The sequence below is a fragment of the Aminobacter sp. 01T433 genome (genome assembly GCF_056398585.1).
In genome coordinates, this window is the sequence record NZ_JBFTPR010000014.1 from 107,050 (window position 1) to 162,017 (window position 54,968).

A 54,968-nucleotide genomic window follows, 5' to 3' on the forward strand; every position below is an offset into this window, starting at 1 on the left:
GTCTTCGGGCACCAGGCCCGGCACGGTGTCGAGCAGATAGGTCTGCAGCATGCCTTCGGAATGGATGATCTGCATGGCGCGGCCGCCAAGCACATAGGACGGGCGCACGACCAGGGGGAAGCCAAGTTCGCCGGCAACGGTACGGGCCTGCTCGACCGAATAGGCGATGCCGTTCTTGGGCTGGGTCAGGTCGAGCTTCTTGAGCAGCTTCTGGAAGCGGTCGCGGTCCTCGGCGAGGTCGATCATGTCGGGCGAGGTGCCGAGGATCGGGATGCCGGCCTTTTCGAGTGCCTCGGCGAGCTTGAGCGGGGTCTGGCCGCCGAACTGGACGATGACGCCGTGCAGCGTGCCCTTGGCCTGCTCGGCGCGCAGGATTTCGAGCACGTCTTCCGCCGTCAGCGGCTCGAAATAGAGCCGGTCGGACGTGTCGTAGTCGGTCGACACCGTCTCGGGGTTGCAGTTGACCATGATCGATTCATAACCGGCCTCGCGCAACGCATAGGCGGCGTGGACGCAGCAATAGTCGAATTCGATGCCCTGGCCGATGCGGTTGGGACCGCCGCCGAGGATCACGACCTTCTTGCGGTCCGAAACCTGGGCCTCGTCGGCAAGCGCGCCCGCAAACGGCACCTCATAGGTCGAATACATGTAGGCGGTGGGCGAGGCGAACTCGGCAGCACAGGTGTCGATGCGCTTGTAGACCGGATGCACGCCGAGCTTCTGGCGCGTCTTCTGAACGGCTTCCGGCTCCGACTTCGTCAGCGAGGCGAGGCGGGCATCGGAGAAGCCCATCGACTTCAGCATGCGCAGGTTTTCGGCGTCCTGGGGCAGGCCGTGTTCGCGCACGCGCGCTTCCATCGCGATGATGGCGGCGATCTGTTCGAGGAACCACGGGTCGATCTTGCACATGGCGTGCACGTCTTCGAGCGAGGTGCCCATGCGGATCGCCTGTGCGACCATGCGCAAACGGTCGGGCGTCGGTGTGCCAAGTGCGGCATGCACGGCGTTGCGGTCGTCGCCATTGTCGCCGTTCTCGCCAAGGCCGGGGATCTCGATCTCGTCGAGGCCGGTGAGGCCGGTTTCAAGGCCGCGCAGCGCCTTTTGCAGCGATTCCTGGAAGGTGCGGCCGATCGCCATGACTTCGCCGACCGACTTCATGGCCGTGGTCAGCGTCGTTGAGGCGCCGGGGAATTTTTCGAAGGCAAAGCGCGGGATCTTGGTGACGACATAGTCGATCGACGGCTCGAAGGAAGCGGGTGTGGCACCTCCGGTGATGTCGTTTTCGAGTTCGTCGAGCGTGTAGCCGACGGCGAGTTTCGCGGCGATCTTGGCGATCGGGAAGCCGGTGGCCTTGGAGGCGAGCGCTGAGGAGCGCGACACGCGCGGGTTCATCTCGATGACTACCAGGCGGCCGTCGGCCGGGTTGACGGCGAACTGGACGTTGGAGCCGCCTGTCTCGACGCCGATCTCGCGCAGCACCGCGATCGAGGCGTTGCGCATGATCTGGTATTCTTTGTCGGTCAACGTCAGGGCCGGCGCGACGGTGATCGAGTCGCCGGTGTGCACGCCCATCGGATCGATGTTTTCGATCGAGCAGATGATGATGCAGTTGTCGGCCTTATCGCGGACGACCTCCATCTCGTATTCCTTCCAGCCGAGCACCGACTCCTCGATGAGGACTTCGGTGGTGGGGGAGGCATCGAGGCCGGAGCCGATGATCTCGAAGAATTCGGTGCGGTTGTAGGCGATGCCGCCGCCCGTGCCGCCCATGGTGAAGGACGGGCGGATGATAGCGGGCAGGCCGACATGGTCGAGCGCCTGGGCACCGATCGCCATGGCATGGTTGATGTAGCGCTGCTTGCGGTCGCCTTCGCCGAGGTTCCACTGGGTTTCAAGCGCGTCGAGCGCCGCGTCGAGATTGGCGGGGGCTTCCGCCTTGAGTGCTGCGCGCTCTGCCTCGTGCTTCTTGCGGTCGGCGTCCTTGACGTCGGAGGCGTTCGCCAGCATCGACTTCGGCGTCTCAAGCCCGATCTTGGCCATGGCTTCGCGGAACAGCGAGCGGTCCTCGGCCTTGTCGATGGCTGCGGCGTCGGCACCGATCATCTCGACATTGTAGCGTTCGAGAACGCCCATGCGGCGCAGCGAAAGTGCGGTGTTGAGCGCGGTCTGGCCGCCCATGGTGGGCAAAAGCGCGTCGGGGCGCTCCTTGGCGATGATTTTTGCTACGACCTCAGGGGTGATCGGCTCGATATAGGTGGCGTCGGCCAGCTCGGGGTCGGTCATGATGGTGGCCGGGTTGGAGTTGACCAGGATGACCCGGTAACCCTCTTCCCTCAGCGCCTTGCAGGCCTGGGTGCCGGAGTAGTCGAACTCGCAGGCCTGGCCGATGACAATAGGACCGGCACCAATGATCAGGATGGACTTGATGTCGGTGCGTCTTGGCATGGCGTGCGTCCGTAAAAAGGCCTGCGCGAAGAACCGGGACAGGGCAATGCCCGGGCCGGTGCGCAAGTGAGATTCGAGTATCAGGCTAGGCGGGCCTTATAGGGGAAGGATTGGGAGGGGGGAACCCCGAAAAACGCTTTTCCTGTGCCGGAATGCGGGTTTGGGTGTGGCGAAGGCGGACAAACGAAAGGGCAGCCGTGGTAACTCGCGGCTGCCCTTGATTTGGTGCTCGACTTACGAGGCTTGCGAGATGCTGGCGCCGAACTCCTTGAAGCGCTTGATCGCATAGTCCGCGTCGATCAGCATCTCGGCGAAGTAGAGGCCTGGCGTTGCAGGCGCCTTGCCGTCGAGGCCGACCAGCCGCTCCACGGCAAGCGCCACGGCGAGGGCCGTGACCGGCGCCTGGCCCTTGGGGTGGACGAACGCATAGCGGCTGCGGCCAGAAGTGCCGTCCTTCCTCTTGCCCGAGATGGCGATGGTGATTTCGGTGGAAAAATGCTCGCCGCGATGGCGGCTTGCGGTTTCGCCGAGCGCGAAATCAAAGCGCACGGTTTTAGCGCCCGTCGTGACCGGCAGGCTGAAGACGTCGAATGGCGAATAGGTCAAGCCGGGAACTTGCCTGCCGTCGACGCTCGTTACCGTGCGGCCCTGCTCGCCGGTGCCGGTCCAGTGCCATTTGCTGTCGTCGATAGCCAAGGTGTTTGGCACCATGGTGAGGCGGTTGAAATCGGCCTCGGCGGCGGGGCCGCCCATGTCCTGTTCGTCGAGAAGGGCCGCGATCTCGATCGAATCCACCGTCTCGAACTGCTTGGCGAAATGCACGATGGCGAGGCTTGCAGCACCGCCGAGCCAACTGCTGCCCATCAGGAATGGCGCCTTCGCCTTGTGGGCATAAAGTGCGACCTCCGGCCCGATCTCATGAATGCCGGTCGAGAGGCTGAGATAAGGCACCGCGTGGGTCTGGGCATAGTGCAAGGCGTTGAGCGTGTTGTCGTAAACGAACATGGCTATGGCGCTGAAACCTTTGTTCGCAGGCACGCCAAGGTCCTTGCGGTCGAGATCGATGATGATGGCTTCGGCATTGCCGATCTCCTTGGCGACCGCTTCGGCCCTCTCGAGATTGCGCCCGCCAATGGCGATGGGAACTGCGGGATGAAGCTTGCGCAGCGTGCGAGCGGCCAGCGCGCCGACGGAACCGGAACCGCCGACGATCAGGACGGGCTTTTGTGTGGTTGTCATTTGGCAATACTCCTCAATGGCCGCGCGAAGGCGGCGTTGTCGTGTCTGAATGGAAGGGGTGGGGCGGCGGGTGCTATCGCCTGATATCAGGCGAGCTTGACCAGCATCTTGCCGAGGTTTTCGCCGGAGAAGAGGCCGATGAAGGCCTGCGGGGCGTTTTCGAGGCCGGTGACGATGGTATCGCGGGAGGTGATGCGGCCATCGGCGATCCAGCCCGTCATGCCGGCGATGAAGTCCGGCAGGATGTCGAAATGGTCGGTGATGATGAAGCCCTCAAGCCTCACGCTCTTGATCGCCGCATCGTAGAGGTTGCGCGGTCCGGCCGGCGGCGTGCCGTCATTGTATTGCGAAATCATGCCGCACAAAACGATGCGGGCATTCTTGTTGGCGACTGCAATCGCCGCTTCAAGGTGATCACCGCCGACATTGTCGAAATAGACGTCGATGCCTTCGGGGGCTGCTTGCCGTAGTGCCTCGGCGAGGTCGCCAGCCGTCTTGTAGTTGATGACGGCATCGGCACCGAGTTCGTCCTTGACCCAGCGCGCCTTTTCTTCGGAGCCGACCGAAGCGATGACGCGCGCGCCCTTGAGCTTGGCGATCTGTACCGCCATCGAGCCGACGGCACCGGCGGCGGCCGAGACGAACACGGTGTCGGTGGGCTTCAGCTCAGCGATCCTGACCAGGCCGACATAGGCCGTGTGGCCGGGGATGCCCAATGGTCCGAGCCAGGCTTCGGCTGGAGCCTTGGTCGTGTCGATCTTGTTGACGGTCGCGGCGTCGACAAGCACATGGTCGCGCCAGCCGGAGAAGTGGCTGACAAGGTCGCCTGTTTTGAAGTCGAGGTGGGCGGATTGTTCGACGACACCGACTGCAGCACCTTCCAGCGCTTCGTTGAGCTTGAAGGGCGGGATGTAGCTTGGAGCGTCGATCATGCGGCCGCGCATATAGGGGTCGACCGACATGAACAGGGTGCGGACAAGGAGCTGGCCAGTGGCCGGGGCGGCAAGGGTGCGTTCGACGAGTTCGAAATTGTCGCGGCCGGGCAAACCTGCGGGGCGGCTTTTCAAATGGATTTCACGGGCTGCAATGGTCATAAATCGCTCCTATGTGCTATGCTGTTAATATGAGTAAGTTACTTGCTGTAAGTTACCATTGGTAATATGTATTGGCAAGAGCCGCGTTCAAGTGTGCTCGGAAAAAATTGGAGCCATGAATCCCATGAGCGCAGCCGCAACGAAAAAACTGCCGAAGGCCGAACGGCGCGTGCAATTGCTGGAATCCGCACAGGAGATCGTGCGCGAGGAAGGCACTGACGCGCTGACGCTGGGCCGGCTCGCCGAACGTGCCGGTGTCAGCAAGCCGATCGCTTATGAGCATTTCGGCACCAGGGCGGGGCTGCTGATGGCGCTGTTTTCCGCCTATAATGATCTGCAACTGGAAGCGCAGCGCCAGGCGCTGACCACGGCCGGCAAGACGCTGGGCGATGTCGCGGCCATTTTGGGCGAAGCCTATGTGAATTGCGTCGACACAGTCGGCCCGGAGGTCGGGGCGGTCTATGCGGCACTTTCGGGCACCGAAGAAATGGAAGGGTTCAAGCAGTCGCTGCGGGATGGTTATCTGAACGAATACCGCGAGGCGTTTTCGCGTTTCGTTGAATTGCCCGAGCAGCTGAGCGGCGCGATCCTGTCAGGCTTGCTGGGCGCTGCCGAAGCGGTGTCGCAGGATGCCGTCGCCGGGCGGATTTCCCGGGACGATGCGATTGCCGCACTGGCGCAAATATTCACCGCAACCCTCGACCGGTTTCGTCGCTGATTTCGTAGGCTCGTGCCCGGTGGGCAATGCTCAGTCCGGCATGAAGCCGGTGCGCAGGGCATGTGCCCATTCCGGACGACCGCTTTCTTCGGCGCGGCGGGCGGCGGCCTCGTGATCGTACATCACAGCGAGCGCATCGATGCCCAAGACTTCACCCGCCCCATCGAGTTCGACGATGCCGTAGCGTGCCATTGGCGAGCCCTGCTCGGAAACATGAACAGGGGCGTTGTCGTCATGGTAGGCAGGGGCGCCGACGCTGCCCGGATTGAACAGGATGCGGCCGTCGGGCAGCCGTATGATATCGGGACGGTGGCTGTGGCCTGAGAGCAGAAGCCGGTATTTTGCGTCCATCTGCCTGAGGCGGTTATCGATGACCGGCAGTTGCGCGCGGACGAGCTGGTCTTCGGAGATGACCTCGGAGAGATAGCGCTCGTCGTGGTTCGGCCTGGCATGGAAGGCGAAGACTGTGGGCGCGATCTCCAGCGTCAGTGGCAGCGCCTCCAGCCAACCGCGCTGGGCAGGCGTCAGACGATCGTAGGCGAAGCGGTCGGACGGCCCCATTTCGTCGAGGGGATCGGTGGCGACGCGGCGGTCATGGTTGCCGCGCACGGTCGGCCAGTCGAGCGCCTGCAGCCGCGCGGCGGTTTCGCCAGGCCATAGCGGGCCGGAGACGGTATCGCCCAGATTGACGACCAGATCGGCCCCGCCGCGCCGGGCGAGGTCGGCGAGCACAGCTTCAAGAGCGAGGATGTTGCCGTGGATGTCGGCGATGACGGCTATGCGCATCTGAGTTTTCCTTCGGCGAACGCTGCGCCTGAGCCAGTCTAGTCTTCTTGCTTCAGGCTTTCGGGCGCCGGGATATGCTGCGCTGTCGCAACGATGGAGTCGAGCAAGCCAGGAAATCGGCTGTCGAGATCGGCGCGACGCAGCGAAATCAGCCGGCTCGTTCCCGACAATTCAGTGTGGGTGATGCCTGCTTCGCGCAGCTTGGCGAGATGATAGCTGAGATTGGTCTTGGAGCCGAAGCCGAGGAACTGCCCGCAGTTCACCGGCATGCCGTCGTTGCGGGCGAGATAACCGACGATGGCAAGCCGCGTCTGGTCGCCAAGGGCGGCAAGAACGTTGGGCAGGCTGATCTGGTCGACATTCGGGTGCAGTACGGACATGGCTCAAAGCTAGCAATGTGGCGGAGGCGGTTCAAGGCAGGGTGCCCGCTGCTGACACAAGGCTGGCAGGAGCGACAAGATGCAGATTGACATGACGCAGCGAGAAGTTCAATAGTTCAATATATTTTGAACTAAGGACCATGTCATGGACAAGCGCCTTATCTGGCTTGCGGTCGGCTCGTTTGCCATGAGCACCGTCGGCTTCGTGTTCTCCAGCCTCTTGCCGGCAATCGCCGGCGACGCCCATGTCTCCGTGCCCTTTGCTGGTTACCTCATCATGGCGTTTTCGCTCGCTTATGCGATCGGCGCGCCTGTCTTGTCGGCACTCGCAGGTGAAATCGACCGGCGCCGCGTGTTGGTGGCAACCATGCTGGTCTTCGTCTTCGGCAACATCATTGCCGCGACTAGCGGCTCATTTGCAGGGCTTCTGGTCGGCCAGATCGTGATGGGCATGTCGGCGGGGCTTTACGCGGCAACCGCGCAAGCGACCGCGGTATCGCTGGCAGGGCCCGAACATCGTGCGCGGGCGATTGCCGTGGTCGTCGGCGGCACGACATTCGCCGTGGCGCTCGGCGCCCCGGTCGGCTCGCTGATCGCCACGATGTGGGGCTGGCGCGGCACGTTTGTTGCCATAGCGCTTCTGGGCATTTCCTGTGCTGCGATCCTGTGGGTGCGCCTGCCCAGGGGCTCGCGCGGCATCAAGCTGACGCTCGCCGAGCGCTTCACCGCGATTGCCCGGCCCGGCATCCTGCCGTCGCTTCTGGTGACGCTGCTTTATCTCGCTGGTGGCTTCACCGTGATCTCCTACATCGCGCCGCTGGCGCTTGAAGGGGCGGGGCTGCCGTCCATGGCGCTTCCGGGCATGCTGCTCGCTTTCGGCGCCGGCGCTGTCATCGGCAATCTGTCGAGCGGCTATCTTGCTGACCGCATCGGTGCGACACGCATGGTGGTGATCTCGCTTTTGATGTCTTCGGGCTTCTGCATCGCCATTGCATTGACGCTGAAGCTTCTGCCGCATCATCTCGCCGGGCCGGTGCTGATCGGCCTGATGGTGCCTTGGGGCATCATCGGCTGGGCGTTTCCGCCGGCGCAGGCAAGCCGCATCGTTGGCTTCGCTCCAGAGCTTGCGCATCTGACGCTGTCGCTCAATGCGTCAGCGCTCTATTTCGGCATCGCGTTTGGCACGGTCATCGGCGGTCGTGTTCTTGAATTCGCCAAGCCGTCCGATCTCGGCCTCGTCGCTGCGGCCTTTCCGCTGGTGGCGCTTGCCGTTCTTGCGGTGAGCCGTAGGTCGATGGGCGTTGCAGTGGCGCGTTAGGGTCGTCCCGGGCGGGCGCTCAGTTCAGGACGAAGTCGATCAGCAGCTTGATGTTGAGAGCGGCGATCACCAGCGCAATCAGCGTCGCAAAGGCGATGAGCCAGCGCGGGGCAACGAGTGCGCCCATCTTTTCCTTGCTGGCGGTGAACATGACCAGGGGAAAGACAGCGAAGGATAGCTGAAGGCTGAGCACGACCTGGGTCAGGATCAAGAGCTTGGCTGTGCCGCTGTCGCCGTACCAGATGGTGACCGCCGCCGCCGGAACAATGGCGATTGCGCGGGTGACCAGGCGGCGCAGCCAGGGCGGCAGCTTGATGTGGAGAAAACCTTCCATCACGATCTGGCCGGCGAGCGTTGCTGTCACGGTCGAATTGATGCCGCAGCAAAGCAGTGCGATGCCGAAAAGTGTGGGTGCTATGGCGAGGCCGAGAAGCGGCGCCAACAGCGCATGCGCCTCGCCGATCTCGACGACCTCGGTGCGGCCAGTGCCGTAGAAGGCCGCCGCCGCGAGGATCAAGATCGAGGCGTTGATCATCAAGGCGAACATCAGCGCGATGGTCGAATCCCAGGTGGCGTATTTCAGCGCCTGGCGTTTTTCCACCAAGGTGTCGCCATAGGCCCGTGTCTGGACGATGCCGGAATGCAGATAGAGATTGTGCGGCATCACCGTGGCGCCAAGGATGCCGAGCGCGAGATAGAGCATCTCGGGATTGGTGACGATCTCGGTGGTGGGCGCGAAGCCTGTGATGACCGCGCTCCAATCCGGGTCGGCGAGCGCGACCTGGATGGCAAAGCAGACGGCGATGACGCCGAGCAAGGTGATGATGAGGGCTTCGACCCAGCGAAAGCCGAGCTTCTGCAGATAGAGGATCAAGAAGACGTCGAGTGCTGTGATGACGACGCCGATCTCAAGGGGAATGCCGAAGATCAGGTTGAGGCCGATCGCCGTGCCGATGACTTCGGCGATGTCGGTGGCGATGATGGCGGTTTCGGCCATGAACCACAGGAGATAGGCAACCGGGCGGGGGAAGGCGTCGCGGCAGGCCTGCGCCAGATCGCGCCCCGAAGCGATGGCGAGCCGTGCGCAGAGCGACTGCAGAACGATCGCCATGATGTTGGAAACCAGCGCAACGACCAGCAAGGTGTAGCCGAAGCGCGAGCCACCAGCGATGGATGTCGCCCAGTTGCCGGGGTCCATGTAGCCGACGGCAACCAGATAGCCAGGCCCGACGAATGCGGCGGCCCTGCGCCAGCTCGTGCCGCTGGTGCTGACGGGGATCGAGCGATGGACATCTGCAAGCGACCCTTCGCCCCTGGCGGTCCGCCAGCCTTCGGTGTCGACGGCGGGCCGAGTGTAAGAGTCCAACGGACGCCCCTTTAATCGCAGTTGCAAGTCATTTGCAAGAATACGCGAAGGTGCGATTTTGGCAAGCCCCCTGGTTGCGTCGGCAATGGCGCTCGAAACGTGCGCTGCGATTGCCGGCTGCTTGACATCACACGCGCTTTGATAATTAATAGATCGACTAGTCTATTAATTAAAGCGAGTTGAAATGCGGAAGATCGATCCGGAAAAGCACGCCGCCAGACGGCAGGCGATCATCGATGCGGCGAAGGTGTGTTTTGCCAGGAAGGGGTTTCATCAGACCAGCACGGCCGAAATCTGCGCCGCTGTCGGCATGAGCCCGGGCAACCTGTTTCATTATTTTCCAAACAAGCAGGCGATCATTGCTGCCATCGTCGAAGGAGAGGGCCAGGAGACCGCAGGGTTCTTCAAGGCGCTTGGCGCGCGCGACGACCTTTACGGCGCGCTGGTCGAGTTCATGGACATCGTGCTGACGCTTGCCGCTGATGCGGAGTTCTCGTCGCTGGCGCTTGAAATCGCCGCAGAGGCGGGGCGCGAACCGGCGATCGCCGTTCTCGTTGGGCGCAATGACGGCGAGATGCGCGCAGCTTTGCAAGGCCTGCTGACCGAGGCTGGCGCGCGGGGCCAGGTCGATGCCACGCTCGACACGGCCGATGCGGCGACATGGATCGCTGCCCTGATCGACGGCATCTTCAGCCGTGTGGCGGTCGACCCCGAATTCAAGCCTGCCAACCAGCACAAGACGATGCGCGTCTTGCTGGGTCGCTTCCTGCGACCGGGCAGGAATGATGCCGCCGCAGGCGAGGGGGCGCGCGCATGATGGCCGTGAAATCCTCCAAACAAGTGCGGATCACCCATGTCGATGCGCTGCGTGGCTTTGCGCTGTTTGGCATCCTCGTCGTCAACATCTCTGCGTTTGCCTCACCTTACTACGGCCTGGGGGTTGCCGACCCTGCCTTTGGCTCACCGCTCGACTTAGCAGTGCGGTTCGTCATCGCTTTGCTGTTTGAGACAAAATTCTACCTGCTGTTTTCGTTTCTGTTCGGCTACAGCTTCACCCTGCAAATGCAGTCGGCGGAACGCGCCGGCGAGGCTTTCGTGCCGCGTCTGCTGCGGCGCCAGGCCGGGCTATGGGTCATCGGGCTCATGCATGCGGTGCTGCTTTTTTACGGCGACATCCTGACTACCTATGCCGTGCTTGGCGTGGTGCTGCTTTGGCTGCGCAACATCGAGGAGGCCAGGGCACTGCGCCTGGCGAAATGGCTCGTGATCGGCACCGCTCTGACATGGGGCGCGGCTGGAATGCTGTTGTTGCTGGACCCGCTGGCACTCGATCCGGCCGAAGGGAAAGCTGCAATGGCGGCCTATCTTGGCACGGTGAGCACGGTGATCGCCCAGAATCTGAGCGAACTCCGCTATGTCTGGATCGGGATCGGCCTGATGCAGGGGCCGTGCGCCCTGGCGATGTTCCTTGTTGGGCTCGTTGCCGGAAAGCGGCAGATGTTCGTGCAGCTGGACGACTACCTGCCCCTGCTGCGCCGCCTGCTTGTTGCCGGCTTGATCGTCGGCCTGCCTGGAGCCGCGTTATATGGCTGGACGACGGTCTATCTGGTCGGCACCGGTTGGGAACTGGCGGGCCTGGGGATCGGCCTGTTGACGGCGCCGCTTTTGACCGGGGCCTATGTCGCGCTGGCGATGTTCGCATTCCAGCGTTTCCGGCGTGTGCCCAACGTGCTGGCGCCTGCCGGGCGCATGGCGTTGTCCAACTATCTGTTCCAATCGCTTGTGTGCGCCACGCTGTTTTATGCCTATGGCTTCAGGCTGATGGGCAAGGTGTCGCCGCTCAGCGGACTGCTGCTCGCCTTGGGCATCTTCGGCGTTCAGCTGGTGCTCAGCCGCTGGTGGATGGCGCGTTTTGCCTATGGCCCGCTGGAGTGGCTGCTGCGGGCGGTAACGATCGCCGCCTGGCCAAGCTTGCGCAAGCCGGGAACAAGTGCTGTCGGCTCGCGTTAGCCTGAGCGCCTGAATGGACTGGCGCTCAGGAGGAATGAACAATGGCCATCACACAAGCGCCGACACCTAAGGGAAAAGAAGCTGCCAAGGGCCTTAGGCAGGCGGCGGCCAAGGAGGAACGCAAGGTCGAGGCCCAGACCGGCCACGACTTCAAGAAGGGCGAAAAGCGCTTCGAGGAGCGCTCCAAAAGCTCCGATGGCAAGAGTGCGGGCGCCAAGCAAAAAAGCTGAATTGGCCGCGAACTCAGCTGCATGGCACAACCAAAAACCCTGTGACTTGCCGCTGGCGTTGGGCTAATTGTCTCAGTGAGCGGAGCCGACCCCGCGACATGGAACATCAAGGATACGCCTATGCTGTGGAGAGGCCGTCGCCAGAGTGACAATGTCGAGGATGCCCGCAGCGACGGCGGTGGTGGCCTTGGCGGCGGGCTCGGCGGTGGCGGACGCCTGCCTATGGGGCCGCGCATCTCGACGGGCGGTGGCGGGCTTTCGGGCATCATCATCCTGGTGGTGCTGTTTTTCGCACTGCGCGCCTGCGGTATCGATCCGATGCAGATCCTCTCGGATGGCGGTTCAGGCTCCGGCGGCGGTCAGGTGACCCAGGGCGGTGCGCCTGCAAATGACGAGATGACCCAGTTCGTGTCGACTGTCTTGGCCGAGACCGAGGACACCTGGAACGGTATCTTCCAGGCCGAAGGGTTGAAATACCAGGAACCCAAGCTGCTGCTGTTTTCCGGGCAGGTCAATTCGGCCTGCGGTTATGCCTCGGCGGCTTCGGGCCCGTTTTATTGTCCCGGTGACCGCAAGGTCTATCTCGACACGGCCTTCTTCAACCAGCTGGCCAAGCAGTTCGGTGCTGCCGGCGATTTCGCCCAAGCCTATGTCATCGCCCACGAGGTCGGCCACCACGTACAGAACCTGACCGGCATCCTGCCCAAGTTCAACCAGATGCGGCAGCGCATGAGCGAGGCGGATGCCAACGCCATGTCGGTGCGCGTCGAGCTGCAGGCGGACTGTTTCGCCGGCATCTGGGGCCACTACACCGACCAGAAAGGGCTGCTTGAGCAGGGGGACCTGGAGGAGGCGCTGAATGCCGCCCGGCAGATCGGCGACGACACGTTGCAAAAGCGCATGCAAGGTTATGTCGTGCCGGAGAGCTTCAATCACGGCACCTCGGCACAGCGCCAGCGCTGGTTTGCCGCCGGCTTCAAGAGCGGCAAGCTGTCGGACTGCGACACGTTCAACAATCCGATCTGAGGCCAATCCAAATGGTTTCCGCCCGACGCATTGAACTTGTGCCTGGCGGTCCGTCGCTTTCGCGGCTGGTGTTCGGCGCCTGGCGCCTGCTGGACGGTCAAAGCCCGAGCGCCGAGGCTGTGGCGCGGCTCATCGATACGGCCATCGACCTTGGCCTGACCAGTTTCGACCATGCCGACATCTATGGCGATTATGCGGTCGAAGAAGCCTTTGGCGCGGGCCTTGCCCGCTTCAAGGGCAGGCGCGACAGCATCGAGCTCATCAGCAAATGCGGCATCATGCTGAAGTCGCCCAGCCGCCGGGAAAACCGGCTGAAGCACTACGACACCGGTGCTGCCCATATCACCGCATCCGTCGAACGCTCGCTCAGGAACCTTGGAACTGATTATCTCGACCTTGTGCTGATCCATCGGCCCGATCCGCTGATGGATGCCGACGAGATGGCCGCTGCCTTCGAGCGGCTGGTGACGGCTGGCAAGGTGCGCGCGTTCGGCGTGTCCAATTTCACACCGCAGCAATTCGACCTCTTGGCCTCGCGGCTGCCATTTCCCCTTGTCACCAACCAGATCGAGCATTCGGTGCTGGAGACCTCAGCACTGACCGATGGCCGTTTCGACCACGCGCAAAGGCTGCGCTACGCGCCGATGATCTGGTCGCCGCTCGGCGGCGGTTCGCTGTTCACTGGCGACGGTGCGCGCGAGCACAAGGTGCGTGCGGCGCTGACGGTGGTCGCAGCCGAGACCGGCGTCCATGATGTCGCAACGATCGCCATCGCCTGGCTGCTGCGTCATCCGGCGCGGCTTGTGCCGGTGCTCGGCACGATGAAGCCTGAGCGGCTGGCGCAACTGGCCAAGGCGCTTGATATCACGCTCGAGCGCCAGCAATGGTTTGCCATCCTCGAGGCAAGCGAGGGGCACCCGGTCGCCTGATGGTTCGCATGGCTGCGCGGTAGAAAGCTAACGCTACTGTTCCAGAAAACGTACGCCTACCGATGTCGGCGAGTACCAGCACACGCGTGCCGTTCGCTTCGCTGCCTCTCCGGCGATGGCCAGGCTGAACTCGGCTGGCACACCTGTCGTGTCGCCAAAATCCAACCTCGCGCCATTTTGGGACATGTTGCGAACAACGCCCTCGAAGGAGCAATAGCCGCCGAAAAATGAGAGTTTTGCGCCTTTCAGCGTGCGGCGCCGGCCTTCCTTGCGTTGTTCGACCTGTTCGCGCGTATTGATATCTATCACATATGCCATGGATCGCCACCGTTTCTCTAACACTGCAGCAGTCGCAAAGCAGGAAGCATGCCAACTGGAAAGACGAAGGCATGACGTCGAAGCCGCACGTCAGGCATGGAGGTTGTGGTTGGGCAGTTTCGCCTTGCACTCACAGTCTCTACTTGGGGACGTGCGTTGTTCCGATGCACGCGCCACTGCAAGATGTCTGCTGCACTTGGCCTGAGCCGCGAGATAGACTGGCATGAAGAGATGCGAGCATGCAGATTGAGCCGGCTATGTCGGCTTGCTGGTTGTGGTCGTGTTCGCAAACCCGGCTTCGCGGCGAGGCGCATCGAAAAGAGGAGAGCCATCTTGTCTGACGGATTTGTTGCTGACGTGGAGCAGGTGATCTGATGGCGCCCGTATATGTCGATCCAAACAAGGTCCGCGAGTTCGCCGATGCCGCGAGTTTTTACAACTGGCTGGGCGAGCACCACGACAGCCAAGACGAGATCTGGATCAAGATCCACAAGGTGGGGACGGGGCTCAAGTCGATTACGCCGAAGGAGGCTATCGACATGGTGCTGTGCTGGGGCTGGATCGACGGCGTGCGCAAGGGGCTCGACGACAGGAGCTTTTTGCAGCGCTACTCGCCGCGCGGCAAGAAAGGCACCTGGAGCCAGATCAATGTCGACAATGTCGCCCGCCTGATCACTGAGGGCCGGATGACCGAGCACGGGCTCAAGCAGGTCGAGGCGGCCAAGGCCGATGGACGCTGGGAGCGTGCCTACAAGAGCGGCAAGGACATGTTGATCCCCGCCGAATTGCAGGCGGCGATCGACGCCGAACCGAAGGCTGCGGAAATGCTGGCCAAACTTAGCGAGCAGAACCGTTTCGCGCTCGCCTTCCGCACCCACAACATGAAGACCGAAGCCGGGCGCAAGAAGAAGATCGAGACCTTCGTTGCGATGCTCAAGCGCGGCGAAACCATTTATCCGCAAGGCAAGAAATAAGCAGGCGTCTTCCTCGCGGCGCAACGCGTAAAAGCGTTGCGCTTCGGCTTCTTGAATGTCCTCAACCAAGTGGTTGACAACCCTTTTTGTCGATGCTATTCAACCGATAAGTTAATAACTTAGAGGTTGAATGATGGCATGACCGATCCTCTCTCCCTTACCTTTTCCGCTCTGGCTGATCCGACGCGCCGCGCGATACTGGCCCAACTCGTCCAGGGGCAGGCGAGCGTCGGCGAACTGGCCGCGCCCTACGACATGAGCCTGGCCGCCGTGTCGAAGCACATCAAGGTCCTCGAAAACGCGGGCCTGATCTCCCGCGAGAAGGACGCGCAGTATCGCTATTGCAAGCTCCAGGCCGGCCCGCTTCAGGGCATCGACGGCTGGGTGGGCGCCTATCGCGAACTGTGGAGCGACAATCTCGACCAGCTCGACGCTTACCTCGCCGACATGCAGCACGGCGACGACACCAACAAGCAGTGACACCAACAAAAGGAAACAGACATGAACAAGATGCTGGTCGAAACCCCCAAGGGCGAACCCGTCATCCGTATGACCCGTACCTTCGATGCGCCACGCACACTGGTATGGCGGGCCTGGACGCAGCCGGAACACGTGGCGCGCTGGTGGGGATCGCGCGCCATGGGAAATACAAAGGTTGTGAAGCTCGACGTTCGACCTGGCGGGGAGTGGCGCTTCGAGCAGACGGCACCCGACGGTACGGTGTTTGCCTTCATCGGCAAGTACATCGAAGTCGACGAGCCGGAGAAACTGGTCAACACCTTCGCGCTCGAAGGCATGTTCGAGGACAAGACGGTCATCGAGACGCATCGGTTCGAGGAGATCGACGGCAAGACGCAGTATAGCGGCATCACCCGCTTCGACAGCGTCGACGACCGTGACGGCATGGTCGCCTCGGGCATGGAAGCCGGCGCGCAGGAAAGCATGAACCAGCTCGAAGAATTGCTCGGCGAACTCGTTTCTGGCTGATCTTCCGCCGCCCAGCGGGCCGGCAACCCCAACAAGCCGTCCAACAAAAAAGCCCCGCGATGCGGGGCCTTTTTCATGAAGGTTGATGCCGCTCAGCGCTCGGCCAATGCCGGGTCGCCCTGGCGGGCGCGGATCAGGTTGACGAAGCGGCGGAAGAGATAGTGCGAATCCTGCGGGCCAGGCGACGCCTCGGGATGGTGCTGGACCGAAAACACCGGGCGGCCGGTGAGCGCAATTCCGCAATTCGAGCCGTCGAACAAGGAGACGTGGGTCTCTTCGACGCCGTCGGGCAGCGACTCGGCATCGACCGCAAAGCCGTGGTTCATCGACACGATCTCAACCTTGCCGGTGGTGTGGTCCTTGACTGGATGGTTGGCGCCGTGATGGCCCTGATGCATCTTTTCGGTCCTGCCGCCAAGGGCTAGCGCCAGCATCTGGTGGCCGAGGCAGATGCCGAAGACCGGCAGCTCGGTCTTGAGCAGGTCCTTGATGACCGGCACCGAATATTCGCCTGTCGCTGCCGGGTCGCCGGGGCCGTTGGACAGGAAGATGCCATCCGGCTTCATCGCCAGAATGTCTTCGGCCGAAGTCTTGGCCGGAACGACAGTGACCTTGGCGCCGAGGCCGGCGAGTAGGCGCAGGATGTTGCGCTTGACGCCATAGTCGATGGCAACGACATGCATGGTGGCTTCGTTGCGCTCGCCATAACCTTCGTTCCAGACCCAGGGCGTCTCGTTCCAGCTGGAGGACTGGCCAGATGTGACCTCCTTGGCGAGGTCGAGGCCAACGAGACCCGACCATGCGCGGGCGCGGGCCTTCAAATCGTCGAGGTCGAACTTGCCGTCGGGCGCATGCGCGATGACACCGTTGGGCATGCCCTTTTCGCGGATCAGTGCGGTCAACGCGCGGGTGTCGACGCCCGACATGGCAACGATGCCGCGCCGTTTCAGCCACTGGTCGAGATGACCGGCGGCACGATAGCTCGATGGGTTGGTGACGTCGGCCTTGAACACCGCGCCGACCGCGCCGAAGCGGGCCGCCGGGTTCAGGTCCTCGATGTCTTCATCGTTGGTGCCGATATTGCCGATATGCGGAAAGGTGAAGGTGACGATCTGGCCGGCATAGGAAGGGTCGGTGAGGACCTCCTGGTAGCCGGTGAGCGCTGTGTTGAAGCAGACTTCGGCGACCGCAGCGCCGGTGGCGCCAAGGCCTCGGCCCGTGATGACCGTTCCGTCGGCCAGAACCAGAACGGCGGTCGGCACTTCGGTTGCCCAGGGGGCGGTCTCTGAGGCCATGGCGATGCTCCTGCGTAACGGGCGCCGCGACTTGAAAAATGGCTCGCAAGGGGCCATATCGCGCAGCGAAAAGCACGGACGACCGCCGTCAGGCGAGCCCCGTGCACAAAACAAACTAGTCCTTGCAAGGCGCGGACAATAAGCGAAGGCCGGCGGGTGGTCAATGACCGCGCCGGCATTCACGGCTAATTATTTTTCCTAGCAAAAACAGGAAGTTGGCCATTGTCATTCGGTTTGCCACTGTGGCAGGTCGGCGTTATTGTTTGCGACACGTTCAGGAGTAATGGCCATGCGCGAGACACTCGCCGAGGCGCTGAAGACTGCATTGAAAGCCGGCGACAAGCGCCGCACATCGACGCTCAGGCTGATCCAGGCTGCGATCCAGGACCGCGATATCGCCCATCGCGGTTCCGGCAAGGACCCGGTGTCGGATGACGAAATCCTGCAGATCCTGACCAAGATGGTCAAGCAGCGGCAAGAATCGGCCAAGGCCTTCGAGGAGGGCGCGAGGCTGGAGCTCGCCGCGCAGGAACGCGATGAGATCACCATCATCACCGACTTCCTGCCCAAGCAGATGGAAGACGGGGCGGTGCGCGAGGCGGCGCAAAAAGTGATCGCCGAGCTTGGCGCCGAGGGCCTGCGCGACATGGGCCGCATCATGAATGCGCTCAAGGAGCGCTATCCCGGCCAGATGGATTTCGGCAAGGCGAGCGGCATCGTCAAGGAGCTGCTGCAGTAGGTTTTTCCGGCTCAGGCCGCGTGACCAAAAAAAGACGCCCCGGCTGGCTTCAGCGCGGGGCGTTTTTTTGTCAGGCCTGCGGCAGACGCTGGCGGGTGATCGCTGCGTGGAAGCGTGCGCCGTGGATCAACGCGGCGTCGTTGAAGTCGAATGACGGGTTGTGGAGCGGCGCCGAGCCTTCGCCGTTGCCGATATAGGCAAAGCAGCCTGGCACATGGTCGAGGAAGCGGGCGAAATCCTCAGATGCAGTGACGATCTCGCATTGGCCGTTGATGGCGCGGGGGGCGAAAACGGACACTGCTGCTTCAAGCGCGGCCTGGGTAGCGTCGGCGTCGTTGATCAACGGCACGAACTCCCTGGTGTAGGTCACCTCGGCCGTGCAGTTGTAGGTCAGTGCCGTGCCTTCGGCGATGACGCGCATCTGCTTTTCGATTTCAGCACTGACTTCGGGGCGGAAGCTGCGCGCGTCGCCCAGGATGCGGGCGAAGCCGGGCAGGGCGTTGCGGGTGCCGTCGGTCAAAAGCTCGGTGACCGACACGACCGAGATGTCTGCCGGGCTCAACCGGCGCGAAACGATGGTCTGCAGATTGGTGACCAGCGCGCAGGCGGCCACAAGAACCTCGCGCCCACCATGCGGACGCGCGGCATGGCCACCAAGGCCGCGCAACACGATCTCGAAATTGTCCTCCGCCGACATGATCGGTCCGGGGCGGGTTTCGAAATGGCCAACCGGCAGGCCGGGCATGTTGTGCAGGCCAAAAATCTCGTCGAAGGGGAAGCGGCTCATCAGCCCGTCGTCGAGCATGGCAAGGGCACCCTTGCCCCATTCCTCGGCCGGCTGGAAGATGAAACGCACCGTGCCGTCGAAGCCGCCTTCGCTGGCGAGCATCTTGGCTGCGCCCAACAGCATTGCCGTGTGGCCGTCATGGCCGCAGGCATGCATGACGCCCGGATTTTGCGAGGAATAGCCATGGCGGGCCTGCTCGGCGATGCGCAGGGCGTCCATGTCGGCCCTGAGGGCGATGGCGCGGTTGCCGGCACCGCGTCGCAGCGTGCCGACCACGCCGGTTCCGCCGACACCTTCGACCACCTCATCGAGGCCGAACGCCCTGAGCTTGGCCGCGACGAACGCGCTGGTGCACTTTTCCTCGAAGCCGAATTCGGGATGGGCATGCAGATCGCGCCGCCACGCGGTCATCTCGTCGATGAGAGTTTTCTGGTCGAGCGCGGCCATGTGCTGATCCCCCTGAACTGGTGGGGTAACCTCACCCAAGTCATCGCTGGCAGGCAAGGCCTATCGCTGGGGCCAGCGTCGCCTGATTGTGATGCTTGCCTTGAGTCGCGACCCTCGCTGTCGTCATCCCGGGCGAACGAAGTGAGACCCGGGACCTATTGATGAGCGCGGCCGGGTCCTGAGTTTGCTGAATCATTGACGAGGTGTGCCATGGTGAGGACCCGGCCGCGCCAGACGATGTTCCAGTCAATGGATCCCGGATAACCTGCGCTGCGCTTCGGTTTCCGGGATGACGGCCGGGTAAACGATTTCCAGGATGACGATCGCTGCCGCTCAGCTCGCCTTCAGTCGCGAACCGCTGAGCAGGCCCTGCTCTTCGAGCACCGGGTAGGCCATCGAGGCGAGCAGCGAGTTGATCTGCTTGAGGTCGCGGATGGTGTCGAGGTGGATCGAGCTTGTCTCGACGCTCTTGATGGTGCCGTCGCGCAGGCGCAGGAAATGGCTCTGACTGGTTGCTTTCTCGACGTCGCGCAGCCGGTCTTTTTCGAGCACGAGCTGTCGTGCGGTATTGGGATCGCGCGACACCAGAACGTTGAAGGCAAGCCGCGCGTTGGCCATGACGGCGGCGTGGAAGCTCGAAAGCTCGCGCCAGCCTTCGGGTGTGAATTCGAGGCCGCGATCGAGTTTCTTCTGCACATGGGCGAGCATGTTGCGGACGATGATGTCGCCGACCTGCTCGAGCTTGACGCAGGCGCCAAGCAGTTCCTGGCAACGTAGCGCCTCGTCCTCGGTCATCGGCCGGATGGTGGCCTTGGCGAGGTAGAGCTTGATCGCCGCATGCTTGCGGTCGACCCGATCGTCGAGCGAGGCCAGCGCCTTGATCTTGTCGTCATCGGCCTTCTCATACAGCTCGATGATGCGCTGGAGCATGATCTCGACGGTTTCGCAAACGCGGACCACTTCGCGGGTGGCGTTGGCGAGAGCCAGAGACGGCGTGTCGAGGGCGGCCTCGTTGAGGGCGCTCAGTTCGGCGACCGCTATGTCCTTGACCGGGTCGGCTTTGGCGCCGAGCGCCACGATCTTTTCAGAGGCGCTGTAGACGAGTTTGGCGAGTGGAATGCCGGCGATCAGGATCAGGCAATTGAACAAGATGTGGGCGTTGATGATCTGGTCCGGCACGGTCGAACCGAGGAAGGCGACAGACGGCTTGATCCACAAGAAGGCAACCAGCATGACGAGCGAGCCAGCGCCGCGCATCAGCAGGTTGCCGATGGGCACGACGCGGACGGCTGGCTCGGCGTTGCGCGTAAGCAAAGGCGCGATGATCGAGCTGCCGAGGTTGACGCCGAGCACCAGAACGATGCCGAGTTCGGGCGGAACGAAGCCGCGGCCCGCAAGGGCGACGATCAAAAGCACGGCGGCGATCGAGGAATGGAACAGCCAGGTGACGACGGCGGCGAGCAGGTAGGCGGTGACGGGATCGCCGGCGAAATAGTCGACGATGACCGGCAAAAGCTTGCTTTCGCGCAGCGGCTCGGATGCCTGGCCGACCATTTCGAGCGACAGCACCAGAAGGCCGATGCCAACGAGGATGCGGCCGGTCTGCTGCCAGCTACGCCGGTCGGTTGCCAAGAACATGGTGGTGCCGGCAACGAGGCAGAGCGGCACCAGAAGCGTCAGGTCGAAGGTCAGGATCTTGATGACCAGCGCCGAGCCGATTTCGGCGCCACGCACAGCGAGCTGGCCGGCAATGCCGCTGACGATGCCGGCTCCGGCAAAGGAGCCGACGAGCAAGGTGACGGCGGTCGAACTCTGGAAGGCTATGGCGAGTGCGGTGCCGGCAAGCACGGCCAGGATCGGATTGCGCATGGTGTTGCGCAGCTTGTGGCGCAGGACGTCGCCATAGGCGCGCTCGACACCGGTGCGAACCATGCGGGTGGCAAACAACAGCAGGGCGACCGCGCCGGCAAGATGGAGCAGGACGACCGAACCGCTCATTGGCTGCACCAGAGGGGGCTGCACCTGAGAGGGCTGCACCGAAGGGCGTTTGAGGAGGCGACCGCGATGGTCTGGGCGCGTAAACGAATCACTGTCATGGCCATGCCGATTAGATTAGCCGGATAATATTATTCGTCCATATTGCACACGTGTGCAATCGCGACAAGAGGTGTCGTATCCGGCCCGTGTACGGTCAGCCTCCTTTTTTGTCTTTCTTGGTCTCGCGCATGAAATGGCGCAGCACTGCATTGATGCGGGTCTGGTAGCCCTTGCCGGTGCCTTTGAAGAAGTCGATCACGTCCTGGTCCAGGCGGATCGAAATGGCCTGCTTGGGTAGGGGGTACACCACAGCCGCGTCCGTCCAGTCGACGTCGATAAGGTCAGCCCAGTCGGGATCCGAACGCATCGCTGCTTCGATGTCGGCGTCGGTCATGGCGTCGACGCGTGCCCAGTCGCTCTGGCTCTCGCCAGATGCTATTCTTTTGCGGATCTCATCCGCCGAATATTTGACGATATGTTGCTTGCTCATTTTTCCGTGCCGGCCTTACCGAAATGATACGGCACACGCTGCTGCGCATCGTGTAGACCGCTGCAATGACGCGTTTCGAAGTCTGGCAGATGGCCAACGTCCGCACTTCGTCATTCCTGTTCGACGGTTGCTCCAAATGCGGCAGAAGGAGTGCATTTGCTGCGTCCGTGAAGTCGATGTGCCGTTCGTCGAGTGTCCTCAGGCGTTTTCCCTCATCCCATTCGAAGTCGGAGATTTCGACGCTTTCGATGAACTGCATTTCCACGTTCCTGACCTATGGCATATTGGACGCATTAACATCTTGGGTCTCCTTTTGATTTGCCATAATTGGCGAGCGTGTATGGATTGTATATACAATCGTATTTCGCAGAATTCAAGCTGTGAACAGCGGGCATGACGGCGAATAGGATTAGTGTCGGGCGGGGCGAGCGCCTATATCAGGATGAAACAAGCAGGGCCCAATGCGCTTTTCCGACGGATTTTTGAGCGAGATACGCGACCGCGTGCTGATTTCGGCCGTTGTCGGCCTGCGCGTGACGTGGGACCGCAAGAAGACCAACGTACCACGCGGCGATTTTTGGGCGTGCTGCCCATTCCATGGCGAGAAGTCGCCGTCGTTCCACTGCGAGGACCGCAAGGGCCGTTATCATTGCTTTGGCTGCGGGGTTTCGGGCGATCACTTCCGTTTCTTGACCGAACTCGACGGCATGACCTTCCCTGAGGCGGTGGAGCGGGTCGCCGAGATGGCCGGCGTGCCGATGCCGGCGCGCGACGCGCAGGAAGAACGGCGCGAGCGCGAGCGAGCTTCGCTGCATGACGTCATGGAACTGGCGACCAAGTTTTTCGAGGACCGGCTGCAATCGGCTGACGGGGCGAGGGGGCGTGCCTATCTGCGCGACCGTGGGCTTTCGCCGGCAACGCAGCAGCAGTTCCGGCTCGGCTTCGCGCCCGACAGCCGCAACGCGCTCAAGGAGTTTTTGGCGTCCAAGGGCATCGAAAAGGCGCAGATGGAAGCCTGCGGGCTGACCGTCTTTGAGGACGTGCCGGTTTCCTACGACCGCTTCCGCGACCGCATCATGTTCCCGATCCCGGATTCACGCGGCCGCATCATCGCCTTTGGCGGGCGCGCCATGTCGGCCGAGGTCTCGGCCAAGTATCTCAACTCGCCGGAGACCGAACTCTTCCACAAGGGCAATGTGCTCTACAACTTCGCCCGTGCCCGCAAGGCCCTGCAAAAGGGCGGAGCGGTGATCGCGGTCGAAGGCTACATGGATGTGATCGCACTCGCCCAGGCCGGGTTCGACAATGTCGTGGCGCCGCTTGGCACGGCGCTGACCGAAAACCAGCTCGAACTGTTATGGCGCATGTCGGGCGAGCCGGTGTTGTGTTTCGACGGCGACAAGGCGGGCCTGAAGGCAGCCTACCGCGCCGCCGACATGGTGCTGCCGCTGGTGGCACCGGGGCACACCGCGCGCTTTGCGCTGCTGCCGGAGGGCAAGGATCCCGACGATCTGGTCAAGGCCGAAGGACCGGAGGCGTTTCGCACCGTGCTTGCCGCCGCACGGCCATTGTCCGAGCTGATCTGGATGCGCGAGACGTCGGGCGGGTTGTTCGACACGCCCGAGCGTCGCGCCGAGCTTGAAAAGACGCTGCGCGAGCTGACCGGCAGGATCAAGGACGAGAGCGTCCGCTACCACTACCAGCAGGAGATGCGCGAACGCGTGCTGAATTTCTTCGGCAACCAGCGCGGCCGCCAGCAAGGGCAGGGCGGTGGCAAGGGGTCGTTCAACAAGGGTGGCGAGCGCGGGCAATGGAACAAGGGCGGCGGCGCGGGCGCCAAGGCGGGCCGGTTCGCCGTGTCTGAAAGCCTGGCGCGCTCGGCGATGGTCAAACGCGCCGGTGGCATCATGCCATTGCGCGAGGCAGCCATCGTGGTGGCGCTTGTCAATCACCCCTCGCTGATCGACGAGAATTTCGAGCATGTCGAACGCCTCGATCTCAGCCACGGCGAACTCAAGCAACTGCATTCCGTACTGATCGACGCCATGGCGCATGGCGAGGCCAATACGCGCGAAGCGGTGGTGGCGGCGATCGAGCGCGCGTCCTGTGCCGAGATGTGGGAGCGTGCCGTGGCGCTGGCGCGGCGCGCCCGGCAGTGGACGGCATTTGAGGATGCGGCGATCGAGGATGCCCGCGACGCCTTCGCGCAGGCGTTGCACTTGCACCGCAGCGCCCGCACCTTACATAAGGAGCTGAAACAGGCCGAGGCCGCGCTGGCTACCGATCCTACCGACGAAAACTACCGACATCTGGTGGAAGTTCAGGCGCAGTTTCATGACGTGCAGGCCACCGAAGCGCTTATCGAAGGCTTCGGGGTGTCGTCGGGTCGTAGCGGTCGCAACTGACGCGGCGGACCGATTATCCCGTATTTGATTCGCTTTTTTGGTGCGAATCATGCGAGAGGCGCTTGACCTTCCGACGGAATGACGGAATCAGGTCGATTCGAAAAAGTTAACCGGCGGCCGGGCCGCCAGTCGTGTCGATGGCCTGAAAATGCGGATTGGGGCGCTTGTCACTGGACAGGAAGATATTCCGCCACAGATATCACGGTTAATCTGGACTTAACACAGGTGCAGCTACTGGCAGTTCAGGCGCAGGTTCGATGAGCGCATCTGATTTGCACTGTCTAAGAGTTTAAGCGGCTGACGGGCCGCCTGGAGAAAGCGAAGAATGGCGACAAAAGAAAAGGAAGAGGTCGAGACTGAACGCGAAGGCGCCCCAGACGGACCTTTGCTCGACCTTTCCGATGACGCTGTCAAGAAGATGATCAAAGTCGCGAAGAAACGCGGCTATGTCACTATGGACGAGCTGAATTCGGTGCTGCCCTCGGAGGAAGTGACCTCCGAACAGATCGAAGACACTATGTCGATGCTTTCCGATATGGGCATCAATGTGGTCGAGGACGACGAGACGGGCGAAGAAGCCGAGGGCGAAAAGAGCGAGTCGGACGCCGAAGAAGACGCCAACGAGCTGGCCGAGCAGACCGGCACGGCTGTTGCTGCGACCACGACCAAAAAAGAGCCGACCGACCGCACCGACGATCCCGTGCGCATGTATCTGCGCGAAATGGGTTCGGTGGAGCTTTTGTCGCGCGAGGGCGAAATCGCCATCGCCAAGCGCATCGAGGCCGGCCGCGAGACGATGATCGCGGGTCTGTGCGAAAGCCCGCTGACCTTCCAGGCCATCATCATCTGGCGCGACGAACTCAACGAAGCAAAGATCCTGCTGCGTGAGATCATCGATCTCGAAGCGACCTATGCCGGCCCCGAGGCCAAGCAGGCGCCAGTGGTCGAGCGCATCGATGAAGACGCCAAGGCCAAGACAGACGACAAGCCGCGTCGCGGCGGCCGCGACGAAGAAGACGACATCACCAATGTCGGCGCCGACACCCGCGGCGAAGAAGACGACGAGGAAGATGACGAGGCAAGCCTGTCGCTGGCTGCCATGGAAGCGGAACTGCGTCCGCAGGTCATGGAAACCCTCGACGTCATCGCCGACACCTACAAGAAGCTGCGCAAGCTGCAGGACCAGCAGGTCGAGAACCGTCTCGCTGCTGCCGGCACGCTGTCGCCGAGCCAGGACCGTCGCCTCAAGGAGCTGAAGGACCAGCTCGTCAAGGCGGTGAAGTCGCTGTCGCTCAACAACGCCCGCATCGAGGCACTTGTCGAGCAGCTCTACGACATCAACAAGCGCCTGGTGCAGAACGAAGGCAAACTGCTGCGTCTCGCCGAAAGCTACGGTGTGCGCCGCGAGGAGTTCCTGCGCGAGTACCAGGGTTCGGAACTCGACCCGAACTGGACCCGTTCGATCGCCAACCTGTCCAGCCGTGGCTGGAAAGAGTTCACCAAGAACGAAAAGGACGCCATCCGCGACCTGCGCGCTGAAATCCAGAACCTCGCCACCGAAACGGCGATCTCGATCCTGGAATTCCGCAAGATCGTCAATCAGGTGCAGAAGGGCGAGCGCGAAGCAGCGATGGCCAAGAAGGAGATGGTGGAAGCCAACCTCCGTCTCGTCATCTCGATCGCCAAGAAATACACCAACCGCGGCCTGCAGTTCCTGGATCTGATCCAGGAGGGCAATATCGGCCTGATGAAGGCGGTCGACAAGTTCGAGTACCGTCGCGGCTACAAGTTCTCGACCTATGCGACATGGTGGATCAGGCAGGCGATTACGCGTTCGATCGCCGACCAGGCCCGCACCATCCGCATTCCGGTGCACATGATCGAGACGATCAACAAGATCGTCCGGACGTCGCGCCAGATGCTGCACGAGATCGGCCGCGAGCCGACGCCGGAAGAACTGGCCGAAAAGCTCGCAATGCCGCTCGAAAAAGTGCGCAAGGTGCTGAAGATCGCCAAGGAGCCGATTTCGCTCGAAACGCCAGTCGGCGACGAAGAGGATTCGCACCTCGGCGACTTCATCGAAGACAAGATGGCGATCCTGCCGATCGACGCGGCGATCCAGGCCAATCTGCGCGAAACGACCACGCGCGTGCTGGCTTCGCTCACCCCGCGCGAGGAACGCGTGCTGCGCATGCGTTTCGGCATCGGCATGAACACCGACCATACGCTCGAAGAGGTCGGCCAGCAGTTTTCGGTCACCCGCGAACGTATTCGCCAGATCGAGGCCAAGGCGCTGCGCAAGCTCAAGCATCCGAGCCGGTCGCGCAAACTCAGAAGCTTCCTCGACAGCTGAGGATGGATTAAAAGAAGCCCGGGCAAAACCCGGGCTTTTTTGTTTTGGAGGGTGTGATGCGACAGCTTGTGAAAACAGCGACGGGCCTTGCCGCACTTTCATTTGTGATGATCGGTGCTGCTGCTGCTCCGGTGCAGAAGCCCATCGGCATGGCCAACCCGGCATCGATTCATTGCGGCAACATCGGCGGACGTTCCGAAATCACCAAGGACAGCACCGGCAACGCGGTCGGCTATTGCCACCTGCCTGACGGACGCATCTGCGAGGAATGGGCGCTGTTCCGCGACAAGCAATGCGTTGCGCCGAAGCAATAGGACTATCGGGCCTTCCCCTGGGCTCCAGCCGCCAGGGTTTCCGCGGGTGGGCGCCGGCACGGCTCATCGTCCCCCGATGCGGCCAATAGGGCGCATCTTTAGGATCAAATACGGAGCACTGGCCAGGGGTGGCTTCGATCGCTACCTGCGCGACGGCGCATTGTCGCGCATGCAGCAGAGTATACACATCTTGGTGATAATCACTAATGTCTGAATAAGGTGAAGAATCGATCGGATAAAATCGTCAATCAAGAATATGCAGTTTTCGGAAAGCTTTTCTGTGAATTGACCGATTGTAACTCGCATACATGCCAAGCCGTTTGGCGGATATATTGAAATTTTATCTATGTAAATGACGTTTTTATTAGAAAATAACGTATTGATGTGGCAGTTTATTTGCTCATTCGCCTGATATTTACTTGAATATAAATCGGCCAAAATCTACTTATCATGCCGTCTGTATTGGTATATATATCGGCAAGGCTATCCTTAGTCTCTTGGGGGCAAAATCCAGGCGAGTGTGAGGATCAGATATGAACAGTCAGCAGTCTGACAATAATCATCTTCGTGCCCATCCTTTGCTCAGTCGACTGCTCGAAGCCGGCGCGAATGTCCGAGCATTCCGCGGTTATGTCGGGCCGGAAAAAGACAAAGGGCGTGTCAGGCTTTATCGGTCTCTGGGCGACCTGAGTTTCAGCATCGAGATCAACAAGAGCGACATTGTCGCGTCGGCCGCAGCTCCGGAGACGTTGCTGCCGCATGGCGGTACGGTGGTTTGGGTCAAACCTGATGCAGAAGTGATATGTCACGGCGATCAGGTCAATACTGTCGCGGCGCGTCGCCCGCGCCAATCCAGCGCCCGGTTTGCATCTCCCGCGATCAGCGGTGAGAAGCAAACGGTGTCCGGCCGGCTTGTCGAGGTACAGCGAGGTCGGCTGAACATCCAGTTGCGGCCGCGGGTGATGAGCACCTGCGCGTCCTGTTCCTGCTCGAGCTGCGAAACGCATCCCAGTTGCACGTCGACATGCAATAGTGTGGCGGCCATGCCGTCGGTGGTGGTTGGCCCGTGACGAGCTCGGAACCGACGCTCGTCGTGCCGGCTGACCCGGCGAGCTACGAACCTGTCCTAAGCTTCTCGGCTCCTTACTTGATCGAGAAGCTGGTCAAGGATCGTATCGTCGACACGCTCGACGAAGGCGAGGCATTGTTTGCCGAGGCAAGGAAATTCCTGATCCTTTCCTTTACGGATTCGGAGGTGTCGTGGAACATGTACTCGACGCGCGTCGACGAAGCGTGGCATCAGTTTGTGTTGTTCACCAGCCAGTACATCGACTTTTGCCACAGATATTTCGGAAAATACCTGCATCATAACCCAAGCAATGCACCCGAGATGCCCGGACGCACGGAGTTGAAGCCTTCAACCTTCGAGGGATTTCGCGTCCGCTACGAATCCGTCTTCGGCGAGCCATTGCCCGACATCTGGCTGGACGGCCAGTCAGTGTCGTTGTCGCGCCGCGTGATCAACGACACTGCGGGCAAGTCGCACGTGTCGGTCGAAGAGGGCATGGCGTGCCTGGCGGGCCCTGGCGGCAGGATTGACGTTGTGGTCAGCGACATCGCGCGTGACGCGTTGGAGTTCATTTCCCGCACCGGTTCTTTCTATGTCCGCGAACTGCCAGGCGCCCTCACAGATGAAGAAAAGGTCGGCTTGGTCGCGACACTGGTCGAGCACCGCGTTTTGCGCGTTGCGCCCTGAAAAAAAAGCGGGTCGTCGTCACCAGCATTCGCAGAGCTCCTCGAGCGGAAACGTCATACCCACCCGCGCCCACTGGTCGCCGACGCGCCGCATCGCTGAAGCTGCGCGCACGTTCCACTCCGGATGGCGCCCGCTCCGATCATTGGTATGGAACCCTTCTATATCTGCGCATGAGGCTCCGAAGCGATCGCGATTTCGCTTCGCTTCAGCCATGAGCCGATCCGCCCCGTAGGCTACGACCCGGTAATGTCGGGTGATGTTGGACCCGCCCATTGCCAGGCGCAGGTGATAGTCTTCCCAGTAGCGCAAGTAAGCGTCGAAATAGTCCATCTCGGCAACTTCGTGTTCGCCTAACCCGCCACTGAGCAGGTCTCTGGCCCATAGGCGTTCGATGTTTCCGCGTTGCACGAAACGGCTGTCTGCCGGGAGGCCTCCAGCCGTTTCATACGTCGAGATGCATGCCGGGACTGGATGGCGGATCGTGATGATGCCTTGCGCCCCGGCGCCGAGAACTGATTGAAACAGGCCAGGCGCATAGGCGGCCTTCGTTGCCTTTTTCGGGACCCAAATATGGTCATCGTGCTGGCTTGCTGTGGCGAAGAACAGTTCAACCATGGTGAGGTACTCAGCCATGGTGTGCAAGCTTTCGACCCAGGTGGTGCCGGCTCGGTCGAAACGCCACGGCCCCGCCTCCGGGAACCCGTCATGGGCGAGCACCGCAGGCACCCGGCTCGGCTCGTGTCCAATTGCGCGAAACAGCTCCTTGGTCAGGTATTTGCCCCCACTGCGCGGCGCGCCGACGACGAGCACAAAGCGGAAGCGTTGCTGCACGGCGCGGATCGCGTCGACGTCCCCGATGAGCAACGCCACAAACAGTTCATATGCCCGGCCGAGGTGACGCATGCCGGCCTCACTGTCGGCAATGCGCTGGTGCAGCTGGTGCGCCAGGCCAGACGACATCCGGCGGCCGAGCCGCTCGGCCCGTTCTTTCCCGTAGTCGGCCCAGCTCGAACCGTCGAATTCGACGCCAGCGAGCCATGAGTCGATGAATTCCAGGAATTGCTCCGATGGCGGCATCTGCGTGTCGGTCAACGTGATGCGCACGCTCATGCCGCCTCCATAGGCTGTTGCTGACCAAAGCCGCGCCACATGCTAACTTAGAGGTGTCGGTACGTCTTTAAGGAAAATCAGCATTCCTGACTGTGATTACGGACCTGAGTTCTGGAAATCCAAATGGGTGGATGGTGGAGGGGCGTTCACCGCAGGGGAACGTGGGCGCCTGGTCGCCACACATTGGCCGAAACTCCAGCTATGTCCGGGAAGCAAGATTTTGGTTCCGATGTCGGGGAAGTCGCCCGATATGGCGTGGCTGGCCGCGCACGGGTTCGATGTGATCGGCGTCGAAATCTCGCCGATCGCCTGCGAGGCCTTTTTCACCGAGCGCGACATCGTCCCCGACCGCGCTGCTGCCGGACCATTCGTGTGGTGGCGAGGCGGGGGCGTCACAATTTTGCAGGGGGATTTCTTCGACCTTGACGGCACATATGCCGGGGCACTGGACCGTGGTGGCCTCGTGGCCTTGCCGAAGCAGGGCCGTGCCCGGTATGCCAAACACCTAAGGCAGCGGCTGGAACCGGGCGCCGCTTTGCTGCTTGTGACGATCGAATACGACCCTGAACGTAGCCTGGGTCCGCCATTTCCGGTGTTTCCTGAGGAGGTGCGCGAGCTGTTTCCTGGCGCGGTCGAACGCACTCGAAAGCCGCTTCCTCAAGCCCGCTGGAGCAGTGTCGGCGGCGCCGACGCGGTGGTTTGGCTGATGAGGACGCGCGGTCCGACCGGCCTTTGAGCCTGCGCGAGGACTGGGTATGCCCTCGCAACGGGTGTCGCGAGGGTCGATCATCATTACTTGCAGGTCGTCATTCGCCAAAGGAGTGAGCGCCGCTCAAAACAACCCGGGCACCAAGCGCCAGGTCCGGCTGAAGTAGGCGTCGTATTCGGCGCCGAAATGTGCACGCAACAGGCGTTCCTCCGACGCGATGCGCGCGAGCAGGGGCAGGAGGGTCAGCGCGGTCAACACGAGGCCGACCCCGGAACGGAAGACGAGAGCCCAGCCGAGCGAATTGACCAGCAGGCCGAGATAGCTTGGATTGCGGATGACGGAATAGATGCCTGACGTGACCAGCCTGTGGCCCGGCTGGATGGCGACCAACCCACTGAAACGATTGCCCAGCACAAAGACCGGCCACAGTCGCAGGACGCCGCCTGCGGCGAACGTGGCGACGCCGATCCAGCGGATGGTGTCGCCGCCGATGGTCCAGACGTCGAGGCGGTCGGTGTAGGCGGGCAGGAAAGCATTGAGCAGGCCGACCACGCCGAAGGCCACAAGCACCCAGCGGTCGGAGCGGTCTTCCCGCTCGCCGGGGCTGAGATTTGCGCGGCTGAAAAGGGCGACTGCCCACAAAACGATGATGAGGATGGCGGCCGTGGTGCGCGCCGGGTTGGAAAAGTAGGCCCCGATGCCGCCAGCGCCGACAATCGCAAGCCCCAGGCTGATCAGCGTGCTTGCGACCGCAAACAAGACGATTCTGGGCGCAGCGATCATGGCGACCTCCGTTTCAGGCGTCGCCACTTATAGCAAAGAGCGCAGGCAACGGCGATTTTGCGCATTGCGCAGGCCCTCGCAACGGGTGTCGCGAGGGCCTGTCATCATCACTTGCAGGAGGTCATCAGCTTGCTGGCGACGAGTTCGTTGCCATTGAGCCTCAGGACCGAGCTGGCACTCTGGGTCAGCGACGTGGCTGACCACGTGCCCTGGTCGGCGAGACAGTTGAGTGGCGTGCCGACAACGGTGACATCGCCGCGGATGTTTTCCGCCGGGCCGGAGAAATAGAGGCCGGCCTTGGCGGCACCTTCGACGCGCATGTTGCCGAAGTCGATGTCCTTCACCGGACCGCCCAGGAAGGACCACTGGCTGCCGTAGATGAAGGCGCCGTAGGTGCCAGCATTGGTGATGGTGACATCGTTGAAGCTGATGCCGGCGACCGGGTTGAGGAAGATGCCGGCGTTGCGTGTGCCGTCTACCTTGAGACCGTCGACACGTACGTTGGTGGTGACAGCCTCCTCAGGCAAGGTGCTGGAGGTGACCAGCATCAGCCCGTTGACGCCGCCCTTGAGCGTCATGTCGGTGATGGTCACATCGGAGGTGCCCTGAAGCACGACCAGATCCATGTCGAGCCCCTGCGCGGAATTGTCGATGGTGACCTTGTTCATCTCAACGTCGTTGGCTGCGACGAGCAAGATGCCCTCGCGTCGGGACTTGGACATGGTGACATTGTCTATGGTGATGTCGTTGGCCGCGTTGGTGATGACAGGGGGCCAGCCTTTGTCATTGATACGGCTGCCGGCGAAGATGCCGTAGGTGACGCTGTCGATCACTGTATCCCGCACCGTCAACCCGCTGGTGCCGAGCGCGCTGATCGCGGCAAAGGGTGCCAGGTTCGGCCTGCCCACCGCGAATTCGCAAGCGGTGTTGTTGTCGCAGATATAGAGGTCGTGGATGGAAGCGCCTGCGATGGTTGCGCCGGTCACGTTGTCGAGCCGGATGCCGTCGCCGGCGGTCTTCGAAATGTCGACGTTGCGGATCGATATGTTCGACGTGCCGTTGCTCGCAATGCCCGCGAGCCCGCCTGAAATGGCGAGGTTGGCGATCTCGCTGCCGGTGCCCATGGTCACGACGTTCGCAGCGGGATTGAGCCCCCTGAGCGTCGTCGCCAGGCCGTCGTTGCGGAAAGCGGCAGCAAGCCGGCTGTTGGCGCCGCGCACAGCGATCGATCCGCCGCCACCGAGCATGTGCTGGCCTGCGCCGAGCTGCAATGTCTGGTCGAGCGAGATGCCGCCATTGGCCAGCACAAGCGCATTGGTGCCGGCGGTGGTGAGCGCTTCGTTGATGGCCGCGGCGTCGCCTGTGGCGGCCGAAACACTGACGACCTTGCCGACAGTCTTGCCATTGGAGATGAATTCGGCCGCTTCGACAGCGCCGGTCGCACCGGCATGGGTGCGGACGAAATCGGCGCGTTCGACGCGCTGGAACATCGGGTCGAAGGCTGCCTTGCCGTTGCTGTTGCCGCCAAGGGGCACACGCAGGCGGGCGGTGAAGCCAAACTCCGTGCGATCTTCGTTGTCGTATGAAACCGAGGTGCCAAGCGACAGCGTCGAGCCGGAAACGCCGGGCAGGCCGGCGAAGGTGAGTTCGGCGCGTGCCTTGACGCCTAATGTGTCGTCGATGCCGTCGCCCTCATACCAGTAGCTGCCGCCGAAAACCTTCATCTGGGCTTTCATGTCCTCGGGAAAGATCGGCACGCGCACGCCTGCTTCGATGTCCGCGCCGCCGCGTGCGACTTCGCGCCCGCCCTGGAATTTGAGCTCATTGCCGGAGATGAAGGCACGGCTCAGGTTTTCGACCTGCTTGGCGTCGGTCAGTGGCAGGTAGACATTGGTGCGCGCCTCGAAGCTGTTGCCGATGGCTTCCGCGCCGAAGGACAGCTGGTGGAAGCTATTGCCGAGGTCGCTGTTGAAGATGTCGAGGTAGCCATAAGCGCCGAGCACCCAGTCATTGCCGTAGCGATGGCGGTAACCCATGCCGAACGACGCCTGCCGCGCCGAGCCTTCGATAAAGCTGCCGCTGGCATCGAAGAAAACACCGTCGCCGCTGTCGAGCAGGAAGGGCATGAAGATGCCGAGCCCGCCGTCGCCTTGGCCGTAGGCGAGATTGCCTTCAAATTCGATGATGGGCTGCTGGGCTTGCGCGAGCGCATAGGAGGAGAGGGCGGTGCTGGAGACCAGCGCCGCTGCAAACAGGCTTGGGAATTTCATGATGGTACTTGCGATTCCGTTTGAACGACCGCGAGGTACAATACATGATTAAAAGAGTCCAGTTATTGAAGCCTTGCGGCTGTGGACGGAATTTCCTCTAACATTTCAATCAGATGTCTCTAATGGATCGAAAGCTTGCGCAAGCCCTTGCGGACGCTGGGGTATGTGGTGGCAGATGCGGAGGCTGCGGCATCCTGCCGGCAATTTGGCAATCGGCAGGGCCAAGTTTGATTGCGGCGCAGCGCTTCCCAGGGCAAAAAAAGGGCAGCCAAGGAAACGACCAATCGCTAAAAAGCCGCGTTCATCATGCGTTCAAGACGCGGCTTTTAACGTCGATCAGCACAACGAACCAAGGACATATATCCAGTGTCAATCGCCCACACCCTTACGATGCGGACGGCTTTCGCATCTATTTGCGTCGCAGGTCTTGCTGCAACCGTGTCGACGTTCACGCCCAGCCCTGCCTCCGCTCAACAACAGCGCCTGGTCCGCTGCGCTTCGGAAGGTGGCACATGCCGGCTGCCATTTCCGGCTGAAGTCGTCTACGGCGCGCAAGGCAGGACCACCTCGCGCTTTATCGATGAACCGGCGGTCCGCTGCTCGAACCGTGTCTTCGGCGACCCGGCGCCGGGCCTTCGCAAGGAGTGCTACATCGTCCAGCGCGGCAGAGGCGGTCGCGACAACTACGGCGGCGAATACGGTGAACCTCGTCGCAACAGGTGGGTTGTTTGCGCAAACGAGAACCAGTTCTGCGACTTCTATGGCCGCAAGCGCGTTCGCTATGGGACGATCGGACAATATGAAGAAGGCGTTTTCCGCGACGGCGTCGACTGCGACAACGATACGTTCGGCGACCCGGCGCCCGGCACCCGCAAGCGTTGCTATGTCCAGGACTAAGCCTGCCGGCCGGGCGTGAAGGCGAGATCGAGACTTTCAACGGAGGCGCCTCGCGGCGCCTCCGTTTTCGTTTGCGTCAGGCGTCAACCCTATCCGGCACATACAGCGCCTGGAACTCGGGACTCGGCGGGATTGGCGTGATGACGTCGATCAGCACGCCGTTGGGATCCCTGGTGATGAAGTGGCGCTGCCCGAAGTCTTCATCGCGAAGCGAGCGCAGGATCGGCAGTCCTTCCGCAACCAGCCGTTCATGCACGGCATCGACATCCTTGACCTCGAAATTGATGAGCAGGCCGGCGACCCGCCCGCGCCCCTCCTCGCGGATCGTCTCGTGGTCGCCCTGGACGATGGCGAGATCGACGCGCCTGTCTTCCGTCGACCGCAGGTGGACATACCAGCCGGCGTCAAACTCCGACGCGAAGCGGAAGTGCTGGATATAGAAAGCGGCGGTGCCGGCGACGTCGCCGGTCATCAGAACGGGATAGTAGCTGGTCGTTTTCATGGCTTTCCTTCTCTCCTCAATCAACATACAGTCTGCATGTAAATGTGAATTAACATACAGGCTGCATGTATGCAAGAGAGAATCCCACGCCGTTCCAACCGCGACCGCACCGAAGCGACGCGCGGCGACCTGATCGCGGCCGCGCGCAGGCTGTTCACCGAAAAATCCTATGCAGAAACAGGCACGCCCGAGATCGTGGCTGCGGCCGGCGTGACGCGCGGCGCGCTCTATCACCACTTCAGCGACAAGCAGGCGCTGTTCGCCGCGGTAGCCGAGCAGGAGGCGAGCGCCGTCGCCGACGAGATCGAGCGTGCAGCGCCGGTGGCGCTTGGTGCCCGCGAAGCGCTTCTGGCCGGCACCGAAGCCTATCTCCGGGCGATGCAGGTACCAGGACGCACGCGGCTATTGCTGCTCGACGGCCCGGCGGTGCTTGGCCGCGCCGGCATGGACGCCATTGACGAGCGCCACGGCAACCGCACGCTGCGCGAGGGACTTGCCGCCACCATGCGTGCCGGTGCGATGCGCAAGCTGCCCCTTGATGCACTCACCGGATTGCTTGCCGCCACATTCGACCGTGCCGCATTGGCGATCGACGCGGGCGCTTCGTTCAACGACCAGCTCGCGGTGATCGCCGCTCTCATCGACGGGCTGATGAAGGCGCCGCCGCAGCAGGCGTAAGCGACGTCTCTTCGCACAAACCTGTTTGATCCAGTTTCTTGCTGATGGCGGGCCAGGGCGGGAAGCCTCTGCGGCTATTGGCATGAGCCCCATGCAGGTCGGCCCAGCGCGAAACCACGGTTCAGCAAGGCAAACGGGCGCAGATTTGATCTTCTTCGCGCTCGGTTCTCCTCTTCAAACAGCATTTGCTCAAATACATAAACTTACTTGAGTTATTTTATTTGGCTGACCATAGTCTCTGTGGCTGGCCCCTGAGGCTAGCGGAGGTGCCCAAGGGAGGGGAGTTGCCATCTTTGGGCACCGCCTGATCACGAGAGGAGATCTTCATGACGACGATGACCCGGCGATTGTTCATCGCATCGCTACCGCCTGCCTTGCTGGCCATGCGCACCGAAGCGCATGCCGCGCCTGCTTCCGACCTCGAGCTTATCGCCCGGCAGAAGCTTGAGCCGGCAATCGTCACCCTTCATCGCCGCCTGGAGCGTCTGACCTCGACGCTTACCTTCATGACCACGGGTGCACATCCCGATGATGAGCCGAGCGGCCTTCTGGCAGCACTGCGCCACGTCTATGGCATCCGCCCGGTGCTTTATTGCATCACCCGTGGCGAAGGCGGCCAGAACAGCATCGGCGCCGAGCGCGGTTCGGTGCTTGGCGTGCTGCGCACTCGCGAAATGCAGGAAGCTTCACGCGCGCTCGACGCCTCGCTGGCTTTCGGCGGACGTGGTCATTCCGATTCGGTGCATGATTTCGGCTTCTCCAAGGACCCCGACGCCACCATCGACCGCTGGGGCCGCGACCGCGTCGTCGAGCGCATGACCTGGGCCTTCCGCCAGTACAAGCCCGACATCGTCATGAACTGCTTCCTCGACGTTCCTGGCCAGCATGGCCAGCACCGCGCGGCTGTTGTTGCGACCTTCATCACCGCCGGCATCTCTGGCGATGCCAAGGAATATCCCGACCAGATCGCAGCCGGCCTCGACCCGTGGAACGTGCCCAAGATCTACTCACCCGCTTATGGCGGTGGCGGGGGCGTCTATGACGACGAGACACCGCCGCCGCCCACCACCCTTACCGTCAAGGCGCCCGAGCGCGACAAGATATCGGGTGCCACCTTCCCGCAGATGGGAGAATGGTCGCGCTCCTGCCATCTGACCCAGGGCATGGGCAAATGGCGTGCCGAGCCGCAAACCGAGTGGCAGCTGCATCTGGCGCGTATCGCCCAGGGCGAACCGGCCAAGAGCGAAAACGACATCCGCGACGGCCTGATCGCCACCGTGGGCGACATCGCCAAGCTCGACGGCATGCCGGCCTCATCGGCCGACGCGCTGCGCAATGCGCAAGGACTGATCGACGAGGCCATCGCCGACTATGGCGACCCGGTCGTGGTGACGAACAAGGCTGTCGAGATCGCCAAGGCCATCGACGAAGCCCGCAAGCAGCTGCCCGCCGAACTGCGCGCTCAGGTCGCTCACCGCCTCGAGCGCAAGGCGCGCGAAATCGATCTGGTTCTGGCAACCGCCTCGGGCATGCATGTCCGCGCCTTCACCGAAGGTGGGGACCTCAAGCCGGGCGACACCATTACCGTCAAGACGCTGGTCGAGGCGCCTGAAAGCGTGGTGGTGGAATCCGCCGAGATCATCGCCCGCAAGGGACTGACTGCCAGCAACGACCAGCTTTCGGTCGCAAGCGACGCCGAGCTCACCAACCCGCTGACCGAGCAGTTCGACCCGCTCGGCGGCAATGGCGACGCCTTCGTGCGGCTGACCGTGAAGATCGGCGACCGGTCGGCGGTGCTGGATGTCGATCTGGAAGATGCACTCAGGGTTCTTCCCTCGGCCTCGCTGGAATTGAAGCCCGACGCGGTGGTGTTCAATACGGCCGCCGATCTCGTGCCTGTCGCCATGACAGCGACAGTCACCAACGCCAAGGTCGGCGACCTCAAGATCGACCTGCCCGAGGGCTGGGCGCTGAACCCGTCAGGCGAAGCGTCGGACAACTCCGGCACCTTCGACCTGCAGCCACCTGCAAAGCCCGGCGAAACGCGCTTTGCCATCGAGCCCAAGCTGCTCGGCACGGACGCCTATGCGATCAACACCTTCACCTATCCGCATATCGGCCGCTCCGTCGTGCCGACCAGGGTCTCGGTTCCGGTGCAGACCGTGGGTGCTGAGCTGACCGGGTTGAAGGTCGGCTACATCAGCGGTGGCAACGACAAGGTCGGGCTGTGGATGAAGCGGCTTGGCATCGACGTCGTGGAGCTCAGCCCCGCCGACGTCGAGCAGGGCACCTATCGCGATCTCAAGACCATCGTTGTCGGCATTTTCGCCTTCGGCAAGCGCAAGGACCTCGCCAAGGCGGTGCCCGAACTGCACAAATGGGTCAATGATGGCGGCCATCTGGTCACGCTCTACCATCGCCCGAGCGATGGCTGGGATGCGGAGAAAGTGCCGCCGCTGTTCCTCAAGATCGGCTCGCCGTCGATCCGCTACCGCGTCACCGATGCCAATGCAGAGGTCGATATCCTCGAACCCGAACATCCGCTGCTCAACCGTCCCAACAAGATCGGGCCGGAGGACTGGGCGAACTGGGACAAGGAACGCGGGCTCTATTTCGCGTCCGAATGGGACAAGGCCTACAAGCCGCTTCTGGCCATGAGCGACAAGGGCGAAGAAAAGCTCGACGGTTCGCTGCTGTCGGCCGAAATCGGCAAGGGCCGCCACACCCATACCAGCCTGGTGCTGCACCATCAGCTCGACAAGCTGGTGCCCGGCGCTTTCCGCCTGCTCGCCAATCTGGTCCAGCCGGCATAAACGATGTTCAAAGGCCCTGGCGCTCTGCCGGGGCCTTTCCGCCACCAAGTTTGGGCGCCTGTGACATCGCTAGCCCTTGCGCGCCAAGGCACCGGATGCTTTAGGAGCGAACTCTTTACGGGCGCAACTGATGACGTAGTGACCCGACAAATCCTCTGGGTCCTACAAAACATGATTCGTCTCGAAAATATCGGCAAGCAGAACGGTAAGCAGATCGTGTTTATCGAGGCCTCCGCAGCGCTCCAGAGGGGCGAGAAGGTCGGCCTCGTCGGCCCCAACGGTGCCGGCAAGACCACGCTCTTCCGCATGATCACTGGCCAGGAGCAGCCCGACGAGGGCCAGGTCTCGGTCGATCGCGGCGTCACCATCGGCTATTTCAGCCAGGATGTCGGCGACATGGCCGGACGCAGCCCTGTGGCGGAAGTCATGGACGGTGCTGGCCCGATCGGTTCGATGATCGCCGAGATGCGCGAACTGGAAGCCGCGATGGTCGACCCCGATCGCGCCGACGAAATGGACCAGGTCATCGAGCGTTATGGCGAGGTGCAGGGGCGCTTCGAAGAACTCGACGGCTACTCGCTCGACGGCCGTGCGCGCGAAGTGCTCGATGGTCTTGGCTTCTCGCAGGAGATGATGGACGGCGATGTCGGTGCGCTGTCGGGCGGCTGGAAGATGCGCGTAGCACTTGCCAAGATCCTGCTCATGCGCCCCGACGCCCTGCTGCTCGACGAGCCGAGCAACCACCTTGATCTCGAAAGCCTGATCTGGCTCGAAGCCTTCCTCAAGGGTTATGACGGCGCGCTTTTGATGACCTCGCACGACCGCGAGTTCATGAACCGCATCGTCAACAAGGTCGTGGAAATCGACGGTGGTTCGCTCACCGCCTATTCCGGCGATTACGAATTCTACCAGCAGCAGCGCGTGCTGGCCGACAAGCAGCAGCAGGCACAATTTGAGCGCCAGCAGGCCATGCTGTCCAAGGAAATCGCCTTCATCGAACGCTTCAAGGCGCGCGCCTCGCACGCAGCCCAGGTGCAGAGCCGGGTCAAGAAGCTCGACAAGATCGACAAGGTCGAACCGCCCAAGCGCCGCCAGACGGTGTCATTCGAATTCCAGCCGGCACCGCGTTCGGGCGAGGATGTCGTCACGCTCAAGAACGTGCACAAAAGCTATGGCAGCAAGACCATCTATGAAGGCCTTGATTTCCAGGTCCGCCGCAAGGAGCGCTGGTGCATCATGGGCATCAACGGCGCGGGCAAGTCGACGCTGCTGAAGCTGGTCGCCGGTGCTTCCAAGCCCGACGACGGCACGGTCGCGCGCGGTCCCAGCGTCAAGATGGGCTACTTCGCCCAGCATGCCATGGACCTGCTCGACGGCGACCGCACCGTGTTCCAGCAGCTCGAAGATACGTTCCCGCAGGCGGGGCAAGCGCCGCTGCGCGCGCTTGCCGGCTGCTTCGGATTTTCCGGCGATGACGTCGAGAAGAAATGCCGCGTGCTGTCGGGAGGCGAAAAGGCGCGGCTCGTGATGGCGATCATGCTGTTTGATCCGCCGAACCTTCTGGTGCTCGACGAGCCGACCAACCATCTGGACATCACCACCAAGGAGATGCTCATCACGGCGCTGTCGCAGTATGAGGGCACGATGCTGTTTGTTTCGCACGACCGCCACTTCCTGGCGGCCCTTTCCAATCGCGTGCTGGAACTGACGCCCGACGGCATCCACACCTATGGTGGCGGCTATACGGAATATGTCGAGCGCACGGGCCAGGAAGCGCCGGGCCTCAGGAGCTAAGCTCGAACGCCAACACCTGATTTGTCCGAATTGGCGCCATTGCTGCGCCGGCAGCCGAGGCTCGGCTGTTTTCTGGCATGCGTTTCGAAATTGAACTAGTATTTGCGAGGTCCGATGCCGCCGCATCGCGGACGATGAACGTCCGGCAACCGCAGGCACGGCCAAGGGTGACGAATGCATAGCGCCAATCAAGGTGCGGCTTCACTTGCCAGGCCCAGCGGCATCGCCATTGGCCGCCGGGAACTCACCGGCGGCTTGTGCCCCGCGCGGTTTCACCTGATGTTTCCAGCTGCTGCTGACCGGCGCCAACTCCGGGTCAGCGCAATGTCCACGATTCCTTGCCTGTAACGACATTCGTGCTGCACTGATGCCAACGGAGGATGGTAATGCGAAAGCTCCAGGCCCAAGGCGTACATCACATCACCCTTGTCGGCGCTGACCGGAATACCTCGATCGACTTCTGGGAAGGCCTGCTGGGCATGCCCTTCATCTTCGAGCAGCCTAATCTCGACAAGGCGAGCGAAAGCCACCTCTATTTTGATCCCGGCGACGGCCGCCTCATCACCATCTTCACCGACGAGAACCGCAAACCCGATCCCAAGCGGACGCCGACCGACATTGGCTGCGTGCATCACATTGCCTTCGCGGTCTCGCGGGTGACATTCCTGCAAGCCGTCGCGCGCCTGGACGAGCGCGCCATCAAGCACAGCGGCGTCAAGGATCGCGGCTTCATGGATTCGATCTATTTCGAGGACCCGCTTGGTCTTCTGATCGAGCTCGCCTCATACAGGTTCGACCCGCCGGCCGGCCACACCCATGCCGACGTGCTGATGGAGGCCCACAAGGTCAGGGTCGCCCGCGGTGATTACAACATCGCCGAAATCCACCTGGCGGACGCCATCGAGGCGCTCACCGAGCGCAGCCGGTCGACCCTGTCGGCCGGGCGGGAGCCCAAGGATCCTTATCGCAAGAACTGAATTTGGGAGAAGCTGATATGGCCGACATCAAGCTCAACGTCATCAAGCCAAGCGTCAACAACATGAGCGCGCGGGTGTTCCTGCGCGCCTCGGGTCTCGGCTTCACCGAGAAGGACGTCTTCGGCCAGACCAGGACGCCAGAATATCTCGCGGCATGCCCGGCCCATCTCACGCCGATGATCGAAACCTCTGAATTGCCCAATGGCGTGTTGTGGGAGAGCTGCGCCATCATGCAGTATCTCTCCAACAAGCATGGTCTGGAGAACCTCTACCCCAGGGATCCAGAACGGCGTGCGATGATCGACAGCGCCATGTTCTATCTCATCGGCACCTTCTATCCATATCTGGCGCGCGCTACCTACCCGGCACTCAACTTTCCGCAATATCCTGGTGAAGTCGGCCACAGCGATGCCGATGCCACGACCAAGGAAAAGGCGCGCCAAGCGGCTGTCGAAGCACTCGCCGAGCCGCTCGACGTGTTCCGCGCCTTCTATATCAAGGACCAGCCCTTCATCGGCGGCGACAGGCCCTCCATCGCCGACATCAGGCTTGCCGCGACCTTGGAGTTCCTCGCCGTCATCGACTATCCGTTGCCAGGCTGGGCAAAGGCCTATGTCGCGGCAATGGAGAAATCGCTGGGTAATGCTTACACCGAACCCGCCAACGACGTGCGCGGCTACATCGGCTACGTCAGGTCGCAGAGCGCTTGATCGGCATGATAAAATGGCAGTCTGACGACTTTGCCGGAAACAATCCGCCTTAGCCGAACATGCGCTCGCCTTGCTCATCGACGAGCTGGCGGCCCTTGGTCAACGACACTTCGACGGCGTCGTCGAGTGCCGCGAAACGGTCGGCGCGGATGAATTTGTGTTCCTTGACGACACCGCCGACATCCTTGGAAACCACGCCGCAGGTTTGGAACTGGCCGCCTTCCTTGTAGGGCATCGCCTTGATGGCAAAGCCCTTGTATTCGATCTCCTTGGCAACCGTAGGTGCTGCCGTCTCCGCCGCACCGCCGCCACCGCCAAAAAGCCTCTTCAGAAACGACATCTGGTTCTTCCCGTTGTTTTTCCGAAGCTTAGACGCTTGCCTTGTTGCAGTCGAGGCGTTTTGAATTCGGCGCAGCCAGAGCGCACGCGAGATGCGTGCACCTGACTTCTTCGCAATTCGCTTTATCCGAGCGAGGCGATGATTTCGCGGTAGGCGAGTTCCGGGAAGGCCTTCAGCGTGCGCGTGCGTACATTGCCGCCTTGGCTGAGGATCAGCGCAAACCGCGCCGCCACCGCGTCGTCGGGCGCTTCGGCCACTGCCACCATGTCGAATTCGCCCATGGTCAGGTAGAACTGCTTGAACGAGCCGCCCATGTCGCCGAGCAGCTTCTTGGCCGCATCGAGCCGCTTGGGCGACGACCGCACCTCGCGCACGCCCTGGTCGGTCCATTTCATCAGCATGATGTATGTCGTCACGGCACACCTCCCTCCGGCGCCACGGAGCACGGCTCAATCGCCGGGGGCGGGCATCCGGGTCATCGCCCTCAAATGCATCCACCAAGGGAGTATCCTCTCCTGCCGGCCTTCCGGCAAGGATGAGCGATAGCTGATGTATTTGGGGAAGCTAGCGCTCGGTCAGCGCCAGCTTGGCGCCGAGCATGACGAACGCCGCAGCGAAGCTGCGGCGCATCCAGGTCATGACACGCGGGCTGCCCGTCACCTTGTCGCGCACGGCTGCGGCGCACAGGCCATAGATGGCGAAGATGACGAAGGTCGCCAGCATGAACACGCCGGAGAGTTCGAGCATGCGGGTGAGCACATGCGGTTCGTTGGGCGCGATGAACTGCGGCAGGAAGGCAACGAAGAAAATCGACAGCTTGGGGTTGAGCACGTTGATCAGCACGCCGTCGACAAGCACCTGGCGCGCGGTGCGCGGATCGGCCTTGTCGTCGACCTTGAGCGCGCCGTGTTCGCGCAGGCTCTGCCAGGCCATGTAGAGCAGATAGGCGACGCCGGCATATTTGACGATCTCGAAGGCCAAGGCGCTGGTGTGCAGCAGTGCCGCAAGGCCCGTCAGTGCCGCGATCAGGTGCGGAACGATGCCGAGCGTACAGGCGAAGGCGGCAAGCACGCTTGCCCGTCCTCCGCGCGATAGCCCTGCGGCGAGCGTGTAGACGACACCGGTTCCCGGCGAAGCAACGATGACAAGCGTGGTCAGCAGGAATTCGATCGACACGGGCGTCCTCCCTCAAGAAGAGGCGACCATAATGCAGGACAAGCTTGGGTGGAAGCCACCCGAAAACCGTGAGGATACGGGGGAGATCGCGGCTCCAAAACCAGTTTAGGTTTTTCGAGCCGCGATTGATCTCAGATGCTTGGGCCGTCTTCGCTCACAGCCTTCTTGTCGCTCTTGGTCAGGCCGGTGAGCCGGTCGATGTAAGCGAGAAGCAGCGCCGAAAGCACGAAGGTCAGGTGGATCAGGGTCAACCACATCAGCTGGTTGGAGGTATATTGCTGGTGATTGAGGAAGACCTGCAGCAGGTGGATCGACGAGATCGCAACGATGGTCGAGGCGACCTTGATCTTGAGCGAGCTGATGTCGATGGTGCCGAGCCAGTGGACCTCGCCATCGTGATTGTCGAAGCGGCTGACGAAATTTTCGTAGCCGGAGATGATGACCATCACCACCAGCGAGGCGACAAGGGCGGCGTCGATCAACCCCAGCACCTTGAGGATGGTGTCGGTGTCGTCGAGCACCATCACCTTCATGACGAACTCATAGAGCTTCTTGACGAAGGACAGGGCGTAGATGCCGAGCGCCACGGCGAGGCCGAGGTAAAACACCACGAGCAGCCAGCGCGAGGCAAGGATGATGGATTCAACAGCGTGTTCGAGGCGCTTCATGGGACGTCCGAAATTTCTGGGATTGGGAATTGAGGCTGTAGCCGCACGAATGCAACAGGTTTTTGGATAAAACAAGGCCCGGCCGCTGGAGGGGGGATTCGGCCGGGCCTGTATCTCCTCAAATGCCGGAGATGGGACGGGGCAGGGAACCACGTCACCGACAAAGTGGCATCAAAATCCAGCGATTCAATGGCCAAAGCGCGGTGATCGCGTGATTGTTACCGGCGATCCCGAGCCCCACCTGGGTGCGTATGCGGCTGAAAGACGATGGAAAAACCCGACCCGCTGATAGCGCGGGCCGGGTCTGTTTCATCGCTGCCAGGCGCTATTTGGCGCTGGCGATCGGCGCCACCAAAGGCGTGATGCGACGGATGGCGACGCGGCGGTTTTCGCGTTCGCGCTTGTCGGTCTTCACCTTGAGGTAGCGTTCGCCATAGCCTTGCGTCGACAGGTTCTCCGGCGGAATGCCGAAGACATTGGTCAACGCATCGGCAACCGACTCGGCGCGTCTGTCGGACAGCGCCAGATTGGCAACGTCAGAGCCGACGGCATCCGTGTGACCCTCGATGAGGAAGGTTTCGGCCGGGTTCTTCTTGAGCAGCTTTTCCATGGCGTTGGCGACGCCTTCTAGCTTGGCAACCTCGGCTTCGCTGATCGAGGCCGAGCCAAACTCGAAGTTGAGCGTGTCGAGGTCGACACGACGCGCGATGTCGCGGACGCGGGCCGAACGCTTGACCTCGTCGATCGAGTAGAGGCGCTTGACGCGCTCCACCGGCGGACGCTCGAGAAAGTCGTAATAGGCGTCAGGATCTTCGACATATTGCGCGTCGAGAATGTACTCGTTGCGCGGGATATGCAGCTGCATCGGCGGCAGGTCGAGACCTGGATCGCGCCACTCGTCCATCTGCTCGTAATACTGGTCGTCGACATAGCTCAGCACATATTCGCGCCCATCCGGCGTGATGCGCGAGCGCTGGACGATGTCGCCATAGCGGTTGCGAATGGTGATGATCTGGTTGCCATTGTCGCGCAGGATCACCTCGCGGGTGCGGCCGCGCGGTAGGTCCTCGTAGTAGACGTCCTGGGCGTCGCGCGTCATGCGCGGCCTGTCGTTGCTCTCGACGATGACCTGGTTGTTGATCTGGATGATGACGCGGTCGCCGATCTCGCGCACCACCTCGGTGCCTTCGGGACGCGGCCTGCGGCGCAGGTCGACCTCGGGCATTCGCTCGATGCGTGTGCCTTGTTCGGCGGTCACCGGCTGGATGGTGACAGGCTGGGCCTGCACGGTTGCCGCCTTGTCGTCGACCGGCGGCGGCCCCGGATCGACCGGTACCGGCTGCGGCTGAGCGGTTTGCCCCTCAGCTTGGCCGGGCGCTGGCTGGCCAGCCTGCTCGCCTTCCGCGGGTTTGGCGGGCTTGGCCGCTTCGGCAGGAGGCGGGGTTTCCTTCTGGCTGTCGAGCAGCGGCGCCTCGTTCGGGTTGACGGGAGCCTCGCCCTGCTGTGCCGGTTGCTCGCCAGCGGCCGGCTTTTCGCCGGTCGCAGGTTGCTCGCCCGTGGCTGGTTGCTGCGCAGATTGCTCGCCAGTTGCGGGCTGCTGTGCCGGTTGTTCGCCAGTCGCAGGTTGCTCCGTCGCCGGCTTATGTTCAGCGGGCTTGTGCTCGGCAGGCTTTTCAGCCGCAGGCGCGGTGGTTTCAGGAGTAGGGGCCGGCGTCGGCACCTGTTCCGGCGTGGGCTGAGCTGGCTTTTCAGCCGGCTGTTCGGCAGGCTGTTCGGCCTGGGGCTTCGGCTCGGGTTGAGCTTGCGGCTGCGGTGCGACTTCGGGCGTTGGCGCTGGCTGCGCCTCCTCGGCGACAGGCGCCTTTTCCTTGGGCTTGCGCTTGGGCGCTGGCTGTTCGGCCTGCGGTTCCGGCTGCGGTGCAACCTCAGGGGTTGCAGCGGGTTGCTCTTGGGGCTCCGCGGCCGGGTCAGGCTGTTCCTGCGGCTGCTCGGCGACCGGCTCGCGCTTCTTGCGCTTGGGTGCTGGCTCTTCCGCCTGTGGCTGCGGTGCCGGCTCGACCTGGGGGGCAGCCTCTTGCTGAGGTGCCACTTCTTCCACTGGCTTTTGCTTGCGGCGCGGCTCGGGTGCTGGCTCTTCGGCCTGCGGCTGCTCGGCTCGCGGTTGCGGGGCTGGCTCAGGCTGCGGCGCGGGAGCAGGCTCTGGCTGCGGCTGAGGTTCAGGCTGCGGCTCTGGTTGAGGTTCCGGCTGTGGTTGCGGCTCTGGCTGGGGTGCCGGCTCCGCCTGCGGTTCGGGCGCGGGCGCCTGTTCCTGCTGGGCGCCGCCCTGACGCGCGGCGCAAGCTTCCGCCGATTCGCCTTCCTGGCACTCTGCCTGCACGCGGATCAGCGGCAGCGACAATCCTGCACCATGCTCCGCGCCATGCGGCAGCGGCATGGCGCTCAACGGCGCGGATGCCATGAACAGGCCGATTGCCGTGCCTGCGAGAATCCGTGGTTGGCGTTTCATCGTTGGAAATTCTCCATGAAATAAGGTCCCGTCCCCGCCCAAACATGTGGAACCTGAGAATGGTTCCGCGGCCCGGCAGTCGCATCGCTTCGGGGCATTTGCCCGACTGCAACAAGGCAATATCGTGGTTTCACTGAACTGGCGATGAATGCGAAGCGCGCATTGGCTTGACGCGGACGGCGATGCGCGCCACATGCCACAGCATGGACGAGCCCTTCTGGAAAACGACGCCGCTGGAGGCGATGAGCCCCACGCAGTGGGAATCGCTCTGCGATGGCTGCGGCAAATGCTGCCTGTCCAAGCTCGAGGATGAAGACACCGGCGAAATCTACTGGACCAGTGTCGGCTGCCGCCTGTTCGACGGCGCGACCTGCCGCTGTTCGGATTACGCCAATCGCCTCGCGCGCGTGCCCGATTGCGTTGGGCTTACGCCGCAAAATGTCCGCACCATCTCCTGGTTGCCCAGCACCTGTGCCTACCGGCTCGTCGGCGAGGGGCGCGACCTCTATTGGTGGCATCATCTCGTCTCCGGCAGTTCCGAGACGGTGCATGACGCTGGCATCTCGGTGCGCGGCCGGCTGACGGCTTCGGAGGACGATCTGGCCGAGCCGGAAGACTATTTCGACCACATGCTCGAAGAAGAGCCGTAAGCGCGCAGATCCCATCCGATCGCCATATAACCGTCGCCTTCTGCCGGCTATCTCGCGGCCGCACAGCGACTCACGCCGTGTAACACGGTGTAAGAAATATCCTGCAAAATCAAATATTTGCCAGATGAACCGAATATGAATGCACGGTTCGAAATCGGTTCAGCTTGGGTGATGCACTCTGCAGTCATCGCTCAGGCAAAGACGGCTTGACGCCACGGAGTTCAAGGAGAAGACCATGTTCGACAAGATCAAGACTGCCGCCCTTTCAGCCCTTATCGGCGTCAGCACGCTGGCGGCAATTCCTGCTTCGGCCCAGGCGGATGGCCTTTACCTCAACCTTGGCCAGGGCCAGCCGCGCGTCGGCGTCTATGTCCAGGATGGCTACCGTGACAACGGCCGGTGGGACAACCGCAACAACGGTCGCTGGGACGACCGCAACGATGGCCGCTGGGGCGGACGCCCTGATGATGGTCGCTGGAACCGCAACTGCACGCCTGACCGCGCGCTCGACAAGGCCGATCGCATGGGTGTGCGCCGCGCCCGCATCGTTGACGTCAACCGCCGCACCATCACGGTGAGCGGCCGCAAGTATGGCGAGCGCATTGCTGTCAGCTTCGCCCGCGCCCCGAACTGCCCGGTGGTGCGCTACTAGAACCTGTTTCATTCCGATTGGATCGGAATGAGGTTCCAAACAAAACCCCGGAGGTCAGGCCTCCGGGGTTTTTCATTGTTTGCTATCGCCATGAAGTTCTGCCGCGCGTGAACGCGCGGCAGAATTCCGGTGTGCTGGTTAGTTCTTCAATTCAAACGTGACGTTGACCTGGACGCGGTAGGCGTTTTCGCCGGCTTCGACGGGAACCGAACCTGCGGCACGGTCAAACGACTTGGCCTGCATCGGCATCGGCGGCGCAGCGAAGGACTGGTCGGCGATTTCGATCACCTTGCCGAGATTGACACCGGCTGCCTCGGCCAGCACCTTGGCCTTGGCGATGGCGTCAGCCACCGCCAGCTTGCGCGCCTCGGTGATGATGGGCTGAGGCTTTTCGTTGGTGAAGCTGATGCCGCCACCCTGGTTGACGCCGAGCGACACCGCCTTGTCGAGGACATCGCCGGTCTTGGAGATGTCGCGGATGCGCACCGAAAGCGTGTTGGTGACCTGGTAGGCGACGAGTTCGGCTTCCTGCGATCCGTCCGGCTTGTTGGTGAAGTTGTAGCGCGGCTGGATCTGGATGCCTGCCGTCTGCAGATCGCGTTCGGCGATGCCGGCGGACTTCATCGAGGCGATCACGGCGGCCATGGCGTCGTTGTTGGCGTCGAGCGCCTCGCGCGCCGTCTTGGCCTCGCGCATCACCGACAGCGACAGCAGCGCAAGATCAGGCGCAACAAATGCCTCGCCTTCGCCGGTCACGATGATGCGCGGCGAGGGTTGATTGTCGGCGCGGGCGGCAGCCGCGGGAAGTGCTAGAGCCGCTGCAAGTGCGAGCGCCATGTATTTGCGATTCATAATATATTCTCCATTCAGCGGGGCCCTTCGAGAGTGTCGAATAGGGGCGGATTATGGGTGGATTGCGGCGGCGCGCAATAGATCGGCGAAGATGGCTTGTGCCGGCCCCAAAAACTTACTATCCAGCCCGCGTGGGGCCTGTAGCTCAATGGTTAGAGCCGGCGGCTCATAACCGCTTGGTTGGGGGTTCGAGTCCCTCCGGGCCCACCAAAGATATAATAAAATCAATACGTTATATGGCGGCAGCCAACAAGGTTAGCCAAGCCTATTTCTTTCGCACCATGCGCGCGACTCGGTCCATGCCCTGAACCGCCAGCCGAACCTGCGAAGGTTCACGCGAATAGAGCTCCACGTGTTCGATATTGTCGTGCCCGAGCACTTCCATAAGCTGACGCGTGGAAGCATGCTTCATGGACCAGTCGTGGCCGTTGCGGGTTAAGGCTATGGCAGGCCCGCCGCCAAGTGGATCTGGGTCCGGTAGCCGTCGTATTTGATCTCATGTGTCCTCGCGTCGCCTTCGGGTGGCTCGTCCACAAGGGTCGGAATGCGCAGCCGAATGAAATCGCTATCGCCCGGTGTCATCGACGAGCGCGATTTCCTGACGCATCACTTCATCGAGTTTGGCACGGGACGGGCCGTGTAGCATGATCAAAGCGTCGGCTTGCCAAATCGACTGCACACTTACGCGAGAACTCGACGAGCTCGCATTCCTTGTCGGCAGAAGCGAGCTTGCGGGCTTCCTTGGTGATGGTGGGATCGTCAGGCATGGGGGCGTGTCTCCAGTATCGAGGTGGAAAACGCGCAAGGCAGGGAAGCGATCCGAAGGATCTCGACTACCAGCGGTATTTCAAAGAGGCAGCAGCTCCGTATGCGGAGACATTACCCGAAAACTCGCCGTTGAAAGACACTTTGGCCGACATGTTGTCGGAAACGCCAAACTCAGCGCCAGCGTCGACGAGCAGCGCGTGGCGATCCGGTTCAGCACCATCCACGGTAAAGCTCGGGGCGCCAAGATTCTGGAAGTTGGCCGTGACGGTGCGTGCGGTGTCCCCGTTCCAGGCCCAAGCGAGGCGCCCGGTCAATTTGATGCCGGCGCTTTCTGTGGCGATGAAGTGTTCCAGCCGTGCACCAAGCTCGGTACGGACAATGGACTCTGTGTGTGAATCGTAGTTCAGCGCCAAGGGCGCGCTGCTGCCCGTCGACGTTTCGGAATAGCTGGGCATGAAGTAGCTCGCCCCTTGCACGGCACCATACGGCGTTATCGCCGCAAACGACGTATCGTGGCGGTAGCCGGCTTCGAGGCGGCCAGACAGGGTATGAGCGTTATAGTCGGCCTCGTAGTTGTTGCCCATGACAGTGCGCGATGTGTCGACGCTGTTGAAGGCGTAGCCTGCTGCGGCCGACACATAGGCCTGGCTGAATGTCCTCGAGCCATAGGCGCCGGCGTTGAACACTCCGGCGCGACCGGAACCCAGATCGTTGTCCAGCGAGAAGTTCGAGCCGGCGCCACCAAGCGCAAAACCGACCTTGCCACCATCCAGCCGGCGATCGAAACCGGTCGCGACGCCCCAGCCGCGCGTTGTCAGATTGGTCGAACCGATGGCCACGTCGCCGTCGATATCCTGTGAACCGCCGTAAACCGTACCCCACATGCCCCAGGGCGTTTCAATCCCATGACCGGTCTGGGCCGACTTCACTCTGGCCTTGGCGAGTTCGTTGTTGGCGGCTTCAGCCGCGCTCGGCGTGTCTCCGCCAAGGGCGGCCAGCGCCACCTCCGAGGACAACTGTGTGGTATCGGTCGAATAACTCAGAGGGGCGGGTTGCTGTGAAACCAGCGGTGTTCTGCCGGCCCCCGTCGCATATGGGTCGCTGATCTGGGCCAAGAACATATTGGCCGAATGCAGAGCCGATGAAATTGCGACTGTCCCTACCTCGCCAGAAAACAGGGTCAGTTCTTCCGCGCTCAGGCCCGCGAAGGCAGATGGAAGTGCGTCGTTCGCATCGAAATATGAGAGCAGCGATTTGGCTACCGCCTGCTGGTTCCGATTCAGCGCTCCATAGTCGGGTCGTGGCATCCCGAAAGTCATAAGGAACGCGAGGTCTTGTGAAATCCATGACCAACTAGCGGAGGAAAGCAGAGAGAAATTCATGCCATTGTTAAAATAGACGAAACTACCGCCTGCATAGACGCCGTCCGAGCCAATTGAACCCCACTTATAGTTCGCGCTTGATTGGGGGGATGTCATAGAGGTCGTGAGAAACGTCACGTACTGGCTTCCGGCGACCAAGGTGACGCCACCAGTGCTGACGGTGACTGGACTGTAGCCGGCGCCAGAAGGGGCGATGAATACCGTGGACTGGTAAAGCGGGGAACCGACGATGCGTTGCGTCGTAGGGTTCCACTTGTAAACGAAGGCTTGCACCTGCGGCGCTGTTCCCGATGACTGAGCCAGGTAGAACGTGAAATCCTGCAAATTGGTCTGCGCAGAGGTCGGCGTAATGGTCTGGCCGTAGGTCGCAGTATTCGGAACGCCAAAGGTGGAGATGAAACTGGTCCCATTCCACGCGGGACGGGTATCGATCACTTCATACGTCTGCGCGTGAGCAACGCCCGAAAGCGAAAACAACGCAACTGTCGCTGCAATGAACAGCGTTTCCCGCCCAATCATTTCAAATATTCCCCCTCAAGCCCGACACAGCAATATTGCAGCGATTGGTCAGAGGCAATCGTCTATTGGCGCGGGCTCACTGCATTTCCTGCACGCCGTGGCAGTAGAGGGCGACGCGCAGCCCCTTTACGTCACTCGACAAAGCAATCACGCCGGCATGCTGGTCTTCGATCATCTTGCTGAAGCGAACCGCTGCATCGCTGCTTTGCATTTCCTATAACGACATCTGCGCTTCTTCAGTTGCGGGTGCTGCCGGCTTGTCGACGATGGTCAGCAATTCGTCGGGCAGGGGACATTGCAGCGCTTCTGCTTGCGGCCACGGCGCTGCCAGCGAGGGGTTCGATGCGCGCTGGGCGACGCCCCTCGACGGGACAGAGATCGAGGCGCTGGCGTCCGTCTGGCAGGGCGGCTCCATCCGGGTGCTGCAGCGGCTGGTCGAGAGGATCATCCAAGTGAGGCAGAGCTGCATGCCCCGCTGCTAGCCCGTTGGCGGCGTGATGCCTTCATTCCGTGCCTAGTGGCTGTCCGTTCGTCTGGTGTGCCCTGGATAGGCCTCCACTTCGGCGATACCGCTGCAGCAGATCGGCTACAATGCCGGTCTTTTAATCATTCCGGGCCAGCCCCGTCTGAGACGTGGTAACCTGAACTTGCCTGCGACTGCCGCCACGCGAACCGCAAGATCACACCCAACGATGCCGCGATCGGTATCGCCAACAACACGCCGATGAAGCCGAACAGCCATCCAAAGGCAAACATCGCAAACATCATCCAGACTGGGTGGAGCTTGACGCGAGTACCAATGACGCGCGGCGACAGCACATAGTCGGCAAGCATTTCCCCGACGATAAAGATGCCCCCCACAACCGCGACAGGTACCCAATTCGGCCAGAACTGAGCCATCGCAACACACGTCGATACCAAGATACCCGTGGCGGCCCCGAGATAGGGAACAAAACTGATCAGGCCTGCGCTGATGCCGATCAAAATGGCATGGTTGAGCCCGGTCATTTTCAGGGCTGTCGCATAAAGCACGGCAAGCGTGAGGCAAATGACGACCTGCCCGCGCACATAGCCCGCGACCGTTTCGTGGATTTCGCGCCCAAGCGCCCGAACATCACCGCGGTACGCCGGGGAGAACCAGCCGTCGACCGTCGCAATCATTCGTTGCCAGTCAATAGCGAGATAGATGGCAATGATGGGCGTGACCACGAGCAGCGAAAGAAGGGAAATCAAGGCCAGTCCGCTCGACCACAACGAGCGAAGGAAGCGATCGAGCCAGTCGCTGCCCATCGTCCTCGCGACATCAGCGGCCGATTGTTCGATGTGAAGCTCATTGCCCATGACACTATGCAGCAAAGGGAGGTTTGCTTCGATCAGAAGTGACTGCAGTCGTGTGATGTAGCGAGGAAACTCCTCAACAAAAAATCTGGCCTCGCCAATGACGGCGGGGAGCATCACCAGGAGAAAGGCGACAAAGCCCGCAACCAGCGGCAGGAAGACGGCAAGAGCTGCAAAGGAACGATTGATCCCGAACCGCTCCAACCTGTCGATCACCGGAACGAACAGATAGGCGAGCAATGCGCCGACGACGAACGGCAACAGGATTTGGTGCAAGAGAGATATTCGATCAATGTTCTGWCAAGTTGGCGAAGGCGATCTCACCGTCTGTAATGTAGTGATTGACCTTTCCAGTCTGCAAAATCGAACCCGATTGGTGCAATGCGACGTCCCCGATCACCCCTTTTTCCCTCAGCTGGGTGACGATGTAATTGCGTTCTGCATTCGTGTCTGAATCGGTAGCGTGTGTCACTTGGAGTGTTAGTCGGGCCAGTGATATTCCAGTGTCCCTGGTGCCAGCCCCGACCCACAATACGTGCTGATCGGTCGGCGGCTTATCGGTATTCAACCAGAAGCTTGYTKCTGTCATATCGTCCTCGGAGTGGGCGAGGTTCAGCGCCCAGAAACGGACGTGATGGCGCTGGCGCGGGCTATTGTTGATGGGCTGCTGGAACCCTATGTCCTGCCTTCGTCCAAAGAGATAGAGCGTGCTGAAAGGAGCGGTGGGATACGGAGAGTTGAGCAGAAAYGCTCGTATCATTCGCCACGAGGACACTATCCCCAAACGATCCGCCGTCGACCAGCCCGCTGTTGTAAACGCGTCGCGCAGCTGTTGAAGAGTTCCAATGAGGACAAGATTTACGGGATCGCCGGGAAGACCATCCCCGGTGATCGTGTATCTAGGGATAAGTTTCCGATTAAGAACCTTTAGGCCCATTCGAACGATATTTGGCAGAATGACATAGGCACTCAACCCGTAGGTAAGGCTGACCGCTAAGATCCATGGAAGTCTATGGTCCGCAGTATCGAAAACGACGAAGACTATCAGCCAAACACTAAAAACGCCCAGACAGAAGACGAGAACTCTCTGAAAAAGGCGCTTGAGCAATCTCAAGATTCGGTTTCCCGTCTAGCGTCGGTGAGTTGAGCGTCGCCAGTTTCTGGTAGCCTAACATACCAAATGGGCGACATGCCGTTCCTCGCCGCGACCTAAACTTTTCGCTCGAAAGCTACACCGAACGCTTCCTGAATAGTAGCCTTTCCTCGCCTTGCCGTTGCCGCGAGTTCCCGAAGTGGCGGATCTCGACGGGGGGCGAGGACCGTACTTGGCGGCTATGCTCATAATCGGAGAAACGAGAGTTCTCATCCGCGAACATGGCCGTCATACAGTTATTGACGCTGGCAAGTCGGTGTTTTTCGCGCTTCGTAGTCGCGATGCTGCCTTTTGGGAAGTAGGATGATCGTTCAGCCGACGAGAAAGCAGACGGTCCGCCAACGGCCCCCAAACCGCCAGTCAGCAACGCGCCGCCATGTCGGCCTGTGAGGTGACTCCAAGGCGGTTCCCGATAGCGGACGTTGCCAAAGTAACTCATCGAAATGCCGAACGAACGACACCTTGACGAAGGTCGAAAGCGGCGCGCCTGCACCAGCGTTGCCAACTAGTGCGTGGGTGGGGTCGCCCCGCACTTGCGAAAGGCCCAAATCGCTATGGCTGGCTTTATTTTGCCCAACCACTATAATTGATCTGATCAAATTTCTGGAGTGCGCGAGCAACCGGAAGGAGTGACGCCATGCGGCCGGATGCTTGATGGATCGGACCGGCTAGGAGAGCGACATGGCGTTCTTTGCTAAGGGACAGTTGATAGCTGCGGCGGGTGCCCTGACCCTCTGCCTTCTCACGTGCGAAGCTCAGGCGGCCTCATGCGGCAACAGCGCTGCCGGGTTTCAACAGTGGAAAGTGGAGTTTGCCGAGACGGCAAAGGCCGCCGGCGTCGGGGGGAACGGTCTTGCAGCGCTTCTCGGAGCGAATTACGCCGTAGGAACCATCCGGGCCGACCGCTCCGTCAACAGGGCTTTCGGCGGCTCGGTCGATGACTTTATGAGACGCCGCGGCGGGCCCGCGATTATTTCCAAGGGCCGATCGCTCAAGACGGCGAACGCAGCACTCTTCGGCAACATCGAGCGCAAGTACGGCGTGCCTGCCGGCGTGCTGCTCGCCATCTGGGGGATGGAGACCGGCTTCGGCGCCTCCATGGGCAACCAGAACACTGTATCGGCAAATCGTCACGCTCGCCTACGATTGCCGCCGTCCGCAATTCTTCGCGCCGCATGCCATCGCGGCGCTCAAGCTGGTTGACAGCGGCGCGCTGAGCGCCCGCTCGGTCGGCGCCATGCACGGCGAGATCGGCCATACCGGGTTCCTGCCCGGGAA

52 protein-coding genes, 1 tRNA gene and 1 pseudogene (1 of these 54 running past the window's edge) are annotated in these 54,968 nt (G+C 61.8%); 27 read left to right on the forward strand and 27 right to left on the reverse strand.

Annotated elements, in window-relative coordinates:
* The 3 genes from carB to AC1DLV_RS22370 form a co-directional block, all read right to left on the reverse strand.
* A protein-coding gene (carB, locus tag AC1DLV_RS22360; RefSeq protein ID WP_476802247.1) for a carbamoyl-phosphate synthase large subunit crosses the window boundary here: on the reverse strand, window positions 1-2,445 show its 5' portion. It extends 1,050 nt beyond the left edge of the window; 2,445 of the gene's 3,495 nt are visible here — the first part of the coding sequence; its start codon is at window positions 2,443-2,445; its stop codon lies beyond the left edge, outside the window.
* A 234-nt stretch (window positions 2,446-2,679) separates the two neighbouring features.
* The gene (locus tag AC1DLV_RS22365) at window positions 2,680-3,684 is read right to left on the reverse strand and encodes a saccharopine dehydrogenase family protein (protein WP_476802248.1); all 1,005 of its coding nucleotides are present in this window, start codon (window positions 3,682-3,684) and stop codon (window positions 2,680-2,682) included.
* Window positions 3,685-3,770: 86 nt separating this feature from the next.
* The gene (locus AC1DLV_RS22370; RefSeq protein ID WP_476802249.1) at window positions 3,771-4,778 is read right to left on the reverse strand and encodes an NADP-dependent oxidoreductase; all 1,008 of its coding nucleotides are present in this window, start codon (window positions 4,776-4,778) and stop codon (window positions 3,771-3,773) included.
* Window positions 4,779-4,902: 124 nt separating this feature from the next.
* Between AC1DLV_RS22370 and AC1DLV_RS22375 the strand changes: the two genes are divergently transcribed.
* Window positions 4,903-5,496, forward strand: a complete 594-nt coding sequence (locus tag AC1DLV_RS22375) for a TetR/AcrR family transcriptional regulator (protein ID WP_476802250.1) — start codon at window positions 4,903-4,905, stop codon at window positions 5,494-5,496.
* Window positions 5,497-5,526: 30 nt separating this feature from the next.
* Here the strand turns inward: AC1DLV_RS22375 and AC1DLV_RS22380 are convergent, their stop codons facing one another.
* Both AC1DLV_RS22380 and AC1DLV_RS22385 read right to left on the reverse strand, forming a co-directional pair.
* Complete coding sequence (locus AC1DLV_RS22380; protein WP_476802251.1) at window positions 5,527-6,282, reverse strand: metallophosphoesterase family protein; 756 nt, start codon at window positions 6,280-6,282, stop codon at window positions 5,527-5,529.
* A 38-nt stretch (window positions 6,283-6,320) separates the two neighbouring features.
* Complete coding sequence (locus tag AC1DLV_RS22385; RefSeq protein WP_476802252.1) at window positions 6,321-6,662, reverse strand: ArsR/SmtB family transcription factor; 342 nt, start codon at window positions 6,660-6,662, stop codon at window positions 6,321-6,323.
* Window positions 6,663-6,807: 145 nt separating this feature from the next.
* On the opposite strand from AC1DLV_RS22385, the gene AC1DLV_RS22390 reads away from it, so the two are divergent.
* On the forward strand, window positions 6,808-7,980 hold the full coding sequence (locus tag AC1DLV_RS22390; RefSeq protein ID WP_476802253.1) for an MFS transporter: 1,173 nt from the start codon (window positions 6,808-6,810) through the stop codon (window positions 7,978-7,980).
* Between the two features lie 19 nt (window positions 7,981-7,999).
* Here AC1DLV_RS22390 and AC1DLV_RS22395 read toward each other — a convergent pair whose 3' ends face one another.
* Window positions 8,000-9,346: an Nramp family divalent metal transporter gene (locus AC1DLV_RS22395; protein WP_476802254.1), complete on the reverse strand. Its 1,347-nt coding sequence runs from the start codon at window positions 9,344-9,346 to the stop codon at window positions 8,000-8,002.
* 184 nt (window positions 9,347-9,530) lie between these two features.
* Between AC1DLV_RS22395 and AC1DLV_RS22400 the strand changes: the two genes are divergently transcribed.
* From AC1DLV_RS22400 to AC1DLV_RS22420, 5 genes are all read left to right on the forward strand, one after another.
* Window positions 9,531-10,163: a TetR/AcrR family transcriptional regulator gene (locus AC1DLV_RS22400; RefSeq protein WP_476802255.1), complete on the forward strand. Its 633-nt coding sequence runs from the start codon at window positions 9,531-9,533 to the stop codon at window positions 10,161-10,163.
* Window positions 10,160-11,356, forward strand: a complete 1,197-nt coding sequence (locus AC1DLV_RS22405; protein WP_476802256.1) for a DUF418 domain-containing protein — start codon at window positions 10,160-10,162, stop codon at window positions 11,354-11,356. The genes AC1DLV_RS22400 and AC1DLV_RS22405 overlap by 4 nt, the downstream gene beginning before the upstream one ends.
* Before the next feature lie 41 nt (window positions 11,357-11,397).
* Window positions 11,398-11,586 (forward strand): hypothetical protein, encoded by a 189-nt coding sequence (locus AC1DLV_RS22410; RefSeq protein ID WP_476802257.1) that lies wholly within the window; start codon window positions 11,398-11,400, stop codon window positions 11,584-11,586.
* Window positions 11,587-11,706: 120 nt separating this feature from the next.
* Entirely contained in the window at window positions 11,707-12,612 is a 906-nt protein-coding gene (gene ypfJ / locus AC1DLV_RS22415) for a KPN_02809 family neutral zinc metallopeptidase (RefSeq protein WP_476802258.1), read from the forward strand.
* An 11-nt stretch (window positions 12,613-12,623) separates the two neighbouring features.
* Window positions 12,624-13,541, forward strand: coding sequence for an aldo/keto reductase (locus tag AC1DLV_RS22420; RefSeq protein ID WP_476802259.1), 918 nt, complete (start codon window positions 12,624-12,626; stop codon window positions 13,539-13,541).
* A gap of 33 nt (window positions 13,542-13,574) precedes the next feature.
* Here the strand turns inward: AC1DLV_RS22420 and AC1DLV_RS22425 are convergent, their stop codons facing one another.
* On the reverse strand, window positions 13,575-13,859 hold the full coding sequence (locus tag AC1DLV_RS22425; RefSeq protein ID WP_476802260.1) for a PilZ domain-containing protein: 285 nt from the start codon (window positions 13,857-13,859) through the stop codon (window positions 13,575-13,577).
* Between the two features lie 374 nt (window positions 13,860-14,233).
* Between AC1DLV_RS22425 and AC1DLV_RS22430 the strand changes: the two genes are divergently transcribed.
* From AC1DLV_RS22430 to AC1DLV_RS22440, 3 genes are all read left to right on the forward strand, one after another.
* Window positions 14,234-14,833, forward strand: a complete 600-nt coding sequence (locus tag AC1DLV_RS22430; RefSeq protein WP_476802261.1) for a YdeI/OmpD-associated family protein — start codon at window positions 14,234-14,236, stop codon at window positions 14,831-14,833.
* Window positions 14,834-14,971: 138 nt separating this feature from the next.
* Window positions 14,972-15,313, forward strand: coding sequence for an ArsR/SmtB family transcription factor (locus tag AC1DLV_RS22435; RefSeq protein WP_476802262.1), 342 nt, complete (start codon window positions 14,972-14,974; stop codon window positions 15,311-15,313).
* A gap of 21 nt (window positions 15,314-15,334) precedes the next feature.
* On the forward strand, window positions 15,335-15,820 hold the full coding sequence (locus AC1DLV_RS22440; RefSeq protein WP_476802263.1) for an SRPBCC family protein: 486 nt from the start codon (window positions 15,335-15,337) through the stop codon (window positions 15,818-15,820).
* Between the two features lie 92 nt (window positions 15,821-15,912).
* Here the strand turns inward: AC1DLV_RS22440 and carA are convergent, their stop codons facing one another.
* The gene (carA, locus tag AC1DLV_RS22445) at window positions 15,913-17,115 is read right to left on the reverse strand and encodes a glutamine-hydrolyzing carbamoyl-phosphate synthase small subunit (protein WP_476802264.1); all 1,203 of its coding nucleotides are present in this window, start codon (window positions 17,113-17,115) and stop codon (window positions 15,913-15,915) included.
* 289 nt (window positions 17,116-17,404) lie between these two features.
* Here carA and AC1DLV_RS22450 point away from each other — a divergent pair, with 289 nt between their 5' ends.
* Window positions 17,405-17,854, forward strand: a complete 450-nt coding sequence (locus AC1DLV_RS22450; RefSeq protein ID WP_476802265.1) for a GatB/YqeY domain-containing protein — start codon at window positions 17,405-17,407, stop codon at window positions 17,852-17,854.
* A 70-nt stretch (window positions 17,855-17,924) separates the two neighbouring features.
* On the opposite strand, the gene AC1DLV_RS22455 is transcribed toward AC1DLV_RS22450, so the two are convergent.
* The 4 genes from AC1DLV_RS22455 to AC1DLV_RS22470 form a co-directional block, all read right to left on the reverse strand.
* Window positions 17,925-19,088 (reverse strand): M20 aminoacylase family protein, encoded by a 1,164-nt coding sequence (locus AC1DLV_RS22455; RefSeq protein WP_476802266.1) that lies wholly within the window; start codon window positions 19,086-19,088, stop codon window positions 17,925-17,927.
* Window positions 19,089-19,421: 333 nt separating this feature from the next.
* Window positions 19,422-21,086 carry a Na/Pi cotransporter family protein gene (locus AC1DLV_RS22460; protein ID WP_476802267.1) on the reverse strand — a complete coding sequence of 555 codons (1,665 nt, stop codon included), beginning with the start codon at window positions 21,084-21,086 and terminating at the stop codon, window positions 19,422-19,424.
* Between the two features lie 193 nt (window positions 21,087-21,279).
* Entirely contained in the window at window positions 21,280-21,615 is a 336-nt protein-coding gene (locus AC1DLV_RS22465) for a BrnA antitoxin family protein (protein ID WP_476802268.1), read from the reverse strand.
* Window positions 21,578-21,874, reverse strand: coding sequence for a BrnT family toxin (locus AC1DLV_RS22470; RefSeq protein WP_476802269.1), 297 nt, complete (start codon window positions 21,872-21,874; stop codon window positions 21,578-21,580). Before AC1DLV_RS22470 ends, AC1DLV_RS22465 begins: the two co-directional genes overlap by 38 nt.
* A gap of 202 nt (window positions 21,875-22,076) precedes the next feature.
* Here AC1DLV_RS22470 and dnaG point away from each other — a divergent pair, with 202 nt between their 5' ends.
* The 5 genes from dnaG to AC1DLV_RS22495 all read left to right on the forward strand — a co-directional run bounded on the left by dnaG (window position 22,077) and on the right by AC1DLV_RS22495 (window position 28,443).
* Entirely contained in the window at window positions 22,077-24,020 is a 1,944-nt protein-coding gene (gene dnaG, locus AC1DLV_RS22475) for a DNA primase (RefSeq protein WP_476802270.1), read from the forward strand.
* Between the two features lie 325 nt (window positions 24,021-24,345).
* Window positions 24,346-26,373 (forward strand): RNA polymerase sigma factor RpoD, encoded by a 2,028-nt coding sequence (gene rpoD / locus AC1DLV_RS22480; protein WP_476802271.1) that lies wholly within the window; start codon window positions 24,346-24,348, stop codon window positions 26,371-26,373.
* Between the two features lie 56 nt (window positions 26,374-26,429).
* Window positions 26,430-26,687 (forward strand): putative hemolysin, encoded by a 258-nt coding sequence (locus AC1DLV_RS22485; protein WP_476802272.1) that lies wholly within the window; start codon window positions 26,430-26,432, stop codon window positions 26,685-26,687.
* Between the two features lie 533 nt (window positions 26,688-27,220).
* Window positions 27,221-27,757, forward strand: a complete 537-nt coding sequence (locus tag AC1DLV_RS22490; protein ID WP_476802273.1) for a hypothetical protein — start codon at window positions 27,221-27,223, stop codon at window positions 27,755-27,757.
* Window positions 27,754-28,443: a glycine-rich domain-containing protein gene (locus tag AC1DLV_RS22495; RefSeq protein ID WP_476802274.1), complete on the forward strand. Its 690-nt coding sequence runs from the start codon at window positions 27,754-27,756 to the stop codon at window positions 28,441-28,443. The genes AC1DLV_RS22490 and AC1DLV_RS22495 overlap by 4 nt, the downstream gene beginning before the upstream one ends.
* A gap of 18 nt (window positions 28,444-28,461) precedes the next feature.
* Here the strand turns inward: AC1DLV_RS22495 and AC1DLV_RS22500 are convergent, their stop codons facing one another.
* Window positions 28,462-29,553 (reverse strand): hypothetical protein, encoded by a 1,092-nt coding sequence (locus tag AC1DLV_RS22500; protein WP_476836246.1) that lies wholly within the window; start codon window positions 29,551-29,553, stop codon window positions 28,462-28,464.
* Window positions 29,554-29,635: 82 nt separating this feature from the next.
* On the opposite strand from AC1DLV_RS22500, the gene AC1DLV_RS22505 reads away from it, so the two are divergent.
* A complete protein-coding gene (locus AC1DLV_RS22505) occupies window positions 29,636-30,289 on the forward strand; it encodes a class I SAM-dependent methyltransferase (protein WP_476802301.1) in 654 nt (217 codons plus the stop codon).
* Between the two features lie 96 nt (window positions 30,290-30,385).
* Here the strand turns inward: AC1DLV_RS22505 and AC1DLV_RS22510 are convergent, their stop codons facing one another.
* Both AC1DLV_RS22510 and AC1DLV_RS22515 read right to left on the reverse strand, forming a co-directional pair.
* Window positions 30,386-31,045: a methyltransferase family protein gene (locus tag AC1DLV_RS22510; RefSeq protein WP_476802276.1), complete on the reverse strand. Its 660-nt coding sequence runs from the start codon at window positions 31,043-31,045 to the stop codon at window positions 30,386-30,388.
* 107 nt (window positions 31,046-31,152) lie between these two features.
* Window positions 31,153-33,315, reverse strand: a complete 2,163-nt coding sequence (locus AC1DLV_RS22515; RefSeq protein WP_476802277.1) for a right-handed parallel beta-helix repeat-containing protein — start codon at window positions 33,313-33,315, stop codon at window positions 31,153-31,155.
* A gap of 366 nt (window positions 33,316-33,681) precedes the next feature.
* Here AC1DLV_RS22515 and AC1DLV_RS22520 point away from each other — a divergent pair, with 366 nt between their 5' ends.
* Entirely contained in the window at window positions 33,682-34,212 is a 531-nt protein-coding gene (locus AC1DLV_RS22520) for a hypothetical protein (protein WP_476802278.1), read from the forward strand.
* A 76-nt stretch (window positions 34,213-34,288) separates the two neighbouring features.
* On the opposite strand, the gene AC1DLV_RS22525 is transcribed toward AC1DLV_RS22520, so the two are convergent.
* Complete coding sequence (locus tag AC1DLV_RS22525) at window positions 34,289-34,714, reverse strand: VOC family protein (RefSeq protein ID WP_476802279.1); 426 nt, start codon at window positions 34,712-34,714, stop codon at window positions 34,289-34,291.
* 69 nt (window positions 34,715-34,783) lie between these two features.
* Here AC1DLV_RS22525 and AC1DLV_RS22530 point away from each other — a divergent pair, with 69 nt between their 5' ends.
* From AC1DLV_RS22530 to AC1DLV_RS22550, 5 genes are all read left to right on the forward strand, one after another.
* Window positions 34,784-35,392: a TetR/AcrR family transcriptional regulator gene (locus AC1DLV_RS22530; RefSeq protein ID WP_476802280.1), complete on the forward strand. Its 609-nt coding sequence runs from the start codon at window positions 34,784-34,786 to the stop codon at window positions 35,390-35,392.
* A gap of 326 nt (window positions 35,393-35,718) precedes the next feature.
* Entirely contained in the window at window positions 35,719-38,205 is a 2,487-nt protein-coding gene (locus tag AC1DLV_RS22535; RefSeq protein ID WP_476802281.1) for a PIG-L family deacetylase, read from the forward strand.
* A 171-nt stretch (window positions 38,206-38,376) separates the two neighbouring features.
* Window positions 38,377-39,999, forward strand: coding sequence for an ABC-F family ATP-binding cassette domain-containing protein (locus tag AC1DLV_RS22540; RefSeq protein WP_476802282.1), 1,623 nt, complete (start codon window positions 38,377-38,379; stop codon window positions 39,997-39,999).
* A 386-nt stretch (window positions 40,000-40,385) separates the two neighbouring features.
* A complete protein-coding gene (locus AC1DLV_RS22545; RefSeq protein WP_476802283.1) occupies window positions 40,386-40,976 on the forward strand; it encodes a VOC family protein in 591 nt (196 codons plus the stop codon).
* A 17-nt stretch (window positions 40,977-40,993) separates the two neighbouring features.
* Window positions 40,994-41,686 (forward strand): glutathione S-transferase family protein, encoded by a 693-nt coding sequence (locus AC1DLV_RS22550; RefSeq protein WP_476802284.1) that lies wholly within the window; start codon window positions 40,994-40,996, stop codon window positions 41,684-41,686.
* 49 nt (window positions 41,687-41,735) lie between these two features.
* Here the strand turns inward: AC1DLV_RS22550 and AC1DLV_RS22555 are convergent, their stop codons facing one another.
* The 5 genes from AC1DLV_RS22555 to AC1DLV_RS22575 form a co-directional block, all read right to left on the reverse strand.
* Window positions 41,736-42,026 carry an HlyU family transcriptional regulator gene (locus tag AC1DLV_RS22555; protein WP_476802285.1) on the reverse strand — a complete coding sequence of 97 codons (291 nt, stop codon included), beginning with the start codon at window positions 42,024-42,026 and terminating at the stop codon, window positions 41,736-41,738.
* 122 nt (window positions 42,027-42,148) lie between these two features.
* Window positions 42,149-42,442: a GYD domain-containing protein gene (locus tag AC1DLV_RS22560; RefSeq protein WP_476802286.1), complete on the reverse strand. Its 294-nt coding sequence runs from the start codon at window positions 42,440-42,442 to the stop codon at window positions 42,149-42,151.
* A gap of 148 nt (window positions 42,443-42,590) precedes the next feature.
* Complete coding sequence (locus AC1DLV_RS22565) at window positions 42,591-43,202, reverse strand: LysE family translocator (protein WP_476802287.1); 612 nt, start codon at window positions 43,200-43,202, stop codon at window positions 42,591-42,593.
* A 131-nt stretch (window positions 43,203-43,333) separates the two neighbouring features.
* Window positions 43,334-43,870: a TIGR00645 family protein gene (locus AC1DLV_RS22570; RefSeq protein ID WP_476802288.1), complete on the reverse strand. Its 537-nt coding sequence runs from the start codon at window positions 43,868-43,870 to the stop codon at window positions 43,334-43,336.
* A 325-nt stretch (window positions 43,871-44,195) separates the two neighbouring features.
* On the reverse strand, window positions 44,196-46,376 hold the full coding sequence (locus tag AC1DLV_RS22575; RefSeq protein WP_476802289.1) for an OmpA family protein: 2,181 nt from the start codon (window positions 46,374-46,376) through the stop codon (window positions 44,196-44,198).
* Between the two features lie 203 nt (window positions 46,377-46,579).
* On the opposite strand from AC1DLV_RS22575, the gene AC1DLV_RS22580 reads away from it, so the two are divergent.
* Together AC1DLV_RS22580 and AC1DLV_RS22585 are read left to right on the forward strand one after the other, a co-directional pair.
* A complete protein-coding gene (locus AC1DLV_RS22580; RefSeq protein ID WP_476802302.1) occupies window positions 46,580-47,026 on the forward strand; it encodes a YcgN family cysteine cluster protein in 447 nt (148 codons plus the stop codon).
* 235 nt (window positions 47,027-47,261) lie between these two features.
* Window positions 47,262-47,678 (forward strand): hypothetical protein, encoded by a 417-nt coding sequence (locus AC1DLV_RS22585; RefSeq protein ID WP_476802290.1) that lies wholly within the window; start codon window positions 47,262-47,264, stop codon window positions 47,676-47,678.
* A 138-nt stretch (window positions 47,679-47,816) separates the two neighbouring features.
* On the opposite strand, the gene AC1DLV_RS22590 is transcribed toward AC1DLV_RS22585, so the two are convergent.
* Window positions 47,817-48,530 carry an SIMPL domain-containing protein gene (locus AC1DLV_RS22590; protein ID WP_476802291.1) on the reverse strand — a complete coding sequence of 238 codons (714 nt, stop codon included), beginning with the start codon at window positions 48,528-48,530 and terminating at the stop codon, window positions 47,817-47,819.
* Window positions 48,531-48,664: 134 nt separating this feature from the next.
* On the opposite strand from AC1DLV_RS22590, the gene AC1DLV_RS22595 reads away from it, so the two are divergent.
* Window positions 48,665-48,740 (forward strand) — tRNA-Ile (locus AC1DLV_RS22595).
* Window positions 48,741-49,363: 623 nt separating this feature from the next.
* On the opposite strand, the gene AC1DLV_RS22600 is transcribed toward AC1DLV_RS22595, so the two are convergent.
* The 5 genes from AC1DLV_RS22600 to AC1DLV_RS22620 all read right to left on the reverse strand — a co-directional run bounded on the left by AC1DLV_RS22600 (window position 49,364) and on the right by AC1DLV_RS22620 (window position 53,651).
* Window positions 49,364-51,199 carry an autotransporter domain-containing protein gene (locus AC1DLV_RS22600; protein WP_476802292.1) on the reverse strand — a complete coding sequence of 612 codons (1,836 nt, stop codon included), beginning with the start codon at window positions 51,197-51,199 and terminating at the stop codon, window positions 49,364-49,366.
* A 76-nt stretch (window positions 51,200-51,275) separates the two neighbouring features.
* Window positions 51,276-51,410, reverse strand: coding sequence for a hypothetical protein (locus AC1DLV_RS22605; protein WP_476802293.1), 135 nt, complete (start codon window positions 51,408-51,410; stop codon window positions 51,276-51,278).
* Between the two features lie 3 nt (window positions 51,411-51,413).
* The gene (locus tag AC1DLV_RS22610) at window positions 51,414-51,668 is read right to left on the reverse strand and encodes a hypothetical protein (RefSeq protein WP_476802294.1); all 255 of its coding nucleotides are present in this window, start codon (window positions 51,666-51,668) and stop codon (window positions 51,414-51,416) included.
* Window positions 51,669-51,805: 137 nt separating this feature from the next.
* On the reverse strand, window positions 51,806-52,813 hold the full coding sequence (locus AC1DLV_RS22615; RefSeq protein WP_476836247.1) for an AI-2E family transporter: 1,008 nt from the start codon (window positions 52,811-52,813) through the stop codon (window positions 51,806-51,808).
* Between the two features lie 13 nt (window positions 52,814-52,826).
* Complete coding sequence (locus AC1DLV_RS22620) at window positions 52,827-53,651, reverse strand: LssY C-terminal domain-containing protein (protein ID WP_476803647.1); 825 nt, start codon at window positions 53,649-53,651, stop codon at window positions 52,827-52,829.
* 720 nt (window positions 53,652-54,371) lie between these two features.
* On the opposite strand from AC1DLV_RS22620, the pseudogene AC1DLV_RS22625 reads away from it, so the two are divergent.
* Window positions 54,372-54,968: pseudogene (locus AC1DLV_RS22625) on the forward strand (lytic murein transglycosylase); the annotation flags it as partial.

What these genes read in the sequence shown, in the direction of transcription:
- AC1DLV_RS22365 (WP_476802248.1), bottom strand. Translation starts at nt 3,684, where the DNA reads ATGACAACCACACAAAAGCCCGTCCTGATCGTCGGCGGTTCCGGTTCC.
- AC1DLV_RS22370 (WP_476802249.1), bottom strand. Translation starts at nt 4,778, where the DNA reads ATGACCATTGCAGCCCGTGAAATCCATTTGAAAAGCCGCCCCGCAGGT.
- AC1DLV_RS22375 (WP_476802250.1), top strand. Translation starts at nt 4,903, where the DNA reads ATGAGCGCAGCCGCAACGAAAAAACTGCCGAAGGCCGAACGGCGCGTG.
- AC1DLV_RS22380 (WP_476802251.1), bottom strand. Translation starts at nt 6,282, where the DNA reads ATGCGCATAGCCGTCATCGCCGACATCCACGGCAACATCCTCGCTCTT.
- AC1DLV_RS22385 (WP_476802252.1), bottom strand. Translation starts at nt 6,662, where the DNA reads ATGTCCGTACTGCACCCGAATGTCGACCAGATCAGCCTGCCCAACGTT.
- AC1DLV_RS22390 (WP_476802253.1), top strand. Translation starts at nt 6,808, where the DNA reads ATGGACAAGCGCCTTATCTGGCTTGCGGTCGGCTCGTTTGCCATGAGC.
- AC1DLV_RS22400 (WP_476802255.1), top strand. Translation starts at nt 9,531, where the DNA reads ATGCGGAAGATCGATCCGGAAAAGCACGCCGCCAGACGGCAGGCGATC.
- AC1DLV_RS22405 (WP_476802256.1), top strand. Translation starts at nt 10,160, where the DNA reads ATGATGGCCGTGAAATCCTCCAAACAAGTGCGGATCACCCATGTCGAT.
- AC1DLV_RS22410 (WP_476802257.1), top strand. Translation starts at nt 11,398, where the DNA reads ATGGCCATCACACAAGCGCCGACACCTAAGGGAAAAGAAGCTGCCAAG.
- ypfJ (WP_476802258.1), top strand. Translation starts at nt 11,707, where the DNA reads ATGCTGTGGAGAGGCCGTCGCCAGAGTGACAATGTCGAGGATGCCCGC.
- AC1DLV_RS22420 (WP_476802259.1), top strand. Translation starts at nt 12,624, where the DNA reads ATGGTTTCCGCCCGACGCATTGAACTTGTGCCTGGCGGTCCGTCGCTT.
- AC1DLV_RS22425 (WP_476802260.1), bottom strand. Translation starts at nt 13,859, where the DNA reads ATGGCATATGTGATAGATATCAATACGCGCGAACAGGTCGAACAACGC.
- AC1DLV_RS22430 (WP_476802261.1), top strand. Translation starts at nt 14,234, where the DNA reads ATGGCGCCCGTATATGTCGATCCAAACAAGGTCCGCGAGTTCGCCGAT.
- AC1DLV_RS22435 (WP_476802262.1), top strand. Translation starts at nt 14,972, where the DNA reads ATGACCGATCCTCTCTCCCTTACCTTTTCCGCTCTGGCTGATCCGACG.
- AC1DLV_RS22440 (WP_476802263.1), top strand. Translation starts at nt 15,335, where the DNA reads ATGAACAAGATGCTGGTCGAAACCCCCAAGGGCGAACCCGTCATCCGT.
- carA (WP_476802264.1), bottom strand. Translation starts at nt 17,115, where the DNA reads ATGGCCTCAGAGACCGCCCCCTGGGCAACCGAAGTGCCGACCGCCGTT.
- AC1DLV_RS22450 (WP_476802265.1), top strand. Translation starts at nt 17,405, where the DNA reads ATGCGCGAGACACTCGCCGAGGCGCTGAAGACTGCATTGAAAGCCGGC.
- AC1DLV_RS22455 (WP_476802266.1), bottom strand. Translation starts at nt 19,088, where the DNA reads ATGGCCGCGCTCGACCAGAAAACTCTCATCGACGAGATGACCGCGTGG.
- AC1DLV_RS22460 (WP_476802267.1), bottom strand. Translation starts at nt 21,086, where the DNA reads ATGAGCGGTTCGGTCGTCCTGCTCCATCTTGCCGGCGCGGTCGCCCTG.
- AC1DLV_RS22465 (WP_476802268.1), bottom strand. Translation starts at nt 21,615, where the DNA reads ATGAGCAAGCAACATATCGTCAAATATTCGGCGGATGAGATCCGCAAA.
- AC1DLV_RS22470 (WP_476802269.1), bottom strand. Translation starts at nt 21,874, where the DNA reads ATGCAGTTCATCGAAAGCGTCGAAATCTCCGACTTCGAATGGGATGAG.
- dnaG (WP_476802270.1), top strand. Translation starts at nt 22,077, where the DNA reads ATGCGCTTTTCCGACGGATTTTTGAGCGAGATACGCGACCGCGTGCTG.
- rpoD (WP_476802271.1), top strand. Translation starts at nt 24,346, where the DNA reads ATGGCGACAAAAGAAAAGGAAGAGGTCGAGACTGAACGCGAAGGCGCC.
- AC1DLV_RS22485 (WP_476802272.1), top strand. Translation starts at nt 26,430, where the DNA reads ATGCGACAGCTTGTGAAAACAGCGACGGGCCTTGCCGCACTTTCATTT.
- AC1DLV_RS22490 (WP_476802273.1), top strand. Translation starts at nt 27,221, where the DNA reads ATGAACAGTCAGCAGTCTGACAATAATCATCTTCGTGCCCATCCTTTG.
- AC1DLV_RS22500 (WP_476836246.1), bottom strand. Translation starts at nt 29,553, where the DNA reads ATGAGCGTGCGCATCACGTTGACCGACACGCAGATGCCGCCATCGGAG.
- AC1DLV_RS22510 (WP_476802276.1), bottom strand. Translation starts at nt 31,045, where the DNA reads ATGATCGCTGCGCCCAGAATCGTCTTGTTTGCGGTCGCAAGCACGCTG.
- AC1DLV_RS22515 (WP_476802277.1), bottom strand. Translation starts at nt 33,315, where the DNA reads ATGAAATTCCCAAGCCTGTTTGCAGCGGCGCTGGTCTCCAGCACCGCC.
- AC1DLV_RS22525 (WP_476802279.1), bottom strand. Translation starts at nt 34,714, where the DNA reads ATGAAAACGACCAGCTACTATCCCGTTCTGATGACCGGCGACGTCGCC.
- AC1DLV_RS22530 (WP_476802280.1), top strand. Translation starts at nt 34,784, where the DNA reads ATGCAAGAGAGAATCCCACGCCGTTCCAACCGCGACCGCACCGAAGCG.
- AC1DLV_RS22535 (WP_476802281.1), top strand. Translation starts at nt 35,719, where the DNA reads ATGACGACGATGACCCGGCGATTGTTCATCGCATCGCTACCGCCTGCC.
- AC1DLV_RS22540 (WP_476802282.1), top strand. Translation starts at nt 38,377, where the DNA reads ATGATTCGTCTCGAAAATATCGGCAAGCAGAACGGTAAGCAGATCGTG.
- AC1DLV_RS22545 (WP_476802283.1), top strand. Translation starts at nt 40,386, where the DNA reads ATGCGAAAGCTCCAGGCCCAAGGCGTACATCACATCACCCTTGTCGGC.
- AC1DLV_RS22550 (WP_476802284.1), top strand. Translation starts at nt 40,994, where the DNA reads ATGGCCGACATCAAGCTCAACGTCATCAAGCCAAGCGTCAACAACATG.
- AC1DLV_RS22555 (WP_476802285.1), bottom strand. Translation starts at nt 42,026, where the DNA reads ATGTCGTTTCTGAAGAGGCTTTTTGGCGGTGGCGGCGGTGCGGCGGAG.
- AC1DLV_RS22570 (WP_476802288.1), bottom strand. Translation starts at nt 43,870, where the DNA reads ATGAAGCGCCTCGAACACGCTGTTGAATCCATCATCCTTGCCTCGCGC.
- AC1DLV_RS22575 (WP_476802289.1), bottom strand. Translation starts at nt 46,376, where the DNA reads ATGAAACGCCAACCACGGATTCTCGCAGGCACGGCAATCGGCCTGTTC.
- AC1DLV_RS22580 (WP_476802302.1), top strand. Translation starts at nt 46,580, where the DNA reads ATGGACGAGCCCTTCTGGAAAACGACGCCGCTGGAGGCGATGAGCCCC.
- AC1DLV_RS22585 (WP_476802290.1), top strand. Translation starts at nt 47,262, where the DNA reads ATGTTCGACAAGATCAAGACTGCCGCCCTTTCAGCCCTTATCGGCGTC.
- AC1DLV_RS22590 (WP_476802291.1), bottom strand. Translation starts at nt 48,530, where the DNA reads ATGAATCGCAAATACATGGCGCTCGCACTTGCAGCGGCTCTAGCACTT.
- AC1DLV_RS22600 (WP_476802292.1), bottom strand. Translation starts at nt 51,199, where the DNA reads ATGATTGGGCGGGAAACGCTGTTCATTGCAGCGACAGTTGCGTTGTTT.
- AC1DLV_RS22605 (WP_476802293.1), bottom strand. Translation starts at nt 51,410, where the DNA reads ATGCAAAGCAGCGATGCAGCGGTTCGCTTCAGCAAGATGATCGAAGAC.
- AC1DLV_RS22610 (WP_476802294.1), bottom strand. Translation starts at nt 51,668, where the DNA reads ATGCAGCTCTGCCTCACTTGGATGATCCTCTCGACCAGCCGCTGCAGC.